This window comes from Streptomyces sp. NPDC050743, from assembly GCF_044456925.1.
GTDB lineage: Bacteria > Actinomycetota > Actinomycetes > Streptomycetales > Streptomycetaceae > Streptomyces.
The window spans coordinates 224,770-279,563 of the sequence record NZ_JBITGJ010000001.1; the positions used below are offsets into that span (position 1 = coordinate 224,770).

Annotated in this window: 56 protein-coding genes and 1 pseudogene (3 of these 57 cut by a window edge); 20 read left to right on the forward strand and 37 right to left on the reverse strand. The window is 72.9% G+C overall.

The features are described from left to right. The 3 genes in view from ACIBJF_RS01050 to ACIBJF_RS01060 are tightly spaced (at most 55 nt apart) and all read left to right on the forward strand, a layout consistent with a single transcriptional unit that may run on beyond the window. Window positions 1-196: the 3' portion of a ferric reductase-like transmembrane domain-containing protein gene (locus ACIBJF_RS01050; protein ID WP_399171524.1), read on the forward strand. 1,187 nt of this gene lie to the left of the window's left edge; 196 of the gene's 1,383 nt are visible here — the last part of the coding sequence; its start codon lies off the left edge, out of view; the stop codon is at window positions 194-196. Between the two features lie 17 nt (window positions 197-213). Further along, entirely contained in the window at window positions 214-1,017 is an 804-nt protein-coding gene (locus tag ACIBJF_RS01055) for an FMN-binding protein (protein WP_399171525.1), read from the forward strand. Between the two features lie 55 nt (window positions 1,018-1,072). Further along, window positions 1,073-1,813, forward strand: a complete 741-nt coding sequence (locus ACIBJF_RS01060) for an FAD:protein FMN transferase (protein WP_399171526.1) — start codon at window positions 1,073-1,075, stop codon at window positions 1,811-1,813. A gap of 27 nt (window positions 1,814-1,840) precedes the next feature. Here ACIBJF_RS01060 and ACIBJF_RS01065 read toward each other — a convergent pair whose 3' ends face one another. The 11 genes from ACIBJF_RS01065 to ACIBJF_RS01115 all read right to left on the reverse strand — a co-directional run bounded on the left by ACIBJF_RS01065 (window position 1,841) and on the right by ACIBJF_RS01115 (window position 12,931). Next, complete coding sequence (locus ACIBJF_RS01065) at window positions 1,841-2,620, reverse strand: hypothetical protein (protein WP_399171527.1); 780 nt, start codon at window positions 2,618-2,620, stop codon at window positions 1,841-1,843. After that, window positions 2,610-3,197 carry an RNA polymerase sigma factor gene (locus ACIBJF_RS01070; protein ID WP_399171529.1) on the reverse strand — a complete coding sequence of 196 codons (588 nt, stop codon included), beginning with the start codon at window positions 3,195-3,197 and terminating at the stop codon, window positions 2,610-2,612. Before ACIBJF_RS01070 ends, ACIBJF_RS01065 begins: the two co-directional genes overlap by 11 nt. Before the next feature lie 110 nt (window positions 3,198-3,307). Beyond that, window positions 3,308-3,853, reverse strand: a complete 546-nt coding sequence (locus ACIBJF_RS01075) for an arginine repressor (RefSeq protein WP_399171530.1) — start codon at window positions 3,851-3,853, stop codon at window positions 3,308-3,310. Between the two features lie 7 nt (window positions 3,854-3,860). After that, window positions 3,861-5,096 (reverse strand): acetylornithine transaminase, encoded by a 1,236-nt coding sequence (locus tag ACIBJF_RS01080; protein WP_399171531.1) that lies wholly within the window; start codon window positions 5,094-5,096, stop codon window positions 3,861-3,863. Further along, entirely contained in the window at window positions 5,093-5,998 is a 906-nt protein-coding gene (argB, locus tag ACIBJF_RS01085; RefSeq protein ID WP_365717339.1) for an acetylglutamate kinase, read from the reverse strand. The genes ACIBJF_RS01080 and argB overlap by 4 nt, the downstream gene beginning before the upstream one ends. After that, window positions 5,995-7,146 (reverse strand): bifunctional glutamate N-acetyltransferase/amino-acid acetyltransferase ArgJ, encoded by a 1,152-nt coding sequence (gene argJ, locus ACIBJF_RS01090; RefSeq protein WP_399171532.1) that lies wholly within the window; start codon window positions 7,144-7,146, stop codon window positions 5,995-5,997. Before argJ ends, argB begins: the two co-directional genes overlap by 4 nt. Then, window positions 7,143-8,171, reverse strand: a complete 1,029-nt coding sequence (gene argC / locus ACIBJF_RS01095; protein ID WP_399171533.1) for an N-acetyl-gamma-glutamyl-phosphate reductase — start codon at window positions 8,169-8,171, stop codon at window positions 7,143-7,145. The genes argJ and argC overlap by 4 nt, the downstream gene beginning before the upstream one ends. 56 nt (window positions 8,172-8,227) lie before the next feature. Further along, window positions 8,228-8,611 (reverse strand): GtrA family protein, encoded by a 384-nt coding sequence (locus ACIBJF_RS01100; protein WP_399171534.1) that lies wholly within the window; start codon window positions 8,609-8,611, stop codon window positions 8,228-8,230. Further along, window positions 8,608-9,558, reverse strand: a complete 951-nt coding sequence (locus ACIBJF_RS01105) for a glycosyltransferase family 2 protein (protein ID WP_399171535.1) — start codon at window positions 9,556-9,558, stop codon at window positions 8,608-8,610. The genes ACIBJF_RS01100 and ACIBJF_RS01105 overlap by 4 nt, the downstream gene beginning before the upstream one ends. 25 nt (window positions 9,559-9,583) lie before the next feature. Beyond that, the gene (locus ACIBJF_RS01110; protein WP_399171536.1) at window positions 9,584-12,148 is read right to left on the reverse strand and encodes a YfhO family protein; all 2,565 of its coding nucleotides are present in this window, start codon (window positions 12,146-12,148) and stop codon (window positions 9,584-9,586) included. A gap of 171 nt (window positions 12,149-12,319) precedes the next feature. Continuing rightward, on the reverse strand, window positions 12,320-12,931 hold the full coding sequence (locus ACIBJF_RS01115) for an ABATE domain-containing protein (protein ID WP_399171537.1): 612 nt from the start codon (window positions 12,929-12,931) through the stop codon (window positions 12,320-12,322). 95 nt (window positions 12,932-13,026) lie between these two features. Here ACIBJF_RS01115 and ACIBJF_RS01120 point away from each other — a divergent pair, with 95 nt between their 5' ends. The 3 genes from ACIBJF_RS01120 to ACIBJF_RS01130 are packed head-to-tail and all read left to right on the forward strand — an operon-like array spanning window position 13,027 to window position 15,171. Then, complete coding sequence (locus ACIBJF_RS01120; protein ID WP_399171538.1) at window positions 13,027-14,259, forward strand: cysteine desulfurase; 1,233 nt, start codon at window positions 13,027-13,029, stop codon at window positions 14,257-14,259. 52 nt (window positions 14,260-14,311) lie between these two features. After that, a complete protein-coding gene (locus ACIBJF_RS01125; RefSeq protein WP_399171539.1) occupies window positions 14,312-14,737 on the forward strand; it encodes a MerR family transcriptional regulator in 426 nt (141 codons plus the stop codon). Then, window positions 14,734-15,171: a carboxymuconolactone decarboxylase family protein gene (locus tag ACIBJF_RS01130; protein WP_399171541.1), complete on the forward strand. Its 438-nt coding sequence runs from the start codon at window positions 14,734-14,736 to the stop codon at window positions 15,169-15,171. Before ACIBJF_RS01125 ends, ACIBJF_RS01130 begins: the two co-directional genes overlap by 4 nt. Here ACIBJF_RS01130 and ACIBJF_RS01135 read toward each other — a convergent pair. Continuing rightward, window positions 15,158-15,928 (reverse strand): annotated as a pseudogene (locus tag ACIBJF_RS01135) (alpha-L-arabinofuranosidase C-terminal domain-containing protein); the annotation flags it as partial. The gene ACIBJF_RS01130 and the pseudogene ACIBJF_RS01135 sit on opposite strands and share 14 nt — an antisense overlap. A 101-nt stretch (window positions 15,929-16,029) precedes the next feature. On the opposite strand from ACIBJF_RS01135, the gene ACIBJF_RS01140 reads away from it, so the two are divergent. Next, window positions 16,030-16,482 (forward strand): DUF6314 family protein, encoded by a 453-nt coding sequence (locus ACIBJF_RS01140; protein ID WP_399171542.1) that lies wholly within the window; start codon window positions 16,030-16,032, stop codon window positions 16,480-16,482. Here the strand turns inward: ACIBJF_RS01140 and ACIBJF_RS01145 are convergent. From ACIBJF_RS01145 to ACIBJF_RS01155, 3 genes are all read right to left on the reverse strand, one after another. Next, window positions 16,464-17,057, reverse strand: a complete 594-nt coding sequence (locus ACIBJF_RS01145; protein ID WP_399171543.1) for a histidine phosphatase family protein — start codon at window positions 17,055-17,057, stop codon at window positions 16,464-16,466. The two genes, ACIBJF_RS01140 and ACIBJF_RS01145, sit on opposite strands and share 19 nt — an antisense overlap. A gap of 73 nt (window positions 17,058-17,130) precedes the next feature. After that, complete coding sequence (locus ACIBJF_RS01150; RefSeq protein WP_399171545.1) at window positions 17,131-17,574, reverse strand: GNAT family N-acetyltransferase; 444 nt, start codon at window positions 17,572-17,574, stop codon at window positions 17,131-17,133. Window positions 17,575-17,634: 60 nt separating this feature from the next. Next, window positions 17,635-19,068: a PLP-dependent aminotransferase family protein gene (locus ACIBJF_RS01155; protein WP_399171546.1), complete on the reverse strand. Its 1,434-nt coding sequence runs from the start codon at window positions 19,066-19,068 to the stop codon at window positions 17,635-17,637. Between ACIBJF_RS01155 and ACIBJF_RS01160 the strand changes: the two genes are divergently transcribed. After that, window positions 19,067-19,978: a DMT family transporter gene (locus ACIBJF_RS01160; protein ID WP_399171547.1), complete on the forward strand. Its 912-nt coding sequence runs from the start codon at window positions 19,067-19,069 to the stop codon at window positions 19,976-19,978. The two genes, ACIBJF_RS01155 and ACIBJF_RS01160, sit on opposite strands and share 2 nt — an antisense overlap. Before the next feature lie 20 nt (window positions 19,979-19,998). Next, window positions 19,999-20,196 carry a DUF1918 domain-containing protein gene (locus ACIBJF_RS01165; protein ID WP_399171548.1) on the forward strand — a complete coding sequence of 66 codons (198 nt, stop codon included), beginning with the start codon at window positions 19,999-20,001 and terminating at the stop codon, window positions 20,194-20,196. A gap of 1 nt (window position 20,197) precedes the next feature. On the opposite strand, the gene ACIBJF_RS01170 is transcribed toward ACIBJF_RS01165, so the two are convergent. Next, window positions 20,198-21,427 (reverse strand): glycoside hydrolase family 10 protein, encoded by a 1,230-nt coding sequence (locus ACIBJF_RS01170; RefSeq protein WP_399171550.1) that lies wholly within the window; start codon window positions 21,425-21,427, stop codon window positions 20,198-20,200. A gap of 169 nt (window positions 21,428-21,596) precedes the next feature. On the opposite strand from ACIBJF_RS01170, the gene ACIBJF_RS01175 reads away from it, so the two are divergent. Both ACIBJF_RS01175 and ACIBJF_RS01180 read left to right on the forward strand, forming a co-directional pair. Then, entirely contained in the window at window positions 21,597-22,457 is an 861-nt protein-coding gene (locus tag ACIBJF_RS01175; protein ID WP_399171551.1) for a 3-hydroxybutyryl-CoA dehydrogenase, read from the forward strand. Between the two features lie 193 nt (window positions 22,458-22,650). Beyond that, window positions 22,651-22,908, forward strand: coding sequence for a hypothetical protein (locus ACIBJF_RS01180; protein ID WP_399171552.1), 258 nt, complete (start codon window positions 22,651-22,653; stop codon window positions 22,906-22,908). A 21-nt stretch (window positions 22,909-22,929) separates the two neighbouring features. Here ACIBJF_RS01180 and ACIBJF_RS01185 read toward each other — a convergent pair whose 3' ends face one another. The 5 genes from ACIBJF_RS01185 to ACIBJF_RS01205 all read right to left on the reverse strand — a co-directional run bounded on the left by ACIBJF_RS01185 (window position 22,930) and on the right by ACIBJF_RS01205 (window position 27,298). Continuing rightward, window positions 22,930-23,466: an NUDIX hydrolase gene (locus ACIBJF_RS01185; protein WP_228618736.1), complete on the reverse strand. Its 537-nt coding sequence runs from the start codon at window positions 23,464-23,466 to the stop codon at window positions 22,930-22,932. A 65-nt stretch (window positions 23,467-23,531) separates the two neighbouring features. After that, entirely contained in the window at window positions 23,532-24,872 is a 1,341-nt protein-coding gene (locus tag ACIBJF_RS01190) for a transcriptional regulator (RefSeq protein ID WP_399171553.1), read from the reverse strand. 102 nt (window positions 24,873-24,974) lie between these two features. Beyond that, window positions 24,975-26,138: a PP2C family protein-serine/threonine phosphatase gene (locus ACIBJF_RS01195; RefSeq protein WP_399171554.1), complete on the reverse strand. Its 1,164-nt coding sequence runs from the start codon at window positions 26,136-26,138 to the stop codon at window positions 24,975-24,977. A gap of 186 nt (window positions 26,139-26,324) precedes the next feature. Beyond that, the gene (locus tag ACIBJF_RS01200; protein WP_399171555.1) at window positions 26,325-26,795 is read right to left on the reverse strand and encodes an iron chaperone; all 471 of its coding nucleotides are present in this window, start codon (window positions 26,793-26,795) and stop codon (window positions 26,325-26,327) included. A 47-nt stretch (window positions 26,796-26,842) separates the two neighbouring features. After that, window positions 26,843-27,298 carry a carboxymuconolactone decarboxylase family protein gene (locus tag ACIBJF_RS01205; RefSeq protein ID WP_351804302.1) on the reverse strand — a complete coding sequence of 152 codons (456 nt, stop codon included), beginning with the start codon at window positions 27,296-27,298 and terminating at the stop codon, window positions 26,843-26,845. 188 nt (window positions 27,299-27,486) lie between these two features. Between ACIBJF_RS01205 and ACIBJF_RS01210 the strand changes: the two genes are divergently transcribed. Then, entirely contained in the window at window positions 27,487-29,883 is a 2,397-nt protein-coding gene (locus ACIBJF_RS01210) for an ATP-binding protein (protein WP_399171556.1), read from the forward strand. A 108-nt stretch (window positions 29,884-29,991) separates the two neighbouring features. Here ACIBJF_RS01210 and pheT read toward each other — a convergent pair whose 3' ends face one another. The 7 genes from pheT to infC all read right to left on the reverse strand — a co-directional run bounded on the left by pheT (window position 29,992) and on the right by infC (window position 37,432). After that, window positions 29,992-32,514 (reverse strand): phenylalanine--tRNA ligase subunit beta, encoded by a 2,523-nt coding sequence (gene pheT, locus ACIBJF_RS01215; RefSeq protein WP_399171557.1) that lies wholly within the window; start codon window positions 32,512-32,514, stop codon window positions 29,992-29,994. Continuing rightward, window positions 32,514-33,635: a phenylalanine--tRNA ligase subunit alpha gene (pheS, locus tag ACIBJF_RS01220; protein WP_399171559.1), complete on the reverse strand. Its 1,122-nt coding sequence runs from the start codon at window positions 33,633-33,635 to the stop codon at window positions 32,514-32,516. The genes pheT and pheS overlap by 1 nt, the downstream gene beginning before the upstream one ends. A gap of 128 nt (window positions 33,636-33,763) precedes the next feature. Next, entirely contained in the window at window positions 33,764-34,900 is a 1,137-nt protein-coding gene (locus tag ACIBJF_RS01225; protein ID WP_399171561.1) for an ATP-binding protein, read from the reverse strand. Window positions 34,901-34,950: 50 nt separating this feature from the next. Then, on the reverse strand, window positions 34,951-35,811 hold the full coding sequence (locus ACIBJF_RS01230) for a TrmH family RNA methyltransferase (RefSeq protein ID WP_399171562.1): 861 nt from the start codon (window positions 35,809-35,811) through the stop codon (window positions 34,951-34,953). Window positions 35,812-35,978: 167 nt separating this feature from the next. Next, on the reverse strand, window positions 35,979-36,362 hold the full coding sequence (rplT, locus tag ACIBJF_RS01235) for a 50S ribosomal protein L20 (RefSeq protein WP_004002577.1): 384 nt from the start codon (window positions 36,360-36,362) through the stop codon (window positions 35,979-35,981). Between the two features lie 97 nt (window positions 36,363-36,459). Continuing rightward, on the reverse strand, window positions 36,460-36,654 hold the full coding sequence (rpmI, locus tag ACIBJF_RS01240; protein WP_003977225.1) for a 50S ribosomal protein L35: 195 nt from the start codon (window positions 36,652-36,654) through the stop codon (window positions 36,460-36,462). Window positions 36,655-36,769: 115 nt separating this feature from the next. Next, window positions 36,770-37,432: a translation initiation factor IF-3 gene (gene infC / locus ACIBJF_RS01245; protein ID WP_078630469.1), complete on the reverse strand. Its 663-nt coding sequence runs from the start codon at window positions 37,430-37,432 to the stop codon at window positions 36,770-36,772. Between the two features lie 341 nt (window positions 37,433-37,773). Here infC and ACIBJF_RS01250 point away from each other — a divergent pair, with 341 nt between their 5' ends. Continuing rightward, window positions 37,774-38,130, forward strand: coding sequence for a DUF1844 domain-containing protein (locus ACIBJF_RS01250; RefSeq protein WP_399171563.1), 357 nt, complete (start codon window positions 37,774-37,776; stop codon window positions 38,128-38,130). On the opposite strand, the gene ACIBJF_RS01255 is transcribed toward ACIBJF_RS01250, so the two are convergent. Continuing rightward, complete coding sequence (locus ACIBJF_RS01255; RefSeq protein ID WP_399171564.1) at window positions 38,131-38,862, reverse strand: SseB family protein; 732 nt, start codon at window positions 38,860-38,862, stop codon at window positions 38,131-38,133. It lies immediately after the preceding gene. A gap of 150 nt (window positions 38,863-39,012) precedes the next feature. On the opposite strand from ACIBJF_RS01255, the gene ACIBJF_RS01260 reads away from it, so the two are divergent. The 3 genes from ACIBJF_RS01260 to ACIBJF_RS01270 all read left to right on the forward strand — a co-directional run bounded on the left by ACIBJF_RS01260 (window position 39,013) and on the right by ACIBJF_RS01270 (window position 41,297). Further along, window positions 39,013-39,969, forward strand: a complete 957-nt coding sequence (locus tag ACIBJF_RS01260; protein ID WP_399171565.1) for a serine hydrolase — start codon at window positions 39,013-39,015, stop codon at window positions 39,967-39,969. A gap of 172 nt (window positions 39,970-40,141) precedes the next feature. Further along, complete coding sequence (locus ACIBJF_RS01265; protein ID WP_399171566.1) at window positions 40,142-41,041, forward strand: hypothetical protein; 900 nt, start codon at window positions 40,142-40,144, stop codon at window positions 41,039-41,041. Next, the gene (locus tag ACIBJF_RS01270; protein WP_399171567.1) at window positions 40,971-41,297 is read left to right on the forward strand and encodes a hypothetical protein; all 327 of its coding nucleotides are present in this window, start codon (window positions 40,971-40,973) and stop codon (window positions 41,295-41,297) included. The genes ACIBJF_RS01265 and ACIBJF_RS01270 overlap by 71 nt, the downstream gene beginning before the upstream one ends. Window positions 41,298-41,318: 21 nt before the next feature. Here ACIBJF_RS01270 and mycP read toward each other — a convergent pair whose 3' ends face one another. Then, entirely contained in the window at window positions 41,319-42,506 is a 1,188-nt protein-coding gene (gene mycP, locus ACIBJF_RS01275; protein ID WP_399171568.1) for a type VII secretion-associated serine protease mycosin, read from the reverse strand. After that, window positions 42,503-43,795, reverse strand: coding sequence for a hypothetical protein (locus tag ACIBJF_RS01280; RefSeq protein ID WP_399171569.1), 1,293 nt, complete (start codon window positions 43,793-43,795; stop codon window positions 42,503-42,505). The genes mycP and ACIBJF_RS01280 overlap by 4 nt, the downstream gene beginning before the upstream one ends. An 871-nt stretch (window positions 43,796-44,666) precedes the next feature. Here ACIBJF_RS01280 and ACIBJF_RS01285 point away from each other — a divergent pair. Beyond that, complete coding sequence (locus ACIBJF_RS01285; RefSeq protein ID WP_399171570.1) at window positions 44,667-45,869, forward strand: amino acid deaminase/aldolase; 1,203 nt, start codon at window positions 44,667-44,669, stop codon at window positions 45,867-45,869. A gap of 9 nt (window positions 45,870-45,878) precedes the next feature. On the opposite strand, the gene ACIBJF_RS01290 is transcribed toward ACIBJF_RS01285, so the two are convergent. Genes ACIBJF_RS01290 through ACIBJF_RS01300 form a run of 3 tightly spaced genes read right to left on the reverse strand, consistent with a single transcriptional unit; the run spans window position 45,879 to window position 49,413 of the window. Beyond that, window positions 45,879-46,661: a 3-oxoacyl-ACP reductase gene (locus ACIBJF_RS01290; protein ID WP_399171571.1), complete on the reverse strand. Its 783-nt coding sequence runs from the start codon at window positions 46,659-46,661 to the stop codon at window positions 45,879-45,881. Then, complete coding sequence (locus tag ACIBJF_RS01295) at window positions 46,658-48,031, reverse strand: aldehyde dehydrogenase family protein (RefSeq protein WP_399171572.1); 1,374 nt, start codon at window positions 48,029-48,031, stop codon at window positions 46,658-46,660. Before ACIBJF_RS01295 ends, ACIBJF_RS01290 begins: the two co-directional genes overlap by 4 nt. A gap of 23 nt (window positions 48,032-48,054) precedes the next feature. Continuing rightward, complete coding sequence (locus ACIBJF_RS01300) at window positions 48,055-49,413, reverse strand: glutamine synthetase family protein (protein ID WP_399171573.1); 1,359 nt, start codon at window positions 49,411-49,413, stop codon at window positions 48,055-48,057. A gap of 96 nt (window positions 49,414-49,509) precedes the next feature. Between ACIBJF_RS01300 and ACIBJF_RS01305 the strand changes: the two genes are divergently transcribed. Further along, window positions 49,510-50,247 (forward strand): FadR/GntR family transcriptional regulator, encoded by a 738-nt coding sequence (locus ACIBJF_RS01305; protein WP_399171574.1) that lies wholly within the window; start codon window positions 49,510-49,512, stop codon window positions 50,245-50,247. Between the two features lie 53 nt (window positions 50,248-50,300). After that, window positions 50,301-50,987 (forward strand): gamma-glutamyl-gamma-aminobutyrate hydrolase family protein, encoded by a 687-nt coding sequence (locus ACIBJF_RS01310; RefSeq protein ID WP_399171575.1) that lies wholly within the window; start codon window positions 50,301-50,303, stop codon window positions 50,985-50,987. Window position 50,988: 1 nt separating this feature from the next. Here ACIBJF_RS01310 and ACIBJF_RS01315 read toward each other — a convergent pair whose 3' ends face one another. Next, window positions 50,989-51,951 carry a phosphotransferase gene (locus tag ACIBJF_RS01315; RefSeq protein ID WP_399171576.1) on the reverse strand — a complete coding sequence of 321 codons (963 nt, stop codon included), beginning with the start codon at window positions 51,949-51,951 and terminating at the stop codon, window positions 50,989-50,991. A 731-nt stretch (window positions 51,952-52,682) separates the two neighbouring features. Continuing rightward, complete coding sequence (locus ACIBJF_RS01320; RefSeq protein ID WP_399171577.1) at window positions 52,683-53,624, reverse strand: LysR family transcriptional regulator; 942 nt, start codon at window positions 53,622-53,624, stop codon at window positions 52,683-52,685. 70 nt (window positions 53,625-53,694) lie between these two features. Here ACIBJF_RS01320 and ACIBJF_RS01325 point away from each other — a divergent pair, with 70 nt between their 5' ends. Further along, window positions 53,695-54,794: the 5' portion of a TDT family transporter gene (locus tag ACIBJF_RS01325; protein WP_399171578.1), read on the forward strand. It continues 64 nt past the right edge of the window; 1,100 of the gene's 1,164 nt are visible here — the first part of the coding sequence; its start codon is at window positions 53,695-53,697; its stop codon lies beyond the right edge, outside the window. Then, window positions 54,770-54,794, reverse strand: the 3' end of a protein-coding gene (locus ACIBJF_RS01330; RefSeq protein ID WP_399171579.1) for a helical backbone metal receptor. Its footprint extends 701 nt past the window's final position; the window shows 25 of its 726 coding nt (coding positions 702-726); its start codon lies beyond the right edge, outside the window; the stop codon is at window positions 54,770-54,772. The two genes, ACIBJF_RS01325 and ACIBJF_RS01330, sit on opposite strands and share 89 nt — an antisense overlap.

Consider the following 54,794-nt stretch of genomic DNA (forward strand, 5'->3'; position numbering starts at 1 on the left):
GATGTACGCGGTGAACAGCCCCGACGGGGAGCGGCCGGACATCTCCGCGGAGAACCTCCAGCGGAAGATCCCGGACATCGACCGGCACGACGTGTTCATGTGCGGCCCGACCGGGTTCGCTCAGTCGGTGTACGAGGCACTGCGCGGCGCGGGGGTCCCCGCCCGCCGCATCCATCACGAGTCGTTCGAGATGTGAGCGGGAGCTACGGACAGATGAGGAAGAGCCACCCCATTCGGCGGGTCGTGCTGGCCACCGCCGCCACCGTGTCCGGTGTCGTGCTGCTGCTGTCGCTGAAGCCGGCGTCCGATCCGGCCGCGGCCTCGGCGGCGGGCCCGGCCCCGCAGCAGACGGCCGCGGGACAGGAGTCCCCGCAGGGCGGTGCCCAGGCTTCCGCCGGCTCCGGCACGGTGACCGGCGACGCCACGCAGACGCAGTACGGGACCGTGCAGGTGCGGCTGACCGTCGCGGGCGGGAAGATCACCAAGGCCGAGGCGGTGCAGGCGCCCAAGGGCGGACTCAGCGACCAGAAGACGGCGCTGGCCGTCCCCAAGCTCAACCAGGAGGCCGTCGCCGCGCAGAGCGCGCGGATCGACGCGGTGTCCGGGGCGACGTACACGAGCGACGGCTACAAGAAGTCGCTGCAGTCGGCGCTGGACAGGATGAAGACGTCCGCCGGGTCCTCGACGGGTGCCCCGGCCGGCTCCCCCGGTTCCGGAGCCTCCGGCTCCTCCGGTGCGGCACAGGCCCGCACGGTCACCGGCAAGGTCGCGCAGACGCAGTACGGCCCGGTCCAGGTGCGGATCACGGTCAGCGGTGGCAAGATCACCAAGGCCGAGGCCGTGCAGGCACCCAAGGGCGGACTCAGCGACCAGAAGACGGCGCTGGCCGTCCCCAGGCTCAACCAGGAGGCCGTCACGGCCGGGAACGCGAACATCGACGCCGTCTCCGGCGCCACCTACACCAGCACCGGCTACAAGCAGTCGCTGCAGTCGGCGCTGGACCAGGCCGGTGGCTGACCCGGTGACCGAGTCGTCCGATACTCCCGCCGCGGTGCGTCATGCGGAGGAGGTCATGGGGACCGTCTTCTCCTTCGACGTCCGCGGCGGGGAACCCGGTGCCGTGCGCGAGGCGCTGGCCGAAGCCGTCGCCGGTCTGCACCGTGCGGACGCGGCGTTCAGCACCTACCGCGAGGACAGCGAGGTCTCGCGGCTGGCCCGCGGCGAGCTGACCGTGGCGGAGTGCGCGCCGGAGATGGCCGAGGTGCTGGACCTCGCGGCCGAGGCGGAAGGGGTGAGCGAGGGCTGGTTCAGCACCCGCTACCAGGGCTCGCTCGATCCCACCGGCATCGTCAAGGGCTGGGCCGCCGAGCGGGCCGCGCGGCTGCTGGCGGGGGTGGCCGGGGTGCGCGGGGTGAGCGTCAACGGCGGCGGGGACGTCCAGCTCCTCGGCACGCCGGAGCCTGGGCGGCCGTGGCGCGTGGGGGTGGCGGATCCGCTCCGGCCGGGTGGTCTGGCGGCGGTGATCTCGACGGCGGGCGTGGCCGAACTGTCGGTGGCGACCTCGGGTACGGCCGAGCGGGGCGCGCACATCGTGGATCCGCGGACCGGGAAGTCCGCGGTGTCGGACCTGGTGGCCGTGACGGTGATCGGTCCCCGGCTGACCTGGGTCGACTGCTGGGCCACGGCGGCCTTCGCGATGGGGTCCCGGGCGGGCCTGGCGTGGCTGGAGTCGCTACCGGACGTGGAGGGGCTGCTGATCACCGCCGGCGACGAGGTGCGGTGCACCGGGGGGCTGGCGGCGCGGCTGGGCTGACCACCGGGGTAAGGCCCGTTCGCCGTATCAGGCGGCCACCGTTCCCTCCTTGGGTTGCACGACGTGCCCCTTCACCAGGTGGGCCGTGGCGAGGACGGTGCCGCCGGGTGTCGTCAGCCGGGCACCGGAGAGGGTCGACAGGTTGCCGGGAGCGCCCACGCCCCACTCGCCGCGTCCGCCGGTCAGGAGGAAGTTGCCGACCCGTACGGTCGTGCCGTCGGAGTGCTCCAGCACACAGGTGACCTTGCCGGTGTACGCGCCGCGGGACCCGGCGGACTCGACGGACACGAAGATCCAGCCGGGCGTCTCGGGGTGGACGTAGACCTCGCCGACCTTGCCGCCGGTCGTGGCCGAGGTCATGTCGCCGAGCAGCACGGGCTCGGACTCGGTGGCGGGCGCGGTCGAGGCGACGACCTCCTCGATGGCGGTGCCGATCCCCCAGCCGGCGAAGCCGACGGTGACGGTGAGCGCGGTGGCGACGGCCGCCAGCCGCAGCCGGGCGCGCCGGGCACGCCCGCGCAGGTTCCGGGGCGCCCGGCCGGAGGCGCCCGCGGGAGCCTCGGGCCCCGAAGCCTGTTCGGCCAGCCTGCGCGCCACCCGGGTCTCGAACCCGGCCGGGGGCTCGGCGTCCGGCAGCAGGCCGATCAGCCGGTCGCCGACCAGGGTGAGCCGGCGGACGTACTCCCGGCAGTCCGCGCACCGGTCCAGATGGGCGACCGCCTCGGCGCGTTCCCGGCCCGGCAGCACGCCCAGCGCGAGCTCGGCGCCGATCTCGCGCAGCTTGGCGCAGTTCGCGTCACTCGACATGGTCGCCTCGCTTCGAAGGCGCGAGCGTGGTGCGCAGTTTCTCCATGGCGGCCCTGATCCGTGTCTTGGCGGTGCCCAGCGGGATGCGCTCCGCCTCGGCGATCTGCTGGGCCGTCATCCCGTAGATGCCCGCCATCACCAGGGCCCTTGCCTGTTCCCGGGGCAACCGCCCCACGGCGGCCCGCAGCTGGGAGGAGGCCTCGTCGGCCAGCGCCCACTGCTCGGGGGTCTCGGTGACGACGCCGATGACGGAGTCGAGGTCCTCGGGCGCCATCGGCTCGGTCCGCCGGGCCCGGACGGCGTCGACGGCGAGGTTGTGCGCGATGGTCGTCAGCCAGGTGGCGACCGAGCCGCGGCGCGAGTCGTAGATCTGGGCGTGCCGCCACGCGCGCTCGAACGTCGACTGAGCGACGTCCTCGGCGAGTTGCACATCACCGGTGACGGCCATGGCGACCCCGAACACCCGGCGCTGGAACCTGCGCACGAAGATCACCGCGAGTTCCGGATCACCGGTGGCCAGCCCGGCCAGCAGGGCTTCGTCCGGGAGGCGGTCCACGCGGAACCGGAAACCCGACACACCCCCGTATACGGCCGACGGCCGCCAGGGGATTGCCCGCCCACCTGCCCGCCCGCCGCGGAAGATCACACTGTCATTCTCCGCCCACGGGCGGGGCGCCGCATGCCGGTTCAGTGCCCGTTCTGCGCCAGCCGCAGCAGGTGGTCCGCCAGGGCCTGGCCCCCGCTCGGGTCCCGGCTGATCAGCAGCAGCGTGTCGTCGCCGGCGATCGTGCCCAGGATGTCGTGCAGCTCCGCCTGGTCGATGGCCGAGGCGAGGAACTGGGCGGCCCCCGGCGGGGTGCGCAGGACGACGAGGTTGGCGGAGGCCTCCGCGGAGATCAGCAGCTCCTGCGAGAGGCGCCGCATGCGCTCCTCCTTGGCCGACTCCCCCAAGGGGGCACGCGGGGTACGGAACCCGCCCTCGCTCGGCACCGCGTAGATCAGCTCGCCGTCGGTGTTGCGGATCTTCACCGCGTTCAGCTCGTCGAGGTCCCGGGAGAGCGTCGCCTGGGTGACGCTCAGCCCGTCGTCGGCGAGCAGCTTCGCCAGCTGACTCTGCGACCGCACCGGCTGCCGGTTGAGGATGTCCACGATCCGGCGGTGCCGCGCGGTACGGGTCTGCGGCACGGCCGGTCCGCTACCCGCCGCCTGCTCGTGGTCCTGCGCCTGGCTCATCGTCGTCCTATTCTCCGGATCGTCCGTCCCCATCCACTGGGTTCGCTGCGTCGAGGATGCCGGGCAGCGCCCGCAGAAACGCTCCCGCCTCGTCGTCGGTCAGGTTCAGCGGCGGCATGAGCCGTACGACGTCGGGGGCGGGCGCGTTCACCAGGAACCCGGCCTCCTGGGCCGCCTGCTGCACCTGCGGCGCGCGCGGCCCGGTGAGCACGATACCCAGGAGCAGACCGGCGCCCCGCACAAAATCGATCAACGGGTGCCCCAGGCCCTCGATTCCCTCGCGCAGCTTCTCGCCCTGCCGCTTGACGTTCTCCAGCAGCCCCTCGTGCGCGATGGTGTCGAGCACGGCGAGTCCGGCGGCGCAGGCGACCGGGTTGCCGCCGAAGGTCGTACCGTGCTGGCCGGGCTGGAGCAGTTCGGCGGCCCGGCCGAAGGCCACGGTGGCGCCGAGCGGCAGTCCGCCACCGAGCTGCTTGGCGAGGGTCACGACATCGGGCAGCACGCCCTCGTGGGCCTGGTACTCGAACCAGGTCCCGGTGCGGCCGATGCCGGTCTGCACCTCGTCCAGCACCAGCAGGGCGCCGGTGGCGGCGGTGATGGCGCGGGCGGCCTTCAGATAGCCGGCCGGGGGCACCACCACCCCGTTCTCGCCCTGGACCGGCTCGATGATCACCAGAGCGGTCTCCTCGGTGACCGCCGCCGCGAGCGCCTGGGCGTCGCCGTAGGGCACGTGGGTGACCTCACCGGGCAGCGGCAGGAAGGGGTCCTGCTTGGCGGGCTGGCCGGTGAGCGCGAGGGCGCCCATCGTACGGCCGTGGAAGCCGCCGGTGGTGGCGACCATGTGGGTGCGCCCGGTGAGCCGGCCGATCTTGAAGGCGGCCTCGTTGGCCTCGGCTCCGGAGTTGCAGAAGAAGACGCGGCCCTCCCGGCCGAAGAGCGTCAGCAGCCGTTCGGCGAGGGCGACGGTGGGCTCGGCCATGAAGAAGTTGGAAATGTGGCCGAGGGAGGCGATCTGCCCGCTGACGGCCTCCACGATCGCCGGGTGGGCGTGACCGAGGGCGTTGGTGGCGATGCCGCCGACGAAGTCGTGGTACTCCCGGCCCTCGGCGTCCCAGACCTTCACGCCCTCGCCGCGCACGAGGGGCAGGCGGGGGGTGCCGTAGTTGTTCATGAGCACGCCCTGCCAGCGCTGGGTCAGCTCCTGGTTGCCCTGGTGCTCGTGGTTGCCCTGGTTGCCCGTCACTGTGCGTCCCCCTCGAGCTCGTCGGGCACGACCATCGTCCCGATGCCTTCGTCGGTGAAGATCTCCAGCAGGATCGAGTGCTGGACCCGGCCGTCGATGACGCGGGCGGTGTGCACCCCGTTGCGCACGGCGTACAGACAGCCCTCCATCTTCGGCACCATGCCGGAGCTCAACTCCGGCAGCAGCTTCTCCAGTTGGGAAGCGGTGAGCCGGCTGATCACCTCGTCGGAGTTCGGCCAGTCCTCATAGAGGCCCTCGACGTCGGTGAGGACCATGAGGGTCTCGGCGCCCAGTGCCGCAGCGAGTGCCGCAGCCGCCGTATCAGCATTGACGTTGTAGACATGGTGGTCGTCCTGGGAGCGGGCGATCGACGACACGACCGGGATACGGCCGTCGGCGAGCAGCGCCTCGATGGCGCCCGTGTCGATCGCGGTGATCTCGCCGACCCGCCCGATGTCGACCAGTTCGCCGTCGATCTCGGGCTGGTGCCTGGTCGCGGTGATGGTGTGGGCGTCCTCGCCGGTCAGGCCGACGGCGAGCGGCCCGTGCTGGTTGAGCAGACCGACCAGCTCCCGCTGCACCTGCCCCGCCAGCACCATCCGTACGACGTCCATCGCGTCCTCGGTGGTCACGCGCAGGCCCGCCTTGAACTCGCTGACGATGCCGTGCCGGTCGAGGGCGGCGCTGATCTGCGGGCCGCCGCCGTGGACGACGACCGGCTTGAGGCCGGCGTGCCTGAGGAAGACGACGTCCTGCGCGAAGGCGGCCTTCAGTTCCTCGTTCACCATGGCGTTGCCGCCGAACTTGATGACGACGATCTTGCCGTGGTGCCGGGTCAGCCAGGGCAGCGCCTCGATGAGGATCTGGGCCTTCGGCAGGGCCGTGTGCTTGCGAGTGCTCATGACGAGTAGGCGCTGTTCTCGTGGACGTAGTCGGCGGTGAGGTCGTTGGTCCAGATCGTCGCGGTCTCGGTGCCCGCCGCCAGGTCGGCGACGATGTGCACCTCGCGGTAGCGCATGTCGACCTTCTCGCGGTCCTCGCCGACCGAACCGTTCTTGCACACCCACACGCCGTTGATGGCCACGTTGAGCTGGTCCGGCTCGAAGGCGGCCTTCGTGGTGCCGATCGCGGAGAGCACCCGGCCCCAGTTGGGGTCCTCGCCGTGGATCGCGCACTTGAGGAGGTTGTTGCGGGCGATGGAGCGGCCCACCTCGACGGCGTCCGCCTCGCTCGCCGCGTTGACCACCTCGACCTTGATGTCTTTGCTGGCGCCCTCGGCGTCCCGGATGAGCTGCTGCCCGAGGTCGTCGCACACCTGCCGTACGGCACCGGCGAACTCCTGGAACTCCGGGGTGATGCCGGAGGAGCCGGAGGCGAGCAGCAGGACGGTGTCGTTGGTGGACATGCAGCCGTCGGAGTCGACGCGGTCGAAGGTGACCTTCGTGGCCGCGCGCAGCGCCCGGTCGAGTGCGTCGTCGTCCAGCTCCGCGTCCGTGGTGAGGACGACCAGCATGGTGGCGAGGCCGGGGGCGAGCATGCCGGCGCCCTTGGCCATGCCGCCGACGGTCCAGCCGTCCTTGCTGACGACGGAGGTCTTGTGGACGGTGTCGGTGGTCTTGATCGCGATGGCGGCCTTCTCGCCGCCGTGCTCGGACAGCTGGGCGGCGGCCGTCTCGACGCCCGGGAGCAGCTTGTCCATGGGCAGCAGGACGCCGATGAGCCCGGTGGAGCACACGGCGACCTCGATGGCGCCCCGGCCGAGCACCTCGGCCACCTTCTCGGCGGTGGCGTGGGTGTCCTGGAAGCCCTTGGGACCGGTGCAGGCGTTGGCTCCGCCGGAATTGAGGACGACGGCGGAGACCTGGCCGCTCCTGAGGACCTGCTCGGACCACAGCACCGGCGCGGCCTTCACACGGTTGGAGGTGAAGACGCCCGCGGCGGCACGGCGCGGCCCGTTGTTGACCACGAGGGCCAGGTCGGGGTTGCCGTTCTCCTTGATCCCGGCGGCGATCCCCGCCGCCGTGAATCCCCTGGCTGCCGTGACGCTCACGGTGCGACTCCGATCGTGGAAAGCCCGGTGGTCTCGGGAAGACCGAGGGCGATGTTCATGCTCTGGACGGCACCGCCGGCGGTGCCCTTGGTCAGGTTGTCGATGGCGCTGATCGCGATGATGCGGCCCACGGACTCGTCGTATGCGACCTGCACCTGAACGGCGTTGGAACCGTAGACGGACGCCGTCGCGGGCCACTGGCCCTCGGGCAGCAGGTGCACGAAGGGCTCGTCGGCGTAGGCCTTCTCGTAGGCGGCGCGGACCGACTCGGCGGTGACGCCCGCCTTCGCGGACGCGCTGCACGTGGCGAGGATCCCGCGCGGCATCGGCGCGAGCGTCGGCGTGAAGGAGACCGAGACCCGCTCCCCCGCCGCCCCGCTGAGGTTCTGGATCATCTCGGGGGTGTGCCGGTGGCCGCCGCCGACGCCGTACGGCGCCATGGAGCCCATGACCTCGCTGCCGAGCAGATGCGGCTTGGGCGCCTTGCCGGCGCCGGAGGTGCCGGACGCGGCGACGATCACCGCCTCGGGCTCGGCGATCTGCGCGGCGTAGGCCGGGAACAGGGCCAGGGTGACGGCGGTGGGGTAGCAACCGGGCACCGCGATGCGCTTGGACCCCTCCAGCGCGGCGCGGGCGCCCGGAAGTTCGGGGAGGCCGTACGGCCAGGTGCCGGCGTGCGGGGAGCCGTAGAACCTCTCCCAGTCGGCCGGGTCCTTCAGCCGGAAGTCGGCGCCCATGTCGACCACGAGGACATCGGGCCCGAGCTGCTCGGCGACGGCGGCGGACTGCCCGTGCGGCAGCGCGAGGAAGACCACGTCGTGCCCGGCGAGCGCCTCGGCCGTGGTCGGAGTCAGCACGCGGTCGGCCAGGGGCAGCAGATGCGGCTGCAGCGCGCCGAGCCGCTGGCCGGCGTTGGAGTTCCCGGTCAGGGCACCGATCTCGACCTCGGGGTGCGCGAGGAGCAGGCGCAGGGCCTCGCCGCCCGCGTATCCGCTCGCTCCGGCCACCGCCGCACGTACCGCCATGTCCATCCTCCTCGTGATGGCATGACTATACGTATTGCCGCAGTTTTATGCAACGACTATGCGGAGGGCCGGGCGATCTGCCGGGGAAGCATCACCCAGCGGGACACGACGAAGGTGACCGGGATCGCCGCCGCCGAGGCCAGCAGTGGGGCGAAGCGGCTCCCGGCGTGCAGGACGTCGACGATGACGTAGACACCCGAGGTGGCGACCAGGAAATTGGTGACGTTCGTCAGCGGGAACAGCAGGAATTTACGCCAGGTCGGCGGCGTCCGGTAGGTGAAGCGCGCATTCAGGAAAAAGGAGCCGATCATGCTGATCACGAAGGCGATGACATGCGCGAAGAGATAGGGCAGCCAGTTCAGGAACAGCAGGTAGAGACAGTAATAGGTGGCGGTGTTGATCACACCGACCGCGGCGAAGGTGAGGATCTGTCGCTTCAAGGAATGAGGTCTTTCGTCCGTTCCACGTTGGTCGCCTTCACCAGGAAGTGCGGACGACCCTTCACCTCGTAGTAGATGCGGCCGGTGTACTCCCCGATCACTCCCAGCATGACCATCTGCACCCCCGCCAGGGCCGTCACGGCGGTGATGATGGTCACATAGCCCGGAGTCTGGACCCCGTTGATCAGCGCGGCGCCCACGATCCAGGCCGTGTAGAGGCCCGCGCACAGCAGCAGTCCCACGCCCAGCCAGAGGGCGGCGCGCAGCGGGCGGTTGTTGAAGGACAGCAGTCCGTCGATGCCGTAGTTGAGCAGGCCGCGCAGGTTCCAGGAGCTGTTTCCGGCCTCGCGCGCGGCGTTCTCGTACTCGAAGGTGGTGCTCGGGAATCCCACCCAGGCGAACAGGCCCTTGGAGAAGCGGTTGTACTCGGTGAGGGCCAGCACGGCGTCCACCACACGGCGCGACAGCAGCCGGAAGTCTCCGACGCCGTCGACGAGTTCGACGTCGACCAGGCGGTTGACGAGCCGGTAGTACAGGCGCGCGGTGAGGGTCCGGGCGAGACCGTCGCCGGTGCGGCTGCGCCGGGCGATGACCTGGTCGTGCCCCTCCTCGCGCAGCCGGACCATCCGCCGGATCAGTTCCGGCGGGTGCTGGAGGTCGGCGTCCATGACGATCACGCAGTCGCCGGAGGCGTGCCGCAGGCCGGCGAGCAGGGCGGCCTCCTTGCCGAAGTTGCGGCTGAAGGAGACGTAGCGGACCCGTGCGTCGAGGTCGGCCAGGTGTTTCAGGACGGCGAGCGTACGGTCGCGGCTGCCGTCGTCGACGTACACGAACTCCATGTCGTGGCCGAGCGGCAGCAGTTCCTCGGCGACGCTCTGGATCTTCTCGTGGAAGCGTTCGAGGACGTCTTCCTCGTTGTAGCAGGGCGCGACGATCGATATCAGCATGGTGAATCCCCCCAGGGGCGCGGTGTCAGGGTGCAGTGGTCACGCGCTCGCGTGGTGGAGTGGGCGTGGGCGGCACGGGGGTGCGCCGGCGGCGGACGGCGGTGAGGGCGGTGAGCACGGTGAGGGCCGCGAGCGAGACGAGCCCGACGGTCGTGCCCAGCCGCAGGCCGGGTGGGTGGAAGGTGCAGGTCAGACTGGTTGAGCGGCCGTCGAGGGGGACGGCGATCAGGCCGTGGTAGTCCTCGGCGGGCCTGGCCGCGCCGTCCCCGGTGGCGCAGCGCCAGCCGGCGATGCGAGGTGCGGCGACGACCGCGATCCCCTTGCTGCCGGCGGGCAGTCGAGCCCGCACGGTGCCGTCGGAGACGCTCACCTCGGTGGCGCCGGTGGCCTTCAGCCGGGCCGCCGCGGTGTGCAGCCGCGCGGTGTCCAGGCAGCCGACCGCGCCGGGCGGGATTCGGCCGGGGCGGTCCGGGGACAGCTCGATCCGTACGCGCCCGGAGGCCGGGGTACGGCCGAGCGGCTCCATGGCGGCGCGGTTGCGGCCGTACTCGAACCGGAAGGGGACGCCGGTGCCGGAGCCCGCGAGCCGCGCGGTGCCGGAGAAGTGCGGGGCCCACAGGTTCACTTGCGTCCCGGCCGGGCAGCGGGCGGTGATCGTCGGCCCGGTCATGGCGTTGCCTGAGCCCACATAGCGGCTCCTCACCGGCTTCCCGAAGTCGTCGTCCACGGCGACGCGCGGCACGGTGTAGACCCGGCTGCCGAGCAGCAGTTCCTGGTTGCGGTACGGCGACGGGCCGAAGGGGGTGTCGTCGGGCGCGGTCCGCACGGTCACCAGGGGCGGCACCTCTCGCCGGGTCACGGTGATCGACCCGGTGGTCTCGGGCAGCGCCGCCTGGTGCGGGTCCGGCGGGTTGTGCAGCCGGGCGCCGACGGAGAAGAGGACGTCGGTGACGGCGTTGTCCAGGCTCTGCACACTGCGCCCGCGCGAGCTCCAGCCGCCGCCGAGGGCGGTGAGGGTGCGGCTGAGGACGTCCGAGGTGTGGCTGCTGTAGTACTGGGCGCCCTGGCCGCCGACCAGCATCGGATCGTTGCCGACGGTCTGTTCGCGGCCGGGGTCGGTGCGGTAGCGGGGCCAGCCGTCGGCCTCGGCGATCGCCGCCGCCTGCCGCTGCTGCCGCTCGCCCCAGGGCGCGTAGTCGTCCAGGTGCTTCAGGCGCAGCTTGGTGGCGACGGCGGAGGTGGCGGCGGTCTCGCCGACCTGCGCGCCGAGGAGGAGCACGACGGCCAGGCCGGCGAGTCGCGTGCGCGGCCCGGCGCGGCCGAGGAGGACGAGTCCGGTCAGGGTGCCCGCGACGGCGAGCAGCAGCACCGGCCAGGTGTGCGGCCGTACCAGCGTGCTGCGGCTCGCGACGGCGGCGACCAGGGCGAGCAGCGCGGTCGCGGCGCCGAGGGCCCGCCGGTCGGGGAGGCCGTACGCCAGGGCGTGCCAGGCGGCGATGACCAGCAGTCCGCACAGGACGAAGGCCTGCCGGTAGGAGCTGCCCTGCGGGGTGGCGAAGGCGTGCCAGACCAGGCTGGTGGGCGCCCACTGGAGCGACAGGGCGACCGCGAGGACGAGCGTGGTCCAGCCCGTGCGCACCGGGGCGGGGACCGCGCGGTGGAAGGGCAGGGCGAGGGCGAGCACCAGGGCGGTGATGCCGACGTAGAGGGCCGGGGAGCCGAAGCCGTAGGTCGTGGGCAGCAGGCGGGCCAGCAGGTCCTCGCCGGGCACGGGGGTGAACTGCCGTACGCGGCCAGGGTAGGCGTACTTGGTGCCGAAGTAGATCACCGTGACGAGGGGGGCGGCGAGGCCGATGCCGAGGGCGACGGTGAGGGTGGCGCGGCCGGCCGCCGCGAGGGCCTGTCGGCGGGGCGGGCGGGCGAGCAGCAGGCGCAGCAGCAGGACCAGGGCGGCGCCGAGGGTGGCCATGTAGGCGGTGTAGAAGTTGGCGGTCCAGGCGAGGGCGACGACCAGGACTCCGAGGAGGCGCCGGCGCCCCGCGGTCGCCCATTCGCCGACCAGGCACAGCAGCGGCAAGGCGATCAGCCCGTCGAGCCACATCGGGTTGTAGTCGGCGTCGGCCAGGGTCCAGCCGCACAGCGCGTAGGAGGCGCCGAGCAGTCCGGCGGCCCACCAGCGCCCGGGCCGCAGGGTGAGCAGCAGCCAGGTCATGGCGGCCGCGGCGGAGGCGGTCTTCAGGACCGTGACGACGTAGACGGCGAGGTCGATCCGGTCCCGTGGGAAGACGGCGACGAGCAGGGCGAAGGGGCTGCCGAGGTAGGTGCCGAGGTCGGGCAGGAAGCTGGAGCCGTACCCGGACTGCCAGTTGACGAGGAGGCCGCCGTCGGCGTGGCCGTGCAGCAGGTCCCACAGGTGGGCGTGGAAGGGCACGTACTGGTTGCCGAGGTCGTTGACGCTGCGGGTGCGGGGGCCGAAGGGGTAGCTGCGGGCGAGGACGTCACCCGCGCAGAACGCCGTGACGGCGACGGCCGCGGCGAGCAGGGCGGCGGCACGCCTCGGAGGGGATATCGGTGTCACACCCTGTTGCATTTTCCGGCGTTCCCCCACAAAGGTGTGCCCGTCTTTTTCGCCGACTTAGACGGTCCGTGTTTCGGGTTGGTTGTGCGCGTACCCAAAAGTGGCGCGCTGTCCTCCGAATACGGGAAACACCGTATGAATTTAATGACGCCCCGGAAAATCTCTGATTTCCGGGAGGTGTTTTTAAGGTGAACTGGATGGACCGGTCCTGCGGGCGGCGTAGGCGCGGGCGGCCCGGACCCGGTTGCCGCACTTCGTGGTGCACCAGCGGCGGGCCCCGTGGGAGCGCAGGAACCAGCGGGCGCAGCCCTGGGCGGCGCACTCGGTGAGCTGGTCGGCGTCGGCGCCGGTGAGCAGGTCGGTGGCGTCCTCGGCGAGCAGGGAGAGCGCGGCGGCGGCCGGGTTTCCGGTGTCGGGGAGGTCGGCGCGGCGGGGGCCGTCGGCGGTCCAGACGAGCCGGGGCGTGGCGGGCGCGGCGGCGAGCGCGGTGTTGAGGGCGTCGAGGGCGTCGGCGGGCGGGAGTGCCGGGCGGACGCGGGCCTCGAAGAGGGCGCGCAGTGCCTCGCGCAGGGTGCGCAGCCGGCCGGACTGCCTGCCGTTGATCACCACCTGGTCGGGCAGCAGCCCGTGCCGGACGAGCCAGAGGTGCGCGGCCCCGGTGTCGTCGAGCAGGTCGACCTGGCCGTGGCTGACGGTGAAGCGCGTGTTGACCAGCGCCAGCGAGAGGTACCGGTCCTCGCCGGGGACCGGGGGCCGATGCAGGTGGACGGGGTCCTCGTGATGCACGGCTCTCATGGTAATCCTTGCGGTTCTCCGTGAGGGAGGCTTAGCGTGTCTCACGGAGAACCATCGCAAAAACCGTGAGACAAGACCGTGAGAGGTGAGCCGTCGTGGCCTTCGACGTGCACGCGCTGCGCAAGGACTTCCCGATCCTGGAGCGGACCCTGGACGGCGGCGCCCCGCTCGTCTACCTGGACTCCGGCGCCACCACCCAGAAGCCCCTCCAGGTGCTCGACGCCGAGCGGGACTTCTATCTGCACCACAACGCGGCCGTGCACCGCGGCGCGCACCAGCTGGCGGGCGAGGCGACGGAGGCGTACGAGCAGGCCCGGCACACCGTCGCCCGGTTCATCGGCGCCGCCGCCGACGAGGTGGTCTTCACCCGCAACACGACCGAGGGCATCAACCTGGTCGCCTACGCGCTGGGCAACGCCGGCCGGCTCGGACCCGGCGACCGGATCGTGGTGACGGAGATGGAGCACCACGCGAACCTGGTTCCCTGGCAGCAGCTGGCCGAGCGGACGGGGGCGGCCCTCGACTGGTTCGGGCTCACCGACGACGGCCGGCTCGACCTGTCCCGGGCCGGGGAACTGCTGGACGAGCGCACCAAGGTGCTCGCCCTCGGCCACCAGTCCAATGTGCTCGGCACGCTCAACCCGGTGCGCGAACTCGCCGACCGGGCGCACGCGTTCGGCACCCTGGTGGTCGTGGACGGCGCCCAGTCGGTGCCGCACCGCCCGGTCGACGTGACGGAGCTGGGCGCGGACTTCCTCGCCTTCTCCGGGCACAAGATGCTCGGCCCGAACGGCGTCGGCGTGCTGTGGGGCCGCGCGGACCTGCTCGCCGGACTGCCGCCGTTCCTGACCGGCGGCTCGATGATCGAGATCGTGGAGATGGACCGCACCACCTTCCTGCCGCCGCCGCAGCGCTTCGAGGCGGGCGTGCCGATGACCTCGCAGGCGGTCGGGCTCGCGGCGGCGGTGGAGTATCTGGAGCGGCTCGGCATGGCGGAGGTGGCGGCGCACGAGGAGGCGCTCACCGCCCGCGCGCTGGAACTGCTCGCCGAGGTCCCGGGCGTCCGGATCGTCGGCCCCACCGAGCTCGCGGACCGGGGCTCGGCGGTCTCCTTCACGGTCGACGGCATCCACCCGCACGACGTGGGCCAGGTGCTGGACGAGCGGGGCGTCGCCGTCCGCGTCGGCCACCACTGCGCCCGGCCCATCGTGAAGCGGTACGGCATCCCGGCGACGACCCGGGCGAGCTTCTACGTCTACAACACGCCGGCCGAGGTGGACGCGCTGGTGGAGGGTGTCCGCGCAGCTCAGAAGTACTTCGGCGGCTGATCGCCGGACCGCGCTTGACCTGGAGCGCGCTCCAGGTTCTACCGTTCTTGTCATGACCAGCGGACAGCCCCTCCCTGACGGTCGGGAGCCGTCGTTGACCATCGCCCAGGTCGCCGAGCGCACGGGTCTTACGCAGGACACGCTGCGGTACTACGAGAAGGCCGGCCTGATCGAACGGGTCGGCCGGACCACCGGCAACCAGCGGCGCTACCGGGCGGCGGACCTGGCCTGGCTGGAGTTCCTGCTGCGGCTGCGCGAGACCGGCATGTCGATCAGCGACATGCAGCGCTACGCACGGCTGCGGGCGGAGGGGGACGGCACTCTCGCCGAGCGGCTGGCGATGCTGCGCGAGCACCGCGCCGCACTGGCCGACCGGATGCGGGCGCTGCGGCGCAACGCGTCCGCGCTGGACGACAAGATCTCCCACTACGAAGGGCTGCTCCACGACGGGCGGCCGGGAACGGACGAGCGGACATGAGCCAGAGCACCACCCGTGACGAACGCTTCGCCCATGGCCTGGAGGTCCTGCGGTCCGTCGACGGTGAGGCGGGGCAGCGGGTCATCGACTCGCTCGCCGACATCAGCCCCGAGCTGGGGCACCAGATCGTCGCCTGGGGCTTCGGCGAGGTCTACGACCGGCCGGGACTCCCGCCCCGCGACCGCCAGTTGGTCACCCTGGGCATGCTGACCGCGCTCGGCGGCTGCGAGCCCCAGCTGGAGGTGCACGTCAACGCGGCGCTGAACGTGGGGCTCACGCCCGAGGAGATCGTCGAGGCGCTGCTGCACTCGGCCGGGTACTGCGGTTTCCCGAAGGCGCTGAACGCGACCTTCGTGGCGAAGAAGGTCTTCGCCGAGCGCGGGCTGCTGCCGCTCGGACAGCGGCCCGCGCCGGAGGGCACTACTTCTGCCTGATCCTCAGGAACGTGATCGAGTTCGCCGGGAAGGTGTAGGTGAAGCTGTCCGCGACTCCGGTGAAGGTGGACGTCCGCGGTGCGACCGCCGTCGACGTCTCGCTGTTCACCGCGTCCGGTGCGGCGGCGAGCGTGGTCACCTGCGCCTCGGGGGTGGTCTTCGCACCGCCCAGGTCGATGGCCGTACGCGCTGCCGAGGACTGGTCGTTGACGACCTTGACGATCAGCTCGCCGGTCTTCGCGTCCCGTGTGACGACCTGGCGGAACGGCTCGGCCGGCTTGTCGTCGGTGAAGCTGCCCCACTGCTGCCCGTCGAGGTACAGGGTGACCTGGCGGCCGCGCACCTTGATGTCGATGTCGTAGGCGCGGCCGGTGTCGACCGAGCCCGGCTTGGCGATCAGGGTGGACTTGCCGCCGTCCACGGCCTGCTCGACCGCGGTCTGGGTGTTGTTCCAGCCGCCGATGTTCCACCAGTAGTAGGTGCCGGTGTCCTTGACGCCGAAGGCGACGAGGAAGCCCTCCTGACCCGCCTTCTTGGTGGCCTTCACCCGCAGGTCGTAGTCGTGCCAGGCGGGGTCGCCCGCCCAGACCATGGTGTTCTGGGCGGTGGTGTCGGTCTGGACGTACTGGCCGTCCTGGACGCTCCAGCTCCCGGTGCCCGTGTGGGTCCACTGCGAGGCGTCACCGGAGAAGTCGTCGCCGAGCAGGGTCGATCCGTCGGCGGCGGTGACCTTCACGTCGTCGTAGGCGGCGCTGCTGTCGTTCGAAATATCAGACACTGGTCAACATTTCGAACGCACGCCAGAGGAGGGGTGTGAACACGTCAATGGGGCAACGCGGTCGCCCGTAAGCTCGCCTCATGGATCTGCAGCCCCCGTACTGGCCGGTCACCGATGTGCCGGCCTATCTGGCCGGCCGCTGGCGAGTGGAGCGCAGCGTGCGAGACCTGGCGAGCGGAGCGGAAGGACACTTCTCAGGGGAGACCGTCTTCACCGCGCTTCAGGCCGGCGGCCTGCTGCACGAGGAGTCCGGCACCTTCACCTGGCAGGGTGTGGCGCGCCCCGCCACCCGCACGCTGCGGTTTCTGCCAGGGCCCGGGCCGGGCACGGCGGACGTGCGGTTCGCCGACGGGCGGCCCTTCCACGCGCTGGACCTGACCTCGGGGCGGTACCTCGCCGAGCACCCGTGCGCGGCCGACCTCTACCGCGGCGAATTCACCGTCCGCGACGCCGACCGCTGGCGCTCGGTGTGGCGGGTGGGCGGCCCCGCGAAGGACCTGGTGCTGACCACGGACTACGTGCGCGAGGGCTGAGCCGAGCCGGCCTCGAGGCGAAGGCTCCAGCGGCCCGCGCGGCCGGTGACGGTGGACGTGGACAGCGGGCGGACGTCGATGTTCCAGTAGGTCGAGGGTGGTGCCTTCAGGGCGTAGACCAGGACCGCGCGGATGACGGCGGGCTCGGCGACGGCGACGATCCGGCCGCCGTCCTCCGCCGGCCGGGTGTCCAGCCAGCCGCCGACCCGGGAGATGAAGGCCAGCAGGGACTCGCCGCCGTGCGGGGTGGCGCGCGGGTCGGCGAGCCAGGCGTCCACCGCGCCCGGCTCGCGGGCCATCGCCTCGCCCAGGGTCAGCCCACGCCAGCGGCCCATGTCGCAGTCCCGCAACGCCAGCTGGGCCAGCGGGGCGTAGCCCAGCGCGTCGCCGGTGGCCCGGCTGCGCGGGGTCGGCGAGCAGTACCGCAGGTCCGCGGCCGCCAGCGGCAGCAGATCCCCGGCGGCGCGTTGCACCTCGTCCCAGCCGGCCTGGTCCAGCGGCCGGTCGTCGTCGAAGCGCTCCGCGAGCAGCGGGGTGCTGCGCGCGGCGGCGACGAACGTCACCCTCAGTGGCATGCGGTGATGGTGAGCCGCAGGTGAGTGCAGGGTCAAGGGGTGCCGTCGTGAGTTACAGCGGGTGTGCGACCGCTCACTCGGACTCGAAGCGGTGGACCATCCACTGGTCGGGGCGGTCCAGCGAGCGGAAGCCCAGCTTCTCGTACACCCGGTGCGCGTCCTCCGTGGCGAGCAGGATGCGGCGCAGTCCGTACGGCTTCAGGTGGTCGCGGATGCGGCCGACGAAGGCCGTGCCGACGCCCTTGCCGCGCACCGAGGGGTCCACGTACACATCGGCGAGCCAGGCGAACAGCGCCTGGTCGGTGACCACGCGCGCGTACGCCACCTGCTCCCCCGAGGCCCGCTCGTACACCCCGAAGTTCAGTGAGCCCGCCATCGCCCGCTCGTGCTTCTCGCGGGGCCGGCCGATCGCCCAGTAGGCGTCGGTCGACAGCCAGCCGTGGACCCGGTCGACGTCGACGCGGGCGGGGTCGGCGGAGAACTCGTAGCCGTCGGGGAGTCGGGGTGTGCTGTCCATGGTGTGATCCTCGCAGGCCAACGCGGCGCCGGTCCAAGGGCTTTCGGCGCCGCGCAGCCGCTAGAACACCTCGTCGCAGGCCGCCCGCAGCCGCCGTACGCCCTCCGTGATCTCCCCGGTGCCGGCGACCGCCGCGAAACTCAGACGGAGGTGGGCGGCGGGAGGTTCGGCACTGAAGTAGGGACGGCCGGGGGTGAGGGCGACGCCCGCGCGCAGGCCGGCCGCGGTGAGGGCGGACTCCTCGGTGCCGTCGGGGAGGCGCAGCCAGAGGTGGTAGCCGCCGGACGGGACGTGCGGCAGGGCCAGTTCGGGCAGGTGCCGGGCGAGCGCTGCCGTCATGGCGTCGCGGCGGGCCTTCAGCTCGGCCGACAGCGCCCGCAGATGGCGGGGCCAGGCCGGGGAGCCGACCAGTTCGAGGGCGGCCTCCTGCAGCGGCCGGGGGACGAAGAAGCTGTCCACGACCTGGATGGCGCGCAGGCGTTCCAGCACCGGGCCACGCGCGGCCAGGGCGCACACCCGGAAGCTGGGCGAGGTCGCCTTGGTCAGCGAGCCGACGTGCACGACCACGCCGTCCGGGTCGTCGGCGGCCAGTGGCCGGGGCAGCGGGGCAGCGTCGGCGTGCACCAGGCGCCGTACGAAGTCGTCCTCGACGACGAAGGCGCCGGCCTCGCGGGCGATGCGCAGCACCTCGGCGCGCCGGCCGGGGGCCAGCACGGCACCGGTGGGGTTCTGGAACAGGGGCTGGCAGACGAACACCCGGGCGCCGCTGGCCCGGAAGGCGTCGGCGAGCAGGTCGGGGCGCACTCCGTCGGGGTCGACAGGCACCGGGACCGGGCGCAGTCCGGCGGCGCGGGCGCAGGCCAGCATGCCCGGGTAGGTGGGCGACTCGACCAGGACGGGGGCACCGGGCGGGGCGAGAGCGCGCAGGGCGGTGGCCAGGGCGGGCTGGCCGCCGGCCGCGATGAGCACCTCGGCCGCGGTGACGGCCCCGCCGATCTCGCGCGCGAACCACTCCCGCAGCTCCGGCAGGCCCTCCAGCGGCGGCCTCCCCCAGGCGCCCGGCCGCCGCCCGGCCCGGGCCAGGGCCGCCGCCATGGCCCGCTCGGGCTGCAGGGAGGGATGCAGATAGCCGCCGTTGAACTCCAGCACGCCGGGCGGCGGCGCGGCCAGCGAGACCGTGACCCCGGAGGCGTCCACCGTGCGCGGTACGAGCTCGGCGGCGCCGTCGGCGCTCAGCGCGACCTCCTGCCAGGAGGTGTCCCCGGCGGGGGTCTCCGTCGTGCGCGGCCGGGCCCGGAAGGCGCCGGCCCCGGGCCGGGTGACCACCAGTCCCTCGGCGGCCAGCTGGGCGAGGGCGCGCGAGACGGTCACCGGGCTCACGCGGAACCGCTCGACCAGCTCCCGGCTCGACGGGAGCTTTCCACCAGGAGAGTAGCGGTCGAGGTCCCGACGGAGCTGTTCTGCCAGTTCACTGACGCTGCTACGCTGATGCATGAGAACACAGAGTAGCGCTACTGTACCGAGCCCCATAGCGGTCACCGCTCCCCGCGAGCGTCGCGGCCTCGGCACCGGTCTCGCCGCCCTCGGCGTCGCCGCCTTCTCCCTGACCTTCCCGGCCACCGCCTGGGGACTGGAGGGCTTCGGCCCCTGGTCGCTGGTGGCCGTGCGCAGCGTCCTCGCCGCGCTCGTCGCGGGCGGCTGCCTCCTGGTTCTGCGGGTTCGGCTGCCCGAGCGCCGGCATCTGCCGGGTCTCGCGGTCGTCGCCGCCGGTGTCGTGCTCGGCTTCCCGATGCTGACCACGCTCGCCCTGCGGACCTCCACCACCGCGCACGCCGCCGTCGTGGTGGGACTGCTGCCGCTGACCACCGCCGTGTTCTCGGCGCTGCGTACCGGCAGCCGCCCCTCGCGCCGGTTCTGGCTGGCCGCGCTGGCGGGGGCCGCGGCCGTGGCCGCCTTCACCGCCGGGCAGAGCGGCGGTGCGCTGACAGCCGCCGACGGGTATCTGTTCGCGGCCCTGCTGGTGTGCGCGGCCGGCTACACCGAGGGCGGCCGACTGGCCCGGATCATGCCGGGCTGGCAGGTGATCGGCTGGGCGCTGGTGCTGTGTCTGCCGCTGACCGTGCCGGCCGCCGCGGTGGCGCTGGCGTACGAGCCCCTCCAGCTCACCGGGCACGGCATCGCCGGTCTGCTGTGGGTGGCGCTGGGCTCGCAGTTCCTCGGCCTGGTCGTCTGGTACCGGGGCATGGCGGTCATCGGCATCCCCCGGGCCAGCCAGTTGCAGTTGGCTCAGCCGCTGCTCACACTGGTGTGGTCGGCGCTGCTGCTGGGCGAGCACTTCACGGCGGCCGCTCCGGTGACCGCCGTCGCCGTGCTCGTGTGCATCGCCGTCACCCAGCGGTCGTGATCATGAGGAGGACCTGCGAGATGCGTGCAGCCAAGGGTGACCACCTCGTCCAGCATGGCAGGGTGGTCGGCCAACACGACCAGGAAGCGGAAGTCCTCGAAGTCCTCGGCCAAGAGGGCAACCCGCCCTACCGCGTCAAGTTCCAGGACGGACACCAGGCGATCCTGTCGCCCGGACCCGACTGCCAGGTCAAGCACAAGGAAGAGCGACAGCGGTAGGTCACCGCGGTGGCTTCACCGCTCCTCCGTAGTGGTCGGTGATCACGCGTGACATCGCCCCGATCGGATCGGCCGCCACGTCCGCGGCGGCGAAGAACACATGCCCGCGCACCTGCGGGTAGCCGGCGGCGAGGGTGAGGTGCCGGGACAGCTCGACCGGGTCCTGCCAGGCCGAGGGCTGCCCGGCGGCCCCCGCCCGGTACAGGGCCTCGCCGATGTAGAGGTGCGTCTTCGTGCCCTTCGCGACCGCCGCCCACCACTCGACCAGCTTCGCGTAGTCGGCGGCGGCGAAGCCGATGTGCCAGTACAGCTGCGGGACGACGTAGTCGATCCAGTGGCTGCGCACCCAGGTGCGCGTGTCCGCGTACAGGTCGTCGTACGTCTGCACGCCCGCCCGGGTGTCCGAACCGCGCGGGTCGGCCGAGGCGTTGCGCCACACCCCGAAGGGGCTGATCCCGAACCGGGTGCCGGGCCGGACCCTGCCGATGCCGGCGGCCATCTCCTGCACCAGCCTGTCGACGTTGTCACGCCGCCAGGCGGCCCGGCTGGAGAAGTCTCCGCCGTAGCGGTCGTAGGCGTCGTCGTCGTCGAAGGTCTGCCCCGCGACCGGATACGGGTAGAAGTAGTCGTCGAAGTGGACGGCGTCGACCGGGTATCTGACGACCGCGTCGAGCATCGCCTGCTGGACGAAGGCGCGGACCTCGGGCAGGCCGGGGTTGTAGTAGAGCCTCCCGCCGTAGGGGACCGCCCAGTCGGGGTGCCTGCGGGCCGGGTGCGAGGCGGCCAGCCGGCTGCGGTCGGTGTGGTTCGCGATCCGGTACGGATTGAACCAGGCGTGCAGTTCCAGACCCCGGGAGTGGGCCTCCTGCACCGCGGTGCCCAGCGGGTCCCAGCCGGGGCTGCGGCCCTGGGTGCCGGTGAGGTACTCGGACCAGGGCTCGTACGGGGACGGCCACAGGGCGTCGGCGGTGGGCCGCACCTGGAAGATCACCGTGTTGAGCCGGTCACGGGCCGCCCGGTCGAGGTGGGCGATGAGCTCCTGCCGCTGCGCGGCGGCCGGGAGCCCGGGCCGGGACGGCCAGTCCCGGTTGGACACGGTCGCGAGCCACACGCCCCGCATCTCGGCGGCGGCCGCACGGGGCCGGCGATAGCCCGCGACCGCCGGACCCGGCGCCGTCACCAGCGCCGACAGTGCCGCCAGGGCGAAGGTCCGACGTGCCAGATGCCCCATCCGAACACCCCATACGCTCCGGATCCGCACCGTCACGGATCGTTCCGCGCCCCAGGATGCCCCCACCCCGCCGATCGATCATCGATACTTGACGGTAACGTGCTCGATCGGAGCAGGCGCCGAACCCGGAGGTCCTGCCAGCGAGCAGGAGAACAGCGAAGGGGACGATGTGACCGACATCGAGCGCGTCGGAGTCGTGGGCTGCGGCCAGATGGGCGCGGGCATCGCCGAGGTGTGCGCCCGCGCGGGACTGGACGTGAAGGTCGCCGAGACCACCGGCGAGGCCCTGGAGATAGGCCGTACCCGGCTGTTCAGCTCCCTGGCCAAGGCTGCCGAGCGCGGCAAGATCACCGAGGAGGAGCGGGACGCCACGCAGGCGCGGCTCACCTTCACCACGGACCTCGGCGAGTTCGCGGACCGCGACCTCGTGATCGAGGCGGTCGTGGAGAGCGAGCCGGTGAAGACGGAGATCTTCCAGGTCCTCGACCAGGTGGTGACCCGCCCGGACGCGATCCTCGCCTCCAACACCTCCTCGATCCCGCTGGTGAAGCTGGCGGTCGCCACCTCCCGTCCGGACCACGTGGTCGGCATCCACTTCTTCAACCCGGCCCCGGTGCAGAAGCTGATCGAGCTGATCCCGGCGCTCACCACCTCCGAGGGCACCCTCAGCCGCGCCCAGGTCTTCGCCGAGAAGATGCTCGGCAAGCACGCCATCCGCGCCCAGGACCGCTCCGGCTTCGTGGTCAACGCGCTCCTCGTGCCCTACCTGCTGTCGGCCATCCGGATGTTCGAGTCGGGCATCGCGAGCCGCGAGGACATCGACAACGGCATGGAGATGGGCTGCGCCCACCCCATGGGCCCGCTGAAGCTCTCCGACCTGATCGGCCTGGACACCATCGTCTCCATCGCCAACTCGATGTACGCCGAGTACAAGGAGCCCCTGTACGCCGCTCCCCCGCTGCTCCAGCGCATGGTCGAGGCGGGCCGGCTGGGCCGCAAGACCGGCTCGGGCTTCTACACCTACGGCTGATCACACAGAGCTACGCCTCCGGGCCCGGCACCGCACTCGGTGCCGGGCCCGTGTCGTTTCACACACCGTGTGCGCGCCGGGCACGCATATGCCGCGCGCACACGCTCCCCGCGCGCCCACCAGCAGAGTTCACTCTTCATACCCATGCAACGGATGTGGCGGACCACATCCGGCTACAGAGAGGAAGGAAACCGTGACCAACGATTCCGATCATTCCGTGGTCCAGGAGGAACTCGCAGAGTTACGTCGCCGCCTCGACGTCGCGTACGCACGTGTCGAAGGAGGGCTGGCGCTGCTCGATCACCGCGCCGAGGAGACCGCCAAGGAAGTGGACGAGCTGAACTCCCGGATGGTCTCCCTGGAGCACGCGCGCTGGCCCCTGCCGTCGGTCGCCGCGCTCACGACGCTGGGAGCGCTCGTCGTGACGGTCTGGCAGGCACTGGCCCGCTAGGCACCGGAACCGCTCGGCCCGCTAGCCCTCGGCGAGCCTGAGGTGGTGCAGCAGGAGTAACGCGGCCGCCATGTTGGCGGCCGGGACCTCCCCACGGGCGATGAGGTCGGGAACGAGTTTGAGGGGGACCCATTCCCGGCGGTCCGACTCGAAGTCGTCCACGGGGTGCCCGATGTACTCGCCCCGGTCGGACCAGTAGATGTGGTGCCGGGCGTCGGTGAGGCCGTTGGACGGCTCCACGCTCATGAGGTGGTGCAGGGGCCCCGGCCGCCAGCCGGTCTCCTCCTCCAGTTCCCTGGCGGCCGCGCTCGCGATGTCCTCGCCGTCCTCGACGACGCCCGCGGCCAGTTCCCAGCCCCAGCTGTCGGTGATGAAGCGGTGCCGCCACAGCAGCAGCACCTCGTTCGCCTCGTTGACCACGGTGGCCACGGCCACCGGCCGCAGCCGGATCAGGAAGTGGTCCAGGTGCCGGCCGTCCGGCAGCTCGACATCTGCGAGATTCACGCTGAACCAGCGGTTTGCATACACAGTTTGTTCGTTCTGCTTCGTCCACTGCACGGTTCTGCCACCTTCCGCCGAGTAAGTGGCAATATCGCAGCAGGGACTGTGGACCTACAGAGGGCCTACAGCGGTACGCGCAGTGCCCCGTCGATGAGTTCGGCGGCTTCGGCGGTGCCGGCCGAGCCGCAGCGCGCCAGATGTTCGCGTACCGCGCGGAGTCTGTCGCGCAGCCGCTGGGACTCCATCCCGCGTGCCTGCTCCGCCATCTGCACGGCGGTGACCACCGCCTTGTCGGCGTTGCCCTGGCGCAGCTCGATGGTGCTGAGCATGGCGAGCCGGTGCACCCGCCCCCGGTCGTGGGCCGGGTTCTCGACGGCCGCCGCGGCGTGCTCCCGGGCGGCGGCCAGCTCGCCGAGGCTCAGCAGCGCCTCGGCCACCTGCACATTGACCAGGCCCGGCTGGACATAACCGGTCTCGTCGGGCTCGTATCCGCGCCGGATCCGCTCGGCCGCCGCCTCCGCGCGCCGGATGCAGGACAGGGCGCCCGCGGAGTCGCCGAGGTGGGCGTAGGCCTTGGCCTGCATCGCGTACAGGTCGGAGGCGAGCGCCGGGGTGATGTGCTTGCCGGCGGCCCGCAGCGCGGCCTCGGCGAAGGCGACGGCCTGCCGGTATTCCCGCATGAACAGCGACTGGTTGACCAGCAGCGCTATGACGTACGCGCCAAGTCCCCGGTCGCCGCTGGCCTTTGCCAGCCGCAGCGCCTGATGGAAGTAGCGCTGGGCGAGACCGTGGGCGTCGGAGTCGTACGCGCAGATGCCCGCGATCGCCACCAACCCGCCGGTGGCGCGGTGCAGTTGGCGTCCGGTGGCGTCGGTGTAGCTGCCGCGCAGCAGCGGCGCCGCCTCGGCGTTCAGGAAGCCGACGATCCGGGTGCGGGTCGCGATGCCGCCGGCCTTGCGGTACATCTGCTCGTAGTGCGTCCGCGCGGCGCGCAACATCTCGATGTCGGCCGGGGTGACCCGGTGCCGGCCGCCGCGCGAGACGTCGACGTCCTCGGGCGGGTTCTCCCACTCCCACACCGGCATGACGGCCGGTGTCCCGGTGACGGCGGGGGCGCCCAGCACATGCGGCCGCTGCTGTTCGTCGGAGCGCCACAGGGCGGTCGCCCGCTCCACGAAGCCGCCCAGCGAGCCGGCGTGCGGGGTGCCGGGCTCGCCGGGCACGCCCAGGCCGATGTCGTCGAGGGTGACGGGACGGCGGAGGCGGGCGGCGAGCACCTCGCAGATCAGGTCCGGGACCTGTCCGCGTGGTCGCTGGCCCTTCAACCAGCGCGCCACGGCGGTGTGTTCGTACCGGAGCGCGAGGCCGCGCCTGCGGCCCGCCTGGTTGACGTGGGCGGCGAGACCGGCGTGCGAGATCCCCGCCTCGTCCAGGATCGCGTCGAGCAGAGTGTTGGGCTGCATGGGATGCCCCCCGAGTGGCCTGGTGCGATTCAGCGTAGTGTGCTGCGGTTCACACGGGGTGTGAACGGAACACGTGCATCCGCGCTGTGCACGCGCTGTCGCTCAGCGTGCTGCCCCGGTTGACTTAGATGCCGGCCAAGCCGCCGGCTCCCCCTCGAAAAGCGGTGGCTTGGCCGGGCCGACCACTGGGGTGTCGCCAACGGTCGCGTTGTCGGCCGCGGGTGGCCCGTGGCTGGTCGCGCACGTCCCCGCACCCCTGACGTCCACGCCTCTTTCTCGGTCGTTGCGCAGGACCAGGAGTGCTATGTCGTCCGTCGGGCGGCCGGACGTGTGGTGCAGGAGGGCGGTGAGGACGGCGCGCAGGACCCTCTGGGGTGACACCGGTTGATCGCGTACGGCCTTGCGCAGCGCGTCCGGCAGCGAGAAGAAGCGGCCCCGGGCGTCCCGGGCGTCCTCCACGCCGTCGGTGAAGAGGACCAGGGAGTCGCCGGGAAGCAGCTGTCCGCAGGCGCGCGCTTCCAGGGCCGTCGGCAGCGGGAAGGGGCCCAGCGGCGGAAGCGGGTCGCCGCGCGTCAACGGCTCGACTCCGGTCCCGCAGAGCAGATAGGGCCACGGGTGACCGCAGTTGAGGGCGCGCAGGTCACCCTCGCCGTCGATCTCCAGGAGCAGGACGGTGACGAACTCCTCGGCGACCGGGTGGTCGGGCTCCTGGCCGCCGCTCGCGGGGTGTTCGGCGCGGGCGCGTTCGCGCAGGTGCCGGGCGAGGGCGCGGTCCAGCCGGCCCAGGACGCCGCCGAGCTCGGGCTCGTCGTGGGCGGCCTCACGGAAACTGCCGAGGACGGCGGCGACCGTGCCCAGCGCGGCCAGTCCGTGCCCGCGTACGTCGCCCATCACCACCCGCACCCCGTGCTCGGTGGCGACCGCCTCGTACAGGTCGCCGCCGACGCTCGCGCCCCGGTCCGCGGACAGCTGGGCCGCGGCGACGTTCAGCCCGTCCAGGCGTGGCGGCAGGGGCCGCAGTACGACGCTCTGCGCGGCCCGCGCCACCCGGCGGGCCTGCCGCAGCTCCCGCAGCAGCGCGCGGCGGACATGGGCTATCAGCCCGGTGCCGACGGCGAGGAAGACGGAGCTGGTGACGATGCGCGCGCCGAGCCCGGTCTGCTGGGCGAGCGGGCAGCCGAACTTGTAGGCGACCGCCGCGGCTCCCCAGACCATGGGCAGGGCGGCACGCCGCGCGGTGGGTGCCCGTGCCTTGATGCGGATCATGCCTCTGGTCCCCCATGTGGGCCCCGAAAGAGCAGACGGACCGACCCCGAAAGGCCGGTCCGATTCTGTCGAGGGCATGGCCCGGGAAGACCGGATCGCCGTCAGTTCCCACCCGAACGAGTGAGCCCGCGCCGGTCAACCCGCATTTATGCAGCTCGCCGCGGGGGTGACCGGCTTCCTGGGCCCTCAGCCGACGGCCTTCCCCACGAGCTCGCCGATCCTCGCCTCGTCGGCGGCGGTCAGCTCCTTCAGGGCGTAGGAGGCCGGCCACATGGTGCCCTCGTCGAGGTTCGCCCGGTCGCTGAAACCGAAGGTCGCATAGCGCGTCTTGAACTTCTCCGCGCTCTGGAAGAAGCAGACGACCTTGCCGTCCAGGGCGTACGCGGGCATCCCGTACCAGAGCTTGGGGGCGAGCCCGGGCGCGGCGGCCCTGACCACGGCGTGGAGCCGTTCGGCCATGACCCGGTCGGAGTCCCGCATCTCGGCGATCTTGGCGAGCACGGCGGCCTCGTCCTCCGCCGCCTTGGCGGCGCGCGACGCGCCGCGCGTCGCCGACCTGACCTCCTTGGCCCGCTCCTTCATCGCCGCTCTCTCCTCGTCCGTGAATCCCCCGGACGTGGCGGCGGTCCTCGCGGTCGTCTTCTGCGTGGCCTTCACAGTGGGTCTCCTTCGGTTCTCGCGGGGGTGGGCGGGGACGGTGGGTGTCAGCCCCACGCGCCGGCGATCTGGCGGGTGGTGGCGTTGAGCCGGTTGAACAGGTTGGTGACGCCGATCATCAGGATGATCGCGGCCAGCTGCTTCTCGTCGTAGTAGGTGGCGGCCGTGTCCCAGACCTCGTCGCTCACCGCGTCGGGACGGTCGGCGAGCCGGGTCGCGGCCTCGGCCAGCGCGAGGGCCGCGCGCTCCTCGTCGGTGAAGTACGGGGCCTCCCGCCAGGCGGCGACCGTGGCCAGCCGCTCGTCGCTCACACCGGCCTTGCGGGCCGTCTTGGCGCCGGCGTCGACGCAGGCGCTGCACCCGTTGATCTGGCTGACCCGCAGATGCACCAGCTCCAGCGTCTGCTCGTCCGCTCCGCCGGAGTGCACGGCCTTGAAGAGCTGCTGGATGGGCTGCATGGCGTCGGACAGGACGACGGCGGGGTTCTGCATACGGGACTGCATCTCGGTCTGCTCCTTAACTGGCTTGCTTGCTGTCGGTGCCCCTGTCGTCGGGGCGTGACTCCATGACAGCCGCAGCGGCCTGCCCGGGCCATGGCGATGGGACACCGTGGGACAGCCGAAAGGGCCTTGACCAGCGGCGAATTGGCTGGGAAGACTTCAGCCGGAACGGGACGGAGAGCGGGGGGACAGTGGAAGCACACGCACGGACGACGACGACAGACCCGCAGGAGGAACTCGCGGCCCGGCTGCGTCTGCTGCAGGAGCTGTCCGGGCTCGGGGTACGGGCCCTCGCGCGTGACGCCGGCCTCAGCTCCTCCTCCCTGTCGCGGTACCTGAACGGGCAGACCGTGCCGCCCTGGCCCGCCGTGGTGGCCCTCTGCCGGCTCGTCAAGCGCGACCCCCGCCCCTTGCGCCCGATGTGGGAACGGGCCTCGAACCCCTTGCCCGCGCCCCCGAAGAGCACCCGCCAGGGCCGCCCGCCGGCCCGCAACGACCTGCCGCGCGACGTGCCCGACTTCACCGGGCGCGAGGAGCGGCTCGCCGCCGTGCTCGGCGCCGTCGCGAGCCATCGGGCGGTCTCCGTCGACGGCATGGCGGGCGTCGGCAAGACCTGTCTGGCGGTGCACGCCGCGCACCGGCTCGCCGCCGACTTCCCGGACGGGCAGCTCTATGTGGACCTGCACGGGTTCACCGAGGGCCGGCCGCCGCTCGACCCCGAAGCCGCGCTGCGCATGCTGCTCGGCGCGCTCGACGTGCCGTCCGAGAAGGTCCCGCAGGACGGGCTGGAGCAACTGGCCGCCTGCTGGCGGTCGGAGCTGGCCGGCCGGCGGGTCGTCGTGGTCCTCGACAACGCCGCCGACGCCGAGCAGGTGCGCCCGCTGCTGCCCGGTGCCGGTCCCTCCGTCGCCCTGATCACGAGCCGCAACCGGCTGCTCGGACTGGACGAGGTGCCCCCGGTCTCGCTCGACGTGCTGAGCCCCGAGGAGAGCGCCCGGCTGCTGGCCCGGGCCAGCGGCGACCCCGACGGGCCCGACGGCAGGCTGGCCCGCGATCCCGGCGCCGCCGCCGAGGTGCTGCGGCTGTGCGGCCATCTGCCGCTGGCCCTGCGCCTGGCCGGGGCGCGGCTGCGGCACCGGCCGGGCTGGACCGTGGGCGTCCTCGCCGAGCGGATGGCGCAGGGCGCGGGCGGGTTCGACGTCGCGTTCGGCGCGGCGCTGGCGATGTCCGTACGCCAGCTGAACCGCTCCCAGGCCCGGCTGTTCCGGCTGCTGGGCCTGCTGCCCGGGGAGTCCTTCGACGAGTACGTGGTGGCGGCCCTGGCGGACGTGCCGCTGCACAGCGCCGGGGCGATGCTGGAGGACCTGCTCGACGCGCACCTCGTCCAGCAGCCGACGGTGGGCCGCTACCGGCTGCACGACCTGGTGCATCAGCACGCGCGGCGGGCCGCGGTGGAACAGGACGCGCCGGCCGACCGGGAGCGCGCCCTCGGCCGGGTGCTCGACTACTACGTGCACGCGGCGGCGGCCGCCGACGCCGCGATGCCGTTCCTGTCACCCGGCCGGGCACCCTCCGCCGGACAACGCCCGGCCGAGCTGCCGGAGTTCAGGGACAAGCACGCGGCCTTCACCTGGTTCGTGACCGAGTACGGCAATCTGATGGCGGCCTTCGAGACGGCGGCTGCCGTCGGGGCCGATGCGCACGTGTGCGAGCTGCCGCGCTTCCTGCGGGCCTACTTCGCGCGGCGCTGCGGCACCACGCATCTCAACGTCCTCTTCGAGCGGTCGCTGGCCGCCGCCGAGCGCCTGGCCGACCCGGTGCAACTGGCCGAGGCACACAGCGACCTGGGCTACGCACGCTACAACGCGGGCCGGACGGCCGAAGCGGCCGCGGCGTACGAGGCGGCGGGACTGCGGCTGGCCCAGGCGGGCGACGCCCGGGCGGAGGCCGAACTGGCCGTCCGGCGCGGCTACTTGAGCTGGGACGCGGGACAGGCCGAGGAGCCGCTCGCGCTCTTCCGGCTGGCGGGGAAGCTGTACGAGCAGGCCGGCTGCCCGACGGGAGCGGCCCACGCGGCGGCGTCGGAGGCCTGGACGATGCTCCAGCTGGGGCACCGTACGGAGGCGGCCCGGCAGGCCCGGGTGGTGCTGGACCTGCAGCCCACCGACCCCGCCTGGCCGCCCGGTCTCACGGCCCGGATCACACTCGGCCTGGCCGTCGCCCCAGAGGAACCCGAGGAAGCGGCGGACCAACTGCGTCAGGCGCTGACGCTGGCCCGCGAGGACGGGCACCTCAACAACCAGGCGTGGTGCCTCAACTGCATGGGCGTGGCGCTGCGGCAGATGGGCCGGTACGAGGAGGCACTGGCCAGCCACCGGGAGGCCTTCGCGCTCCTGGACGAGCTGTTCGAGGAACACTGGAAGATCCACTTCCTCAACGGCTACGCCGAGACCTGCCGCCTCGCGGGCCTTGCGGACGAGGCGCTACGGCTGCACCGCGAGGCCCTTGAGCTGGCCCGGAGGCTCGGCAACCAGCACGCGGAGGCGCTGGCGCAGGAGGGCATCCAGCAGCTCGTCCCGGCCGGGTAGCGCCCCGAAGGGACGCGGGGCTGCTGTGTTCACCATGCGGCTCCGCCGCAGGGGCGCGGCCGGCCACGGACAACCCGCGGCCGGCCGCGCACAGAACCCCTACGGCGACTAGCCCCGAAGCACAGCCCCGGTCCGCTCGCCCGCGAGGGCGACCGCCGCATCCCGGGCAGCGGACGCCTCGTCCACCGTCAGCGTCCGGTCACCGGCCCGGAACCGCAGCGCGTACGCCAGCGACTTCTTGCCCTCGCCCAGCTGCTCGGCGTTCTCGTACACGTCGAACAGCCGGAGGGACTCCAGGAGTTCACCCGCGCCCTCACGCAGCGCCGCCTCGACCTCCCCGGAGGGGATGGGCTTGTCGACCACGAGGGCGACATCCTGCGTGGCGACCGGGAACGTGGAGATGCTCGGCGCCTGCGGCACGCCGTCGCCCACCGCCTCCAGGGCGTCCAGGTTCAGCTCCATCGCACAGGTGCGCTCGGGCAGCCCCAGGGCCTTCAGCACGCGCGGGTGCAGCTCACCCGCGTGGCCGACGACCTGCTCCGCGCCGTCGGCGACGACCACCAGCTCGGCGCAGCGGCCGGGGTGCCAGGGGCCGTACTGGCCCTTGCGGAGGATCAGTTCGGCACCGGCTTCCCGCGCCACGGCGCGTCCGGCCTCCACCGCGTCCGCCCAGTCCGCCGGACGGCCCTTGCCCCACCAGCCGGCCTGCTCGCGGGCGCCGGTGAGGACGACGGCCACATGCCGCGGCTGCACGGGCAGCGCGGCGTTCAGCACGGCGATCTCCTCGTCGGTGGGACGCCGGTCGACGGGCAGGTGCGTGGCGACGCGCTGCTCCTCGCGGGGGTGGAACACCAGCCCCGTCTCGAACAGCGCCAGGTCGTGCGAGCCCCGGCCGTCGTTGCGCCGCAGGGCACCGAGCAGGCCCGGCAGCAGCGTCGTGCGCAGCGCGGGCTCCTCGTCGCTGAGCGGGTTGACCAGCTTGACGACACGGCGGGCCGGGTCGTCGGCCGCCAGGCCGAGCTGGTCGAAGACCTGCTCGCCGAGGAAGGGGTAGTTCGGCGCCTCGACGTAGCCCGCGCCGGCCAGCGCCCGCCCGACCCGGCGGTGCAGCCGCTGGCGGTGGGTCAGGCCACGGCCCGAGGGCAGCTTGGGCAGCGTGGAGGGCAGGTTCTCGTAGCCCTCCAGGCGGATGACCTCCTCGGCGAGGTCGTTCGGGTCGACCAGGTCGGGCCGCCAGGACGGGACGGTGACGGTCAGCTCGTCCTGCCCGTAGACGTCGCAGCCGACCTGCTGGAGGCGGCGGACGACCGTCTCACGGCCGTAGACGACACCCGCGACCTTGTCCGGGTGGTCGGCCGGGATGGTGATGGTGTGCGGCGCCGAGGGCGCGACGACCTCGGTGACGCCGGAATCCGCCGTACCGCCCGCGAGCAGCACCAGCAGGTCCACGGTGCGCTGCGCGGCGGCCGCGGCGGCCTGCGGGTCGACACCGCGCTCGAAGCGGCGGGACGCCTCGGACAGCAGCTTCTGGCGACGGGACGTCCGGGCGACCGCGACGGCGTCGAAGTGGGCCGCCTCGATGACCACGTCGGTGGTCCCGTTCACCCCGTCCTCGGTCACCTCGTGGTCGGCGATCTCCGTGTTGGCGCCGCCCATCACACCGGCGAGGCCGATGGGGCCGCGGTCGTCGGTGATGACCAGGTCCTCGGCGTGCAGCTTGCGCTCGACGCCGTCGAGGGTGACGAGCTTCTCGCCCTCCTCGGCGCGGCGCACGCCGATGGTGCCCTGGACCAGCTTGCGGTCGTAGGCGTGCAGCGGCTGGCCCAGCTCCATCATCACGTAGTTCGTGACGTCGACGGCGAGCGAGATCGGGCGCATGCCGACCTTCTGCAGCCGGCGCTGGAGCCAGATCGGCGAGCGGGCCTCGGGGCGCAGACCGGTGACCGTGCGGGCGGTGAACCGGTCGCAGCCGAAGGGGTCGGAGACCTGGACGGGGTAGCCGTAGGCGTTCGGGGCCGGCACGTCGATCAGGGCCGGGTCGCGCAGCGGCAGACCGTAGGCGATGGCGGCCTCGCGGGCGACACCGCGGATGGACAGGCAGTCGCCGCGGTTGGCGGTGACGGCGATGTCCAGGACCTCGTCGACCAGCTCCAGCAGCTCGACGGCGTCCTTGCCGACCTCGGTCTCCGGCGGCAGCACGATGATGCCGTGGGTGCCGTCGTCGCCCATGTTCAGCTCGCCGCTGGAGCAGATCATGCCGCGGGAGACCCGGCCGTAGGTCTTGCGCTCGGCGATCCGGAAGTCGCCGGGCAGCACGGCGCCGGGCAGCGCCACGACGACCTTGTCGCCGACCGCGAAGTTGCGGGCACCGCAGATGATCTCCTGCGGCTCACCCGTGCCGTTGGCCTGGGCAACGTCGACGGTGCAGAAGCGGATCGGCTTCTTGAACTCCGTCAGCTCCTCGATCGTCAGGACCTGGCCGACGACGAGCGGGCCCGTGAGGTCGGCGCCGAGCTGTTCGACGGTCTCGACCTCCAGGCCGGCCGAAATGAGCTTGGCCTGGACGTCGCGGCCGGTCTCCGTGGCCGGCAGGTCGACGTACTCCCGCAGCCAAGAAAGCGGGACCCGCATCAGATCTCCATCCCGAACGGCCGGGTGAACCGGACGTCACCCTCGACCATGTCTCGCATGTCTTCGACGTTGTGGCGGAACATCAGCATCCGCTCGATGCCGAACCCGAAGGCGAAGCCGCTGTACTTCTCCGGGTCGACGCCGCAGGCGGTGAGCACCCGCGGGTTGACCATGCCGCAGCCGCCCAGCTCGATCCAGCCCTCGGACGAGCAGGTGCGGCAGGGCCGGTCGGGGTTGCCGACGGACTCGCCCTTGCAGACGTAGCAGAGCATGTCCATCTCGGCGCTCGGCTCGGTGAAGGGGAAGAAGTTCGGCCGCAGCCGGGTCTTCATGCCCTCGCCGAACAGGGACTGGACCATGTGGTCCAGGGTGCCCTTGAGGTCGGCCATGGTCAGGCCCTCGTCCACGGCGAGCAGCTCGACCTGGCGGAAGACCGGGGTGTGCGTGGCGTCCAGCTCGTCGGTGCGGTAGACGACGCCGGGGCAGATCACATAGACCGGCAGCTCACGGTCGAGCATCGAGCGGATCTGCACGGGCGAGGTGTGGGTGCGCAGCACGACGCCGGACTCGGTGCCACCGTCCGGGCCCTGCACGAAGAACGTGTCGGCCTCGCCGCGGGCCGGGTGGTCCGGGCCGATGTTCAGGGCGTCGAAGTTGAACCACTCCGCCTCGACCTGCGGGCCCTCGGCGACCTCGTAGCCCATGGCCACGAAGATGTCCTCGATGCGCTCGGACAGCGTGGTCAGCGGGTGGCGGGCGCCGGCCGGGACGCGGTCGTACGGCAGGGTGACGTCGACGTCCTCCTCGACCAGCACGCGGGCGTCCCGCTCGGCCTCCAGCTCGGCCTGCCGGGCGGCGAGCGCCTTGTTCACGGCGCCGCGGGCCATGCCGACGCGCTTGCCGGCCTCGGCCTTGGCGTGCGGGGGCAGGGCGCCGATCTCGCGGTTGGCGAGGGCCAGCGGGGAGGCGGGGCCGGTGTGGGCGACCTTGGCCTCGTGGAGCGCGTCGAGGGAGTCCGCGGCGGCGAAGGCGGCGAGCGCCTCGTCCCGCATGCGCTCGATCTCTTCCGGTTTCAACGCCTCGACCTCTACAGGGTCGTACGACTTATTGGGTGCCGACATCTCTTCCCGTGCTTCCGATTAGCTGGCGGATGGTCCCCGTCACCGACTCGCGAGGGCCGCGTGAAGGACACAAAGGTGCCAAAGGTCGAGTCTAACGGGGTGGAGATAGACGAATGGCCCGTGGGCCGCTAGGCGAGATACGCCGGCGCGGCCACGGGCAACGTAAATCGGAACTCGGCGCCGCCGCCGGGGGCGCGGCCGACCGTGATGGTGCCGCCGTGGGCCTCGACGATGCCCTTGACGATGTACAGCCCGAGGCCGGTGCCGCCGCGCTTGCTGCCCCGCCAGAAGCGGGTGAAGACGCGGTTCATGGACTCCTCCGGGATGCCGGGACCCTCGTCGCTCACCGTGACCGACGTGCCGGTTTCCTCGCCCTCGCGCGGGGATGCGCAGGGCGTCACGTCCATGGTGACGGTTCCCTCGCCGTGTCGCACGGCATTTTCGATCAGGTTGCTGAGCACCTGGTCGATCTTGTCGGGGTCGGCCCACAGGGCGGGCAGCGGCTGTTCGATGCGGAGCAGGAAACGGTCGGCGGGCTGGCCGGCGGCGACGTAGGCCTGGATGTGCCGGGAGACGGCGGCCCCGATGTCGACGGGCTGCCGGCGCACCTCCAGCCGCCCGGAGTCGATCCGCGAGATGTCGAGCAGTTCGGCGATGAGCCGGGTGACCCGGTCGGCGTCGGCGTCGACGGTCTCCAGCATCAGCCGCTTCTGGTCGTCGGTGAAGCGTTCCCACTTGGCGAGGAGGGTGGCGGTGAAGCCTTTCACGGAGGTGAGGGGCGAGCGCAGTTCATGGGCGACCGTCGCTATCAGCTCGGCATGGCTGCGCTCGGTACGGCGGCGGGCCTCGGTGTCCCGCAGGGAGACGACGACCCGCCGGACGGGCCCCAGGGGCCGCTCCCGCACGTACCGGGCGGAGACCAGCACCTCCCGCCCGCCGGGCAGCAGCAGATTGCGCTCCGGCTGCCGCACCCGGATCGCGAGTCCTCCGTAGGGATCGGTGAGCTGCCACCAGCGGCGGCCCTCCAGATCCTCCAACGGCAGCGCCTTCTCCAGCGGCTGTCCGAGGGTGTCGGCGGGGCGCACGGCGGTGATCCGCGCGGCGGCGGCGTTGAAGCAGACGACGCGGCCGTGCTCGTCGGCGACGACGAGGCCGTCGGGCAGCTGGTCGGGGTCGAGGCCGTAGCCGTGGTCGGCGTGCCGGGACGCGGGCGTACGCCAGGCGTCCCGCCCCTCCGGCGTGGCGCTCGTGCCGGCCACACTCATCCCCGTACCCCACCTCTCAGACGGCGCAGGGCCCCGAGCTGGTCACCCTACTAGCTCTGGGTGACGGAGCGGCACCCTCCGGAGGCGCGCTGTGCACGGGCCGACGCGTAGAGACATACGGCGGCGGCGGTGGCGAGGTTCAGGCTCTCGGCCCTGCCGTGGATCGGCACGCGCACCACGGCGTCCGCGAGCGCGCGGGTCTCCTCCGGCAGCCCCCAGGCCTCGTTGCCGAACACCCAGGCGCTGGGCTCGCCCATGGTGCCCTTGTCCAGTTCCTCGTCCAGGTCGCGGTCCCCCGCCCCGTCGGCGGCCAGGATGCGCACCCCGGCGTCCTTCAGCCCTTGGACGGCCCGCTCGACGGGCACGCCGACGGCGACCGGCAGATGGAAGTGGGAGCCCACGGAGGCGCGTACGGCCTTGGGGTTGTACAGGTCGACGGAGGCGTCGGTGAGGATCACCGCCTCGGCGCCGGCGGCGTCGGCGCAGCGCAGCACGGTCCCGGCGTTCCCGGGATCCCGCACATGCGCCAGCACGGCGACCAGCTTCGGCCGGGCGGCGAGGATGTCCTCGAAGGGCGTGTCCAGGAACCGGCACACCCCGACCAGCCCCTGCGGGGTGACGGTGGTGGAGATGTCGGCGATTACGTCCTCGGACGCGAGGTGCACCCGGGCGCCCGCGTCACGCGCGGCCCCGATGATGTCGGCGTACCGCTCGGCGGCCTCGACGGTAGCGAACAGCTCGACGAGGGTGGGGGTGCCGTCGACTCGATGCCCGGCCGCTTCCCTGACGGCCTGCGGCCCCTCCGCGAGGAACAGCCGGTCCTTGCCCCGGAAGTTCCGCTTGGCGAGCCGCCGCGCTGCGCTGACACGGGCGGACTGCGGGGAGATGAGCTCGGGAGAGACGGGGGGCATCCTTGTTACCTTCGGAAACTTGTGGCGCCCCAAAGGGGCGCGGGGAACTGCGCGAGCGACCACGACGCGCCCGCGGCCGAACGACGGCCGAGGGACCTCAACAACAGGACCCGCAAGCCGTAAAAGCCTGCGGGTCCAGTGAGCGTCGGCTCAAAGCCAGCGCAGCGTCACGCGGCCTTGGGCGCGTTGACGTCCGACGGCAGCGCCTTCTGCGCGACCTCGACGAGCGCGGCGAACGCACCCGCGTCGTTCACGGCCAGCTCGGCCAGGATCTTGCGGTCGACCTCGACGTTCGCGGCCTTCAGACCCTGGATGAAGCGGTTGTAGGTGATGCCGTTGGCGCGGGCAGCGGCGTTGATGCGCTGGATCCACAGCTGACGGAAGTCGCCCTTGCGCTTCTTGCGGTCGTTGTAGTTGTAGACCAGCGAGTGGGTGACCTGCTCCTTGGCCTTGCGGTAGAGGCGCGAACGCTGACCGCGGTAGCCGGAGGCCTGCTCGAGGATCGCCCGGCGCTTCTTGTGGGCGTTGACTGCCCGCTTGACGCGTGCCACTTGTTAACTCCTTGTAGCGGGGCCGTGGGGGTACTCACACGACCCGGAAACGATTCGGTCCCGGTCCAGACGTACGGCGCTCAGACGGCGCCGCAGGTCACTTGCCGAGAAGCTTCTTGATCTTCGCGGCGTCGCCCGGGGCCATCTCGGCGTTGCCGGTGAGGCGACGCGTGACGCGGGACGACTTGTGCTCGAGCAGGTGGCGCTTGCCGGCGCGCTCGCGGAGCACCTTGCCGGAGCCGGTGATCTTGAAGCGCTTGCTGGCACCGCTGTGCGACTTGTTCTTCGGCATAGCGCCGTTATCTCCTCGTCGGTGGCGCTCCGGTGCCCGGTCGCGAAACCGGGCACGGTGGAGCGTCGCTCTCTTGTATCGGTTACATCCTCGGGGACCTGAAGGTCCCCCGGGATCACGCCTCGGCGGGCTCCTCGGCGGACGCCTCGGCCTCGGCAGGGTTCTGCGAACGACCGGGGTTGGCCTTCGCCTCCGCCTTGCGGGCTTCCTGCGCCTGCCGGGCCTCGGCCATGGCCTCGGTCTTCTTCTTGTGCGGACCGAGGACCATGATCATGTTTCGGCCGTCCTGCTTCGGGTTCGACTCGACGAAACCGAGGTCCTGGACGTCCTCCGCGAGACGCTGCAGCAGTCGGTAGCCCAGCTCGGGACGGGACTGCTCGCGACCACGGAACATGATCGTGATCTTGACCTTGTCGCCCTGCTTGAGGAACCGGACGACGTGACCCTTCTTGGTGTCATAGTCGTGCGGGTCGATCTTCGGCCGGAGCTTCATCTCCTTGATGACCGTGTGCGCCTGGTTCTTGCGCGCCTCACGGGCCTTCATGGCCGACTCGTACTTGAACTTCCCGTAGTCCATGAGCTTGCACACGGGCGGACGGGCGTTCGCCGCGACCTCGACCAGGTCCAGGTCGTACTCCTGCGCAAGCTCCAGTGCCTTAGCGAGCGGGACGATGCCCACCTGCTCGCCACTGGGACCGACAAGTCGCACCTCGGGAACGCGAATCCGGTCGTTGATGCGGGGCTCGGCGCTGATGGATCCTCCTCGGTAGCACCACACGGTTGTCTGGCGGACAGCCGCGTATGTCTGTTCAGTAGACCTAACCGCGCCGAAGCAGAAAAAATGCCCCGGACGATCACAGGCGGGGCTCCAATGGCTACCGGAGCACCGCCGCGGTGACCGCGGGGCGCACTCTCGGGCGACTCCATCGTCCGTACGGAACGATGGTGGCCGCCTGACCGGGTGACCCGCCGTCCCGGGGGACGGTCAGGTGGGAGATCGGAGCCTCCACTTGTGGGCCGCACACTTGAATGTTCGGCCGGTCGTCAACCAGGTTACCAGGATCGCTTGACAAGGCCTAATCGAGAACCCGTAAGCGGGAACCGCTTATCGTGTGGGGCATGAGTGAGACCCCTCCTGAGAGCCCCGACTTCGACGCGATGACCCGGGACATCGCCGAGGTCCCCGCCGTCGAGGTGATCGTGACGGTCGCCGTCAACCTGATGAGCGCCGCCGCCGTGAAGCTCGGGCTGAGCGAGGAGGGCGAGAAGTACAAGGACCTGGACGAGGCCCGCAAGCTGATCGCCGCGCTCGCCGGCCTGCTGGACGCGAGCACGACCGAGATCAGCTCCTTCCACGCGGCGCCGCTGCGCGACGGCCTGAAGTCGCTGCAGCTGGCGTTCCGCGAGGCGTCGATCGTCCCGGACGAGCCGGGCCAGGGACCGGGCGAGAAGTACACCGGCCCGGTCTACGGCTAGCTATCCCTTCACGTACAGGGGCTCGCCCGGAGGCGTGGTCCCGGCCGGCAGCAGTGCCAGGTCGAGGCCGCGCACCAGGCGGGCCCTCAGTGTTTCGTCGGCGGCGAGCCGCTCGGCGACCGCGCGGGCGGCCTCGGCGGGCGGGGCGTTCGGGTCGAGGACAAGGGCGAGGGTGCCGTCGGCCTGTCCGGGCCCGAGGTGGGCGCGCAGCACGGCGGGCTCCGCCGCCACCGCCGTACGGACGGCCTCGATCACGGCCGGGTCGGCGAGCGGGTCGGCGCTGGTGCGGCCCTCGGCGAGGGCGAGCAGCGCCGGGCCGGTCAGCTCGAAGGGCACCGGTCCGGCGAGGTCCAGCACGACCGTGTCGGCCTTCTCGTGGGCGGCGGCCTGCAGCGCCTGGTGCAGGGGGACGGCGACCGGGCGGGCCCCGGGGTCCCAGCGGGCGAGGGAGTCGGTGGAGGTGAAGGCGGGCAGGGCGGTGCGGTGGCCGGCCTTCAGGGTGGGCACGGCCATGTCGCTGGTCTTCTCGCGGCGCATGCCGTTCTCGTCCTCCTCGACCTCGCCGAGCACGGCGACGACCGGGACCAGCAGGCGGGCGCCCTTGAGCGCCTCCAGGACGGGCCCGAGGGCGCCGCGGTCCTCGGCCCAGGCGGCGAGCGCGGCGCTCAGCCGGGGGTCGGCGGAGCCGTCGTCGTCGGAGAAGCCGGGGTCGGGAATGTTCTTGTTCGCCACGGTCACCGACCCTATAGGGGGGAAGCTGCAGGCCTTGTGCGGGGCCGGAAACAGTGCCGTCATCGCTTTCACAGGAATCTCAGCTTTCCCTGACCCGGATCTCACGTCCGGCTAACGGGGCGCACAGTCCGCGCCACGAGCATCGCGGGCATGGAGTCCCCCAGAGCCCGCCGTGGCCGTCGTGCGCGCCCGTCCCGGCGCGGTCCGCTGCTGTCCGTCGCGCTCGCCGTGGTCGCCGTGGGCGGGATGACGGCCGGGGGCACGGTGTATGTGAAGGCTCGGGCGCACTCGGGGGCGGCGGCCGTATCGTCGGCGGCGACGCCCTCGGCCTCCCCTTCGGCCGGGGCGGGCGAGGAGGCCTCGGTGGAGCCCGTGACGGAGCCGGCGGTGGACCGGGAGGCGCTGCTGGGCAGGGCGATGACGGCGGTGAGCGTGCCGTCGGGTGCGCAGGTGTCGGCGGCGGTGCTGGCGGTGGACTCCGGGGAGAGCGCCGCGTACGGCGACGCGTCCTTCGACACGGCGAGCATCGTGAAGGTCGACATCCTGGCCGCGCTGCTGCTCCAGGCGCAGGACGCGGGCCGGCGGCTGACGGACGCCGAGCGGGCGGACGCCACGAAGATGATCGAGAACAGCGACAACGCCTCCGCGACGGCGCTGTGGCAGACGATCGGGCGGGCGGACGGCCTGGACGCGGCGAACAAGCGCTTCGGCCTGACCGCGACCCGGGGCGGCGAGGGCGAGCTGTGGGGGCTGACGCAGACCACGGCCGCGGACCAACTCGGCTTGCTCCAGCAGGTGTTCGGGGAGGACTCCAGGCTGAGCGCGGCCTCCCGGGCCTATGTGCAGGGGCTGATGACGTCGGTCGAGGCGGACCAGCGGTGGGGGGTGTCGGCCGCCGCGGAGGGCGACTCCTGGGCGCTGAAGAACGGTTGGCTGCCGCGCAGCACGACCGGGCTGTGGGACGTGAACAGCATCGGGCGGATCACCGTGGACGGCTCCGACTACCTGGTGGCGGTGCTGTCGAAGGGCACGCGGACACAGGCGAGGGGCATCGCGCTGGTGGAGGCGGCGGCGAAGGCGGCGGTGTCGGCGTTCGCCGGCAAGTGATCGGTGTGAACCGTTGAACGATCTGGCCTCCGGCCCCAAATGAACTAGCCTTTAAGGAACTTGACGATGAGCGGGCCGGACGATGGCGCCCTCTTTACCTGGTGCGATGCGCCTCGCGCCCGGCCACGGAAGGAGCACAGTGCCTCCCGTACGCCCAACTCGCCGTGCCCTCATGGCCGGTGGCCTCGGAGCCGCAGCCGCCCTCGCCCTTCCTTTCACGGCGTCCGCACCGGCAGCGGCGGCCGATCTCGTCCCCATCCGCCTGGCCGGGCCGACCGGGCCCCTGCCGGTGGGCGCGGTGGAGCTGCACCTGGTCGACCCCTCCCGGACGGATCCCTGGTCGGGGCAGCCGCGCGAGGTGATGGTGACCGTGACGTACCCGGCCGTCGACGTCCGTGACCGCGCGACGCTGCCCTGGCTGCCGGCGGGTGCCGAGCGGGCGCTGAAGGCCCGCTTCGGCGGCGCGGTGGACGGCTACGCGCTCCCCGAGACCCACAGTGCGGACCGCGCACCGGCCCGGCCGGGCCGCCGTCCGGTGCTGCTCCACTCGCCGGGCTACATGTCGGACCGCACCTTCAACACGCTGCTCATCGAGGAACTGGCGTCCTGGGGCTATGTCGTGGCCGCGGTCGACCACCCCCACGACTCGGGCGAGGTGGAGTTCCCGGACGGCCGCGTGGTGCTCAGCCGCACCGACGACGCGAGCCAGGAGGCCCGCACGGCCGCGGTCCTGGTGCGCGCCGCCGACCTGCGGTTCGTCCTCGACGCGCCGGCCGTGCTGGACCGGGGCGGCAACCCCCGACGCCGAGGGACGCCCGCTCCCGCGCGGGCTGCGCGGGACGCTGGACCTCACGCGGGTCGGCGCCTTCGGGCACTCCCGGGGCGGGGCGGCGTCGGCGCTCGTGATGTACCTGGACGAGCGGGTGCGGGCCGGCGTCGACCTGGACGGCGCCCTGTACGGCCCGGTGGTCGAGCGCGGTCTCGACCGGCCGTTCCTGCTGATGGACACGGCGATCCACGACGGGCTGAACGAGGCCGGCTCCTCGCCGCCGTTCTGGCGGCACCTGAGTGACTGGCACCGCTGTCTGCGGCTCGCCGACGCGGACCACAACTCCTTCACCGACATCGTGGCCATCGCCCCGCAGGTGCCCGAGCCGGTGCGGCGGCAGTTGCAGGCCGGCACGATCCCCGCCGACCGGGCGGTCGCCGCCGTAGGGGCGACCGTGCGGGCCTTCTTCGACCTCCAGCTGCGCGGCCGCCCGGACACGCGGCATCTGCTGCGGGGCGCGTCGCCGCGCTACCCGGAGATCCTCTACATCGCCGGATAGCGGGCTGACGCCCGGACGCCCTCAGGCCCGCTGCCTGCGGCCTCGCCACAGCACCACGCCCGCCACCAGCAGGACCCCGCCGGTGCCGCCGGCCAGGGGGCCCGCCCAGTCGGCGGTCGAGGACGAGGACTTGGGGGCGTCCGGGCCTTCGCCGAAGTACTTCCTCCCGTACGACGCCGCGCGCAGGCTGTGCGGCCTGAGCCGCTCGGCCGCCCGCAGCGCGGCCGCCGGGTCGATCATGCCGAAGCCGCGGGAGTCGTCCCGGCCGCCGACCGGCGCGTTCCGGGCGGTGTCCTCCAGGAGCTTCTTGATCTGGGCCGGGCCAAGCTCGGGATGGGCGGCCTTGACCAGGGCCGCGGCGCCGGAGACGAAGGCGGAGGCGGCCGAAGTGCCCCAGCCCGCGTAGTACCTGTGGTCGGGGTCGGCGATGACCACGTCGACGCCGGGTGCGCTGACCGCGGCGTACCAGCGGCGGGTCGAGAAGGAGGCGCGGGTGCCGTAGCGGTCGACGGCGGTCGCGGCGATGACTCCGGGGTAGGCGGCGGGGTAGGAGACATGGTCGCCCTTGTCTCCGCCGTTGCCCGCGGAGGCGACGACCACCACGCCCTTCTTCAGGGCGTACTGCACGGCCTCGTCCTCGCTGGGTTCGGGGTGCGCGGAGTTCGAGTCGTCGCCGAGGGAGAGGTTGATGACGTCGGCGCCGTGGTCGGCGGCCCAGCGGATGCCGTCGGCGAGGGCGTTGCCGCGGCTGGTGCGCGCCTTGGCGCGGGCGGGGTCGCCGTCCTCCAGGATCACGCGCACGGGCAGGATCTTCGCCTCCGGGGCGACGCCCATGACACCGGCGCCCTTGCCCGGGCCGTGGCCGTGCCCGGCGATGATGCCGGCCATGGCGGTGCCGTGCCGGGCCCAGTCGCGGTCGCCCTGCCTGGCACCGAAGCCGATCATGTCCTTGGCCGGCAGGACGTTGCCGGCAAGGTCCGGATGGTCGGCCTCGACGCCGGTGTCCAGGACGGCGACGGTGACGCCCCGGCCCTTGGTGGTCCGCCAGGCCTCGTCCAGGTGCAGCGCGGACAGGCCCCACTGCTGGGCGCGTATGCCGTCGGCGTGGGCCGTGGTGGCCGGCGCCAGGGCCAGGGCGCCGGCCAGCAGCAGGCTCAGCGCCGCGCCGGCGGGTTCCACACGGTGGCGGCCGCGTGTCGATTGCCTCATGAAGGATTCTCCGTGGCCGTGCCGATGCTCTGGCGCAGGCGCCGTTCGATGCGGTCGGCCAGGCCCTGCGCCTCGTTGCCGAGCCCGGCCTGGGCCGGTGCGGTGGTGGCGCCGGCGCTGACGGCGTCGGCGGCGGGCTGGGGCGTGTCGACGCTGCGGCCGTCGGCCCAGCCGGAGACGGCGTAGGCGACGACGGGGGCGTCGGTGAGGACGGAGATGGTCCAGGAGGCGCGCTGCTCGTCGCCGAAGCCGGCCGCGGCGGTGCCCTTGGCCGCGTACGGCCGGGGCATCAGGTCGGCGCGCCGCTCCAGGCGCTCGGTGCGGAAGCGGTGGGCGAGCGCGGACATGGCGGCCGGGTCGGCCTTGGTGAACAGCAGGCCGACGGTGGTGACATAGCTCTGGGTGGCGTCGGTGTAGGTGGCGCGCAGGAGTCGCCGGCAGCCGACCGGGGCGAGCACCTTGGCCAGCAGCGGGTCGAAGGCGTGCGCGCAGCCGGTGTCCGGGGCCACGGCGATCCTGGTCCAGGTGCGGTCGGCGCCGCCGGGTCCGGCGCCCGTGCCCTGCACGGTGGGCGGGAACAGCTGGTCGACGGGCACGTTGTGCCAGAGCGCGCCGGCGGTGGCGAAGTGGTCGCCGGTGGCGTCGTCCGCGCCGTCGTCGGTGAGCCAACTCCCGGTCACCGCACCGCCGATGAGGCCGAGACCGAGCACGAGGCAGGCGGCAGCGGCGGCGGTACGGGGTCCCACCCGGTGCCAGGCCCGCTCGCTGAAGGCCTCGGGCTCCCCGAACGACACGACGGGCCGCGCCGCCGCGGCGGCGCTCCAGGACAGCGCGGGGTCCGGCCCGAAGGCGCCGGCGGGTGGTGGCGGCCCGACGGGGTGGGCGGGCGCCATCGGGCTCCAGGCGGTCGCGGACCGCCCGGCGCCGGGCGCGGCAGCGGAGGCGGTGCGGCGGTCACTGCCCGTCCCGGCGGACGGGCTTGCGGGAGCGGAGGCCGGGCCGGGCCCGGTACCGGAACGCGGTGCCTTCGGGGAGTCGGTGATCGGGCGGAGCCGGGCCGTCGTCTCGGACGCGGTGACGGGGCGGAGCCGGGCCGTCGTCTCGGCGGGGGTCTCCGCCGGGGCGTCCGGCCGACCGGCCTGCCGTCCGGGGCGGTGGGCGGGGCCCGCGGATCCGGCCGCACCGGTCCCGCCCCGGCGCGCCTCGCGCCCCGTGCCGGGCGGCGCGTCGGGGAACCGGGCGGAGGCGGGCGGTGGCGGCGGGCTCACGGGCTCGCCGGCCGCGGGCACGACGGGGCGCTGCCCCTGCCCCGCACGGGTACCGGAGCCCGCGCCCAGGGACCGGCCGTCCCGACCGGCGCCTTCGGCGGAAGCGGGACCGCTCCCGGCGGCCGGCCCGGACGAGACCGCGGCGCTCTCCTCGGGGCGCCCGGAGGCAGGCACACCGCCGCCGGCCAACCCCGCACCGGAAGGCGCCCCGTTCCCCACGAAGGCATCGGCCGACGCCCGGCCCTCGGCCGCGGCCGACCCTGCAGACGTCCGACCTTCGCCCGCGGCTGTCCCAGCCGACGCCCGGCCCGCTCCCGAGAGGCCTCCTGCCGATGCCCCGCTCCCACGAGCGAAGCCCTCGGCCGACGCCCGGCCCTCGCCTGCGGCGGACCCTGCCGACGGCCGGCCCTCACCGGCGAAGCCCCCGGCCTGCGGTCGGACTTCGTTCGCGCCCGTCCTCGACGAAGCCGTCTCCTCGCGTTCCCCGGCCCCGGTGGACGGGCGGCCGGCTCGCGGTGTGAAGACCGACGGCTCGTCGTCGGGGTCGTCGGGCGGGGAGGACGGGCGGGGTGGGGTCGAGGGGCGTGGGGGGATCGGAGCGTGGCGTGCCTCGGTGGTCATGCACCCCCCGTTTCCTCGTGCCCGGGCCGTCCTCACGTACGCGGGCCGCTGCGCTGCTCGGCCGCGCCCGGCGCGAAAGCCTCCCGGGCACGCATACCCGTACGGCTGGACCGGCATCCCGGTTCAGGTGAAGCGGCCGGGCGCCTTCCGCCGTACGTGCGCGTCACTCTACGGGTTGTCCGGACCGGAATCAGAACCAGTCCGGGGTGCCGGGGTATCTGCCCGGAACGTCCCCCTACCCTGCGGTAATCCTGTCTGGCAGGCTTCCGTCATGACTGCGCGCGCCGCCGACCGGGCCCGTTACGACCGGGCCACCGCCCATCTCGACGCCCCTCTCGCGATCGTGGATCTGGACGCCTTCGACGCCAACGCGGCCGATCTCGTCCGCCGGGCCGCCGGCAAGCCGGTCCGGGTCGCGAGCAAGTCGGTTCGCTGCCGGGCGCTGCTGGAGCGCGTCCTGGCGATGGACGGCTTCCAGGGCGTCATGTCGTTCACCCTGGCCGAGTCGCTGTGGCTCGCCCGCTCCGGGTTCGACGACGTCCTGCTGGCCTATCCGTCCGCCGACCGCGGCGGCTTCGCGGAGCTGGCCGCCGATCCCAAGCTCGCCGGCGCGGTGACCGTGATGGTGGACGACCCGGCGCACCTCGACCTCATCGACGCCGCCCGCGACGGCGGAGGCGAAGTGGTGCGTGTCTGCCTGGAGTTGGACACCTCGCTGAAGCTGCTCGGCGGCCGGTTCCGGGTCGGGGCGCGCCGCTCTCCGCTGCACTCCCCCGCCCAACTCGCCGAGCTGGCCCGGTCGGTGGCCCGGCGCCCGGGCTTCCGGCTGGTCGGGATCATGGCGTACGAGGGGCACATCGCGGGCGTCGGGGACGCGGTGGCCGGGCGGCCGCTGAGGTCCCGGGCCATCCGGCTGATGCAGGCGGCCGCGCGCCGGGAGCTGGCCGAGCGGCGGGCCGAGGTGGTGCGCGCGGTACGGGAGGTCGTGCCCGGCCTGGAGTTCGTCAACGGCGGCGGCACGGGCAGTGTGCAGCACACCGCCGCCGAGGACTCGGTGACCGAGATAGCGGCCGGCTCGGGGCTGTACGTGCCGCGCCTGTTCGACAACTACACGTCTTTCACCGGCCGTCCGGCCGCTCTCTTCGCCCAGCCCGTCGTACGCCGCCCGGGAGTCGGGGTGGTCACCGTGCTCGGCGGCGGCTACCCGGCCTCCGGCGCCGCCGGCCCCGACCGGCTGCCGGTGCCGTACCTGCCGGAGGGGCTGGAGTACGACCCCCAGGAGGGCCCCGGCGAGGTGCAGACCCCGTTGCTCGGCTCGCCCGCCGACGACCTCCTCATCGGCGACAAGGTGTGGTTCCGGCACGCCAAGGCGGGCGAGCTGTGCGAGCGGTTCGAAGCGCTGCACCTCATCGAGGGCGACGAGGTGACGGCGACCGTGCCGACCTACCGGGGTGAGGGGCGGACCTTCCTCTGACCGGCCGGCCTACACGGGCGTGACGTACGCGCCCGCGATTCCGCCGTCCACCAGGAAGTCGGTGGCGTTGACGAAGGAGGAGTCGTCGCTGGCCAGGAAGGCGACGGCGGCGGCGATCTCCTCGGCCTCGGCGAACCGGCCGACCGGGATGTGCACAAGACGGCGCGCGGCCCGCTCCGGGTCCTTGGCGAACAGCTCCTGCAGCAACGGGGTGTTGACCGGCCCCGGGCACAGAGCGTTGACGCGGATGCCCTCCCGTGCGAACTGCACGCCCAGCTCACGCGACATGGCGAGGACGCCGCCCTTGGACGCGGTGTAGGAGATCTGCGAGGTCGCCGCGCCCATCCGGGCCACGAAGGACGCGGTGTTGATGATGGAGCCCTTGCCCTGGCGCCGCATGTAGGGGATGGCGGCCTTGCAGCACAGGTAGACGGAGGTGAGGTTGACCTCCTGGACGCGCTTCCAGGCCTCCAGGCCGGTCTCCAGGATGGAGTCGTCGTCGGGCGGGGAGATGCCGGCGTTGTTGAAGGCGACGTCGACGCTGCCGTAGGTGTCGTAGGCCGCCTGGAACAGCGCCTCGACCTGCTCGGGGTCGGTGACGTCGGTCTTCACGAAGAGCCCGCCGACCTCGTCGGCGACGGCCTTGCCGCGGACCTCGTCCACGTCCGCGCAGACCACGTGGGCGCCCTCGGAGGCGAGCCGCCGGGCGGTGGCGAGGCCGATGCCGCTGCCGGCTCCGGTCACGACGGCGGTACGGCCGACCAGGCGGCGGCAAACACTGTTGTCGGTCACTGTGCGGGGCCCTCCGTGCTGATGAAGACGTTCTTGGTTTCGGTGAAGGCGGTCAGGGCGTCGGGGCCGAGCTCGCGGCCGAGGCCGGACTGCTTGAAGCCGCCGAACGGGGTCCAGTAGCGGACGCTGGAGTGGGAGTTGACGGACAGGTTGCCCGCGCGCACGGCCTGGGAGACGCGCAGGGCGCGGCCGAGGTCCCGGGTCCACAGGGAGCCCGAGAGGCCGTAGGGGGTGTCGTTGGCGAGGCGGATCGCGTCCTGTTCGTCGGTGAAGGGCAGTAGGACGGCCACCGGGCCGAAGATCTCCTCGCGGGCCGCCCGGCCGTCCGGCCGCTCCCCCGTCAGGACCGTCGGCGCGAACCAGAAGCCGGGGCCGTCGGGGGCGCTGCCGCGCAGGGCGGGGGCGTCCTCGGGGACGTACGACCGTACGCGGTCCAGTTGCTGACGGGAGATCAGCGGGCCCATCTGGGTCTTGTCGTCGGCCGGGTCGCCCACGACGACGGAGGCGAGGGCGTCGGCGAGGAACGCGCGGGCGTCCTCCAGCACCGATTCCTGCACGAGGATGCGGGTGCGGGCGCAGCAGTCCTGGCCGGAGTTGTCCAGGAAGGAGAAGGGGTCCAGGGCGGCGGTGAGGTCGGCGTCGGCGAAGACGATGTTGGGACTCTTGCCGCCGAGTTCGAGGGTGACCGGCTTGACGAGCCTCGCGCAGCGCTCCATGACCTCGCGGCCGGTGCGGGTGGACCCGGTGAACACGATCTTCGCCACGTCCGGGTGGTCGACCAGGGCGCGTCCGGCGGTGTGGCCGTGGCCGGGCAGCACCTGGAAGACGTGCTCGGGCAGGCCCGCATCCAGGGCGAGTTCGGCGAGGCGGAGCGCGGTGAGCGGGGTGGTCTCGGCGGGCTTGAGGACGACGGCGTTGCCGGCCGCGAGCGCCGGGAAGGAGCCCCAGGCGGCGATCGGCATGGGGAAGTTCCAGGGGGCGATCACGCCCACCACACCCAGGGGTTCCTGGAAGGTGACGTTCCAGCCGCCGGGCACCGGGATCTGCGTGCCGAGGAGGCGTTCGGCGCCGCCGGCCGCGTACAGCAGCAGGTCGCGGGCGTTGCCGGCCTCCCAGCGGGCGCCCGCGACGGTGTGACCGGCCTCGCGGACCTCCAGCCGGGCGAGTTCCTCGAGGTGCGCGTCGACGGTGTCGGCGAAGCGGCGCAGCAGCCGGGCCCGGTCGGCGGGGGCGAGGGCGGCCCATCCGGTCTGGGCGCGCGTGGCCCGTGCGACGGCGGCGGCCACGTCCTGCTCGCTCGCGGCGGGGACGGTGGCGACGACCTCTTCGGTGGCGGGGTTGAGGACGACGAGCTCGTGCGGGTCGGACACGTGATGACCTTTCACATGCGTTATCACAGGCGTTCGAAGGAGCGGCGCAGCTCCCAGTCGGTGACCGCGGCGTCGAAGGCCTCCAGCTCGACGCGCGCCATGTTCCGGTAGTGCGCGACGACCTCGTCCCCGAAGGCGGCCTTCGCGATCGGGCTGTTCTCCCACAGCTCGGCGGCCTCGCGGAGAGTCGTCGGCACGTGCTCGAAGTCGGCGGTGTAGGCGTTGCCCGGGCACGGCTCGGGCAGTTCCAGCTTCTGCTCGATGCCGTAGAGGCCGGCCGCGACGAGACCGGCGACGGCGAGGTACGGGTTCACGTCCCCGCCGGGGAGGCGGTTCTCGAAGCGCAGGGACCGGCCGTGGCCGACCACGCGCAGGGCGCAGGTGCGGTTGTCGTGGCCCCAGGCGACGGCGGTGGGGGCGAAGGAGCCCGGCTGGAACCGCTTGTAGGAGTTGATGTTCGGGGCGTACAGGAGCGAGAAGTCGCGCAGCGCGGCGAGCTGTCCGGCGAGGAAGTGCCGCATGACGTCCGACATCCCCTCGGGGCCCGCCATGGCGTTGGTGCCGGCGGCGTCGGCGAGCGAGAGATGGATGTGGCAGGAGTTGCCCTCGCGCTCGTTGTACTTGGCCATGAAGGTGATCGAGACGCCCTCCTGCGCGGCGATCTCCTTGGCGCCGGTCTTGTACAGCGCGTGCTGGTCGCAGGTGACGAGGGCGTCGTCGTAGCGGAAGGCGATCTCGTGCTGGCCGGGGTTGCACTCGCCCTTGGCGGACTCGACGGTGAGGCCGGCGCCTGCCATCTCGTTGCGCAGCCGGCGCAGCAGGGGCTCGATGCGGCCGGTGCCGAGGATCGAGTAGTCGATGTTGTACTGGTTGGCCGGGGTGAGGCCCCGGTAGCCCGCGTCCCAGGCCTGTTCGTAGGAGTCCTTGAAGACGATGAACTCCAGCTCGGTGCCGACCTGGGCGGTGTAGCCGAGCCCGGCGAGCCGTTCCAGCTGGCGGCGCAGGATCTGGCGGGGCGCGGCGACGACCGGGGAGCCGTCGTTCCAGGCGAGGTCGGCGACGAGCAGGGCGGTGCCGGGGTGCCAGGGGATGCGGCGCAGGGTGGCGAGGTCGGGGTGCATGGCGAAGTCGCCGTAGCCGCGGTCCCAGGAGGACATCGCGTAACCGTCGACGGTGTTCATCTCGGTGTCGACGGCGAGGAGGTAGTTGCAGCCCTCGGTGCCGTGGTGCAGGACTTCGTCCAGGAAGAAACGGGCGGCGAACCGCTTGCCCTGCAGCCGCCCTTGCATGTCGGGGAAGGCCAGGACGACAGTGTCGATCTCACCGCTCGCGACGAGGGCGTGCAGTTCCTCTACGCCGAGCGGGGGTGTGCGGTCTGCCACGGGAGAGCCTCCTTCGGCGCCTTCGCGCTTTTTCGGCCGAGCCGGGAGCCATAAGGTATTGCTCAGAACCTTTGCTTGGGAAGGGGGTACGGCCGGATGTCCTGGGAGAGGGATGCGCGGCAGACGGGCGACCGGCTCGCTGCGGTGCTGCGGCCGGTGCGGGCGGGCAACGGCTTCGAGGAGGCGCTGGAGCAGATCCTCCAGGTCGTGCGGCTGGGGCTGGTGCCGGGCGGGGAACGGCTGCCGGCCGAGCGGGAGCTGGCGGAGCGGCTCGGGATCAGCCGGGTGACGCTGCGCGAGGTGCTGAAGGTGCTCCAGGACCAGGGGCTGGTGGAGGCGCGGCGCGGGCGCTACGGCGGAACGTTCGTCCTGCCGCGCGCGGACGCCGGCGGGGAGGACGAGCTGCGGCGGCGGATCGCCGAGGTCGACGTCGAGGACGTGCTGCGCTTCCGCGAGGTGCTGGAGGTGGGCGCGGCCGGGCTGTGCGCGGCGCACGGGCTGACGGACGAGCGGGCCGAGCGGCTGCGCGAGGCGCTGGCCCGCACGCACGACGCCCCCCTGGCCGACTACCGCCGCCTGGACACCCTGCTCCACCTGACCCTCGCCGAGCTGTGCGGGTCCCCCTCCCTGACCGCGCAGTACGCGGCGGTCCGGGCCACGGTGAACGACCTGCTCGACTGCATCCCGCTGCTGGTGCGCAACCTGGAGCACTCGCAGCGCCAGCACACCGCGCTGGTCGAGGCGGTGCTGGACGGGGACGCGGACGGCGCGCGGGAGATGATGCGCGAGCACTGCACGGGCACGGCGGCACTGTTGCGGGGCTTCCTGACGTGAGCGCACTCTTGTAAAGGTATGAAAGTAAACCTTTCGCTTCCGGGGAGGGCGGTATGACGGTACGACCGCTGATCGGCATCAGCACATATCTGGAGACCGGCGCGCGCTGGGGCGTGTGGGAGCTGGACGCGGCGCTGCTGCCGGCCGGCTATCCACGGCTGGTGCAGCGGGCCGGCGGGCTGGCCGCGATGCTGCCGCCGGACGCGCCCGAGCGCGCGGCGGAGACGGTGGCCCGGCTGGACGGCCTGGTGATCGCCGGCGGCCCGGACGTGGATCCGGCCCGGTACGGCGCCGAGCGCGAGCCCCGTACGGGACCGCCCGCCCTGGCCCGGGACGCCTGGGAACTGGCCCTGATCGGGGCCGCGCTGGACGCCGGAACGCCGGTGCTGGGCATCTGCCGGGGCATGCAGCTGCTGAACGTGGCGCTCGGCGGGACGCTGGTCCAGCACCTGGAGGGGCACGCGGAGGTGGTCGGGGTGTTCGGCGGCCACCCGGTGAAGCCGGTGCCGGGGACCCTGTACGCCGGGATCGTCCCGGAGGAGACGACCGTGCCCACCTACCACCACCAGGCCGTGGACCGGCTCGGCGCCGGACTGGTGCCGTCGGCCTACGCCGCGGACGGCACGGTGGAGGCGGTCGAGCTGCCCGCGGAGCGGGGCTGGGTGCTGGGCGTGCAGTGGCACCCCGAGATGGGCGAGGACCTGCGGGTGATGTCGGCGCTGGTGACGGCCGCTTCCTGAGTCACAGCCGCTTTCTGAGCCACTCCAGGGCGGCATCGCCCTGGGCACGCTGGAAGGGGCGCAGGGTGGGCAGTCCCCGCGGTGCCGGGTTCAGGGAGCTGCGCAGGAAGAAGCCGCTGAGGCCGGCCAGTGCGGCGGTCACGGCGTCCGGGTCGGCGTCCCGGCCCAGCGGGTGCGCGGTGAACACCTCCTCGGGATCGGGCCCGCCCTGCGCCCGCACGCACGGCAGCATGACGAGCAGGTCGAACCAGGGCGCGGCGAGCACGGCGTGCGGCCAGTCCACGAAGGCGACGCCCCCGTCGGCCGCGAGCAGCACGTTGTCCGCGCGCAGGTCGGCATGGGCCAGGGTGTCCCCCGAGGCGCCCTCGGCCCAGCCGGCTTCCAGCGCGGCGAGGTCGGGCAGATGGCCGGCGGTCCAGGCACCGAGCCGGTCGCGCACCTCGCGGCCCTCACCGGCCTCGCCGTCGAGCAGCCGGCGCCAGCCGTCGAAGGTGTCGGCCAGGTCCTCGGCGACGGGCGGGACGTCGACGGGGCACGGCGTGCCGGTGCGGCCGAGCACGGTCACGGCGTCGAGCACCCGGCGCAGCTCGTCCGGCCGCCAGGGCACGTGCGGCTGGCGCCCGGCCACCTCCTCGAAGACCAGCGCCACCCAGGTGCCGTCGTCGTACGTCCCGAGCAGCCGCGGCGCGGGTACGGCGGCCGGGAGCGCGGCGGCGATCCGGGCCTCCCGGCGGTGCATGCCGGGACTGTGCGGGTTGGCCTCGCCGCTCACCGCCTTGACGAAGCCGGTGCCGCCCGCGGCGGTCCGCACCCGCGCGGCCACGCCCGGCGAGAAACCGCCGCGCTGTGTCTCCGACCGTACGACCGGCGCCCCGAGCATCTCGCCGACGGCTGCACGGACGGCGGTCGGGAGGTCTTCCCAGGGGGCGCGGACGCCTGCGGCGGGCGGGGCGGTGACGGTCATGCGCAGCATGGTGCCGGTCCGCTGCGCGGCTTGGCGAAGGATTTTCGGCGCGCCGCCGCGGGAGTTGACCATGATTGCCGGGTGCGGGTCCTTGCCCGGCTGGGGTACCGAGCGGGTGTCGCCGTGGGGCTGGGGGCCGTCTGCGGGGTGCGGGTGCCGGCGGGACAGCGCCGTGCTTCAGCGGCCGTCTGTCGGGTGCAGGTGCCGGCGGGACAGCGCCGTGGTTCAGCGGCCGTCTGCCGGGTGCGGGTGGCCGGGGGGCGACAGCGCCGTTGTTCAGCGGGCGTCTGCCGGGGGCGGGTGCCGGCGGAACAACGCCGCCGTTCAACGGCCATCCGCCAGAGGCAGGTGCCGGCGGAACAACGCCGCCGTTCAACGGCCGTCTGCCGGGTTGCGGGTGTCGGCCGGACAACGCCATCACTCAACGGCATCTGCCAGGAGCGGGAGGGGCGAATCAGCGCCGCCGCTCAACAGCCATCCGCCAGGAGCGGGAGCGGCGAAACAACGCCGCCGCTCAACAGCCATCTACCGGGGGCGGGAGCGGCGAAACAACGCCGCCGTTCAACGGCCATCCGCCAGGTGCGAGTGCGTGGTGGGCTGGTCGCGCAGTTGCCCGCGCCCCTTGGGGATTTGCAGCGCAGTCGGCTTTCCGGCGTCCCGTCGGCGCGGGCAGGCGATACCCGCCCGCCCCCGGCCGGCCCCGACCGGGCCGCGCTCGGAGGGACGCCCCCTCACCCCCGCGTCAGCGACAGCAACTCTCGTGCCGGACCGGTGGGTCGGTGTCCCGTCGGCCAGACCGCTCGCAGCTCGCGGTGCAGGGAGACGCCCTCCACCGGGATGCTGACCAGGCGCCGCATCGACAGTTCCTCCCCCACGGCCAGCTCGCTGAGGACCGAGGGGCCCGCGCCGCTGACGGCGGATGCCTTGACCGCCGTGGTGGAGGACAGCTCGATCAGGGGGCGGGCGAGGCCGCCGAGCGCCGCGTCCAGGACCTGCCGGGTGCCGGAGCCGCGCTCGCGGAGGATCAGCGGGGTGCCCGCCAGCTCCTGCGCCGTCACGGGGCGCCGACGGCGGGCCCAGGGATGGCCGGGCGCGGTGACGACGATCAGGCGGTCGCGGGCGATGACGGCGGAGTCCAGGCCCGTCGGGACCGACAGGCCCTCCACGAACCCGAGGTCGGCCTCCCCGGCCAGCAGGAGTTCCGCGACCTTCGCCGAGTTGCCCGCGAGCAGTGACACGGCCGTGTCGGGCCGCTCGGCGTGCAGCGCGAGGAGCCAGCCCGGGAGCAGGTACTCGGCGATGGTCATGCTCGCCGCGACCCTGAGGCGCGAGTCCCGCCGGTCCCGCAGCGCCCGCGCACCCGCGTCGAAGGCCGCCGCCGCCTCGACCACCCGGCGGGCCCAGTCCGTCACCAGGGCGCCCGCGTCGGTGAGCCGGGAGCCGCGGGGCGAGCGGTCCACGAGGGCCACGCCCAGTTGCCGTTCCATGGAGCGGATCCGGCTGCTGGCGGCGGGCTGGGTGATGCCGACCTCGCGCGCCGCCGCGCCGAGACTGCCCAGCCGCGCCACCGCCAGCAGCAGTTCCAGCGCGGCCAGGTCGGGCACCCGGTGCGCCAGTGACGCCGCGTGCTCCGGTTCCGTGCGCTCCCGCCGCCGCCCCTCCGCCTCGCTCATAAGACCAGCTTATGCCCCGATAGAAATGAACTCCCTGGTCAGGGGAGAGCGCGGGCGGCACGGTGAAGTCATGGTCACCGCAGCCCAGCCTTTGTCCACCACTTCCGTCCTGCGCACCGAACGGGTCCGCCACCTGGGCCCCAACTGGTACGCCGCCGTCATGGGCACCGCCATCCTCGGCTCGGCCGGCGTCGCCCTGCCCGCGCACGCGGCAGGTCTGCGCGATGTCTTCGCCGGAGCCTGGGCCCTGTCCCTGATCATGCTGGTGACCCTGCTCGCGGCCCGGACCGTGCGGTGGGTCCACCATCGCGACCGGGCCCGCGCGGATCTCCTGGACCCGGCCATGGCCCCCTTCTACGCCTGCCTGTCCATGGCCCTGCTGGCGGTCGGCGGCGGCGCCCTGACGGCCGGGCGCGCGCTGATCGGCACCGGCGCCGCCGTCGCCCTGGACGCCGTGCTGTTCACCGCGGGTACGGCGGTCGGGCTCGCGGCCGCCGTGGCGGTGCCGTACCTGATGGCCGTACGGCATCGTGTCGAGCCCGCGCAGGCGAGCCCGGCCTGGCTGCTGCCGCTGGTCGCGCCCATGGTGTCGGCCGCGCTCGGCCCGCTGCTGGTGCCGTATCTACCGGCGGGCCAGCCCCGCGAGACCCTGCTGCTGGGCTGCCTCGCGCTGTTCGGGCTGAGCCTGCTCGCGACGCTGCTGATGCTGTCACTGGTCTTCGCCCGGCTGGTCTCGCGCCCGCTGCCGCTCGCCCTCACTCCGACCCTGTTCCTGGTCCTCGGCCCGCTCGGGCAGTCCACCACCGCGGTCGGCAGGATCGCGGACGGGGCCCCGGGGGTCGTACCGGCCGCGGACGCCCGCGGCCTCGCCGTCTTCGTCGTCCTGTACGGGGTGCCGGTCATGGGGTTCGCGCTGCTGTGGCTGGCGCTGGCGACCGCGCACGTGGTGCGGGCCCGCCGGCAGGGCATGCGGTTCACGATGAGCTGGTGGGCGTTCACCTTCCCGGTGGGCACGTGTGTCACCGGCGCGATGGCGCTCGCCCGGCACACCGGGCTCGCGGTCTACGACGCGCTGGCCGTCGGGCTGTACGCCCTGCTCGCCGCCGCCTGGCTGGCGGCCGCCACCGGCACCGTGCGCGGTCTGCTCAGCGGCGAGCTGCTCGCAGCGCC

Bases quoted from the DNA above. Each gene is read 5' to 3' on its own strand.
- ACIBJF_RS01055 (WP_399171525.1), top strand. From the start codon at position 214: ATGAGGAAGAGCCACCCCATTCGGCGGGTCGTGCTGGCCACCGCCGCC.
- ACIBJF_RS01060 (WP_399171526.1), top strand. From the start codon at position 1,073: ATGGGGACCGTCTTCTCCTTCGACGTCCGCGGCGGGGAACCCGGTGCC.
- ACIBJF_RS01065 (WP_399171527.1), bottom strand. From the start codon at position 2,620: ATGTCGAGTGACGCGAACTGCGCCAAGCTGCGCGAGATCGGCGCCGAG.
- ACIBJF_RS01075 (WP_399171530.1), bottom strand. From the start codon at position 3,853: ATGAGCCAGGCGCAGGACCACGAGCAGGCGGCGGGTAGCGGACCGGCC.
- argB (WP_365717339.1), bottom strand. From the start codon at position 5,998: ATGAGCACTCGCAAGCACACGGCCCTGCCGAAGGCCCAGATCCTCATC.
- argC (WP_399171533.1), bottom strand. From the start codon at position 8,171: ATGGCGGTACGTGCGGCGGTGGCCGGAGCGAGCGGATACGCGGGCGGC.
- ACIBJF_RS01105 (WP_399171535.1), bottom strand. From the start codon at position 9,558: ATGCTGATATCGATCGTCGCGCCCTGCTACAACGAGGAAGACGTCCTC.
- ACIBJF_RS01110 (WP_399171536.1), bottom strand. From the start codon at position 12,148: ATGCAACAGGGTGTGACACCGATATCCCCTCCGAGGCGTGCCGCCGCC.
- ACIBJF_RS01115 (WP_399171537.1), bottom strand. From the start codon at position 12,931: ATGAGAGCCGTGCATCACGAGGACCCCGTCCACCTGCATCGGCCCCCG.
- ACIBJF_RS01125 (WP_399171539.1), top strand. From the start codon at position 14,312: ATGACCAGCGGACAGCCCCTCCCTGACGGTCGGGAGCCGTCGTTGACC.
- ACIBJF_RS01130 (WP_399171541.1), top strand. From the start codon at position 14,734: ATGAGCCAGAGCACCACCCGTGACGAACGCTTCGCCCATGGCCTGGAG.
- ACIBJF_RS01140 (WP_399171542.1), top strand. From the start codon at position 16,030: ATGGATCTGCAGCCCCCGTACTGGCCGGTCACCGATGTGCCGGCCTAT.
- ACIBJF_RS01145 (WP_399171543.1), bottom strand. From the start codon at position 17,057: ATGCCACTGAGGGTGACGTTCGTCGCCGCCGCGCGCAGCACCCCGCTG.
- ACIBJF_RS01150 (WP_399171545.1), bottom strand. From the start codon at position 17,574: ATGGACAGCACACCCCGACTCCCCGACGGCTACGAGTTCTCCGCCGAC.
- ACIBJF_RS01160 (WP_399171547.1), top strand. From the start codon at position 19,067: ATGAGAACACAGAGTAGCGCTACTGTACCGAGCCCCATAGCGGTCACC.
- ACIBJF_RS01155 (WP_399171546.1), bottom strand. From the start codon at position 19,068: ATGCATCAGCGTAGCAGCGTCAGTGAACTGGCAGAACAGCTCCGTCGG.
- ACIBJF_RS01165 (WP_399171548.1), top strand. From the start codon at position 19,999: ATGCGTGCAGCCAAGGGTGACCACCTCGTCCAGCATGGCAGGGTGGTC.
- ACIBJF_RS01170 (WP_399171550.1), bottom strand. From the start codon at position 21,427: ATGGGGCATCTGGCACGTCGGACCTTCGCCCTGGCGGCACTGTCGGCG.
- ACIBJF_RS01190 (WP_399171553.1), bottom strand. From the start codon at position 24,872: ATGCAGCCCAACACTCTGCTCGACGCGATCCTGGACGAGGCGGGGATC.
- ACIBJF_RS01195 (WP_399171554.1), bottom strand. From the start codon at position 26,138: ATGATCCGCATCAAGGCACGGGCACCCACCGCGCGGCGTGCCGCCCTG.
- ACIBJF_RS01205 (WP_351804302.1), bottom strand. From the start codon at position 27,298: ATGCAGTCCCGTATGCAGAACCCCGCCGTCGTCCTGTCCGACGCCATG.
- pheT (WP_399171557.1), bottom strand. From the start codon at position 32,514: ATGCGGGTCCCGCTTTCTTGGCTGCGGGAGTACGTCGACCTGCCGGCC.
- pheS (WP_399171559.1), bottom strand. From the start codon at position 33,635: ATGTCGGCACCCAATAAGTCGTACGACCCTGTAGAGGTCGAGGCGTTG.
- ACIBJF_RS01225 (WP_399171561.1), bottom strand. From the start codon at position 34,900: ATGAGTGTGGCCGGCACGAGCGCCACGCCGGAGGGGCGGGACGCCTGG.
- ACIBJF_RS01230 (WP_399171562.1), bottom strand. From the start codon at position 35,811: ATGCCCCCCGTCTCTCCCGAGCTCATCTCCCCGCAGTCCGCCCGTGTC.
- rpmI (WP_003977225.1), bottom strand. From the start codon at position 36,654: ATGCCGAAGAACAAGTCGCACAGCGGTGCCAGCAAGCGCTTCAAGATC.
- ACIBJF_RS01250 (WP_399171563.1), top strand. From the start codon at position 37,774: ATGAGTGAGACCCCTCCTGAGAGCCCCGACTTCGACGCGATGACCCGG.
- ACIBJF_RS01260 (WP_399171565.1), top strand. From the start codon at position 39,013: ATGGAGTCCCCCAGAGCCCGCCGTGGCCGTCGTGCGCGCCCGTCCCGG.
- ACIBJF_RS01265 (WP_399171566.1), top strand. From the start codon at position 40,142: ATGGCCGGTGGCCTCGGAGCCGCAGCCGCCCTCGCCCTTCCTTTCACG.
- ACIBJF_RS01270 (WP_399171567.1), top strand. From the start codon at position 40,971: ATGGACACGGCGATCCACGACGGGCTGAACGAGGCCGGCTCCTCGCCG.
- mycP (WP_399171568.1), bottom strand. From the start codon at position 42,506: ATGAGGCAATCGACACGCGGCCGCCACCGTGTGGAACCCGCCGGCGCG.
- ACIBJF_RS01285 (WP_399171570.1), top strand. From the start codon at position 44,667: ATGACTGCGCGCGCCGCCGACCGGGCCCGTTACGACCGGGCCACCGCC.
- ACIBJF_RS01305 (WP_399171574.1), top strand. From the start codon at position 49,510: ATGTCCTGGGAGAGGGATGCGCGGCAGACGGGCGACCGGCTCGCTGCG.
- ACIBJF_RS01310 (WP_399171575.1), top strand. From the start codon at position 50,301: ATGACGGTACGACCGCTGATCGGCATCAGCACATATCTGGAGACCGGC.
- ACIBJF_RS01315 (WP_399171576.1), bottom strand. From the start codon at position 51,951: ATGACCGTCACCGCCCCGCCCGCCGCAGGCGTCCGCGCCCCCTGGGAA.
- ACIBJF_RS01320 (WP_399171577.1), bottom strand. From the start codon at position 53,624: ATGAGCGAGGCGGAGGGGCGGCGGCGGGAGCGCACGGAACCGGAGCAC.